Here is a 57671-nt window from a genome sequence, read left to right on the forward strand (position 1 = left end):
CCCCCCCCCCCCCGCCCCGCGGGGGGGGGGGGGCGCCGCGCGCCGCCCCCCCCGCGCCGGCCCCCCCCCCCCCCCCCCCCCCCCCCCGGGGGGGCGAGTCGGGGCGCCCCCCCCGGGGGCCCCCCCCGGGCGCAGGGAGATACGCCCTATTTCTTGATCACGGCGTTGGCCTTGCCAGCCGCTTCCTTCAAGCCTGCCTCGGGGTCGCCGCCGAGATAGATCTTCTGCATGGCATCCGAGGTGATCTGGGCGACTTCTTCCCAGCCGGGGATGACCGGTGCAAAGCGGGCGTCGGGCAGCAGCGCGGTGAACGCTGCCAGATCGGCATTGTTGACGTAATAGTCCATCTTGGCCTCTTCCTTGTTCACCGGCAGGAAGCCTTCCCCTTGCGTGAACTTGGCGCGCTGTTCGGTGGTGAACAGGAAGTCGAGCAGCTTCCAGGCCTCATCCTTGTTCTTGGAATTCTTGAACATGATGATGGAATCGGTGACGCCGTACGTGCCGCGCGCGCCGGTCGGTCCGGCGGGGATAGCGGCCACGCCATATTTCAGGTTCGGCGCCTCGTCCTTGATCTGGTTGGACAGGAAGGGCGCGGTGATCATCATGCCGACCTTGCCCTGCTTGAACAGGTTCTGGACGTCCTCGCGGTTGTTGGAGGTGACGCCGGGTTCCGTCAGGCCTTCGTCGATCATCGACTTGTAGAGCTTGGCGGCTTCGAGCGCGCCCGGCGTGCCGAGGCCCGACGTGCCATCCTTGTTGAGAATCTCGGTGCCTTGCGACCACATCGCATAGTAGTAATAGACGTCGGTCTCGATCTCCTTGCCCTGCAGGCCGAAGCCGAACGTGCCGGTGCCCAGCGCCTTGATCTTGCGCGCATCCTCCTGCAACTCGGTCCAGGTTGCCGGCGGGTTGGCGATTCCGGCCTTCTCGAACAATTCCTTGTTGTAGTACATGGCGCGCGCCGAAGCCGCGATCGGCAGGCCATAGGTCTTGCCCTCCATGATCGACGGCGACAGGAAGGTGTCGATGAAGCGGTCCTTGAAGTCTGGCTTGATGTAGGCGTCGAGCGGCTCGGCGACATCCTGCTGGACGAAATCGATCAGCCAGCGGGTGCCGATGATCGACAGGTCGGCATTGGTGCCGGCGGTGATGTCGGTGGTCAGCTTCTGCAGCAGCACGTCCCACGGCACAACTTCGAACTTGACGGTGATACCCGGGTTGGCTGCCTCGAATTCCTTTTTCACCGCTTCGAAATACGGGCCGGTCTTGGCGCTGTATTCGGCGACGGTTACGCGCACCTCGCCGGCATCTGCTTGGGCGGCCAGGGCGAGCAGGCTCATTCCGGCCATCAGGCCGACAGTCCATTTTGCAAGCTTCATTCGATCTCTCCCATTTGATTGGCGCCTGCGCTCTTGCGGCTTTCAGGCGGCCATGGCTTTATGTGACTTTCCTACATTATCCTTCATTTCACGCCGCGCAAGCGGATTATCCTGTTGCTTAATTACATTTCCTAAAATAGCGTTTTCCGACTATCGTGGATCCCAGGGAGGCGCGCAGGGTGGTTTCAACGGCCGAATTCGCGGGCAAGACCGTGCTGGTGACCGGCGCCGGCGGCGGGCTCGGCTCGGCTATTGTGGCGCTGCTGGCCCAACGAGGCGCGCGGGTCGTCGGCTGCGACCAGTCGCAAGATGCGTTGCGCAGCCCACACCTGGCGTCGCGTCACGCCTTCGACCTCCTCGACCGGGCTTCCATCGAGGCGGCGATACCAGCGATCCTTGAGAAAGATGGCGTTCCCGACATGCTGATCAACAATGCCGGCTGGACGCGCGCAGAGACGCTTGCCGCATTGACACCCGATAAGATTGAGCACGAGCTCGACCTCAATCTGACCGGGGTGATGCTGTTCGCCGATCCACTGATCAAGGCGATGGCCGCGCGCGGTTCGGGCAGCGTCGTCTTCATCTCTTCCGTCAACGCCATCGCCCACTTCGGCAACCCGGCCTATGCCGCAGCCAAGGCCGGCATCAATGCCTATGCCAAAGCGATCGCTGTGGAACTCGGCCGCAACGGGCTGCGCGCCAATGTCGTCTGCCCCGGCTCGATCCGCACCGCCGCATGGGACCATCGGCTGGCCAAGAACCCGGATGTTCTCGGCAAGCTCAAGCGGCTCTATCCGCTCGGCCGCATCGTCGACGCCACGGAAGTGGCCGAAGCGGTGGCCTTCCTTGTTTCGGATCGCGCATCGGGGATAACCGGCGCGGTGGTGCCGGTCGACGCCGGACTGACCGCCGGCTTCCTGCCCTTCATCGACGACATATTGGGAGCCTGACCATGACCGATGTCGAGTTCCGCGACCTGTCGAAATCTTTCGGACGCCATAAGATCCTCGAAAACATCAGCCTCGACATCAAGAGCGGCGAGTTCGTCGTGCTGGTCGGCCCTTCCGGCTGCGGCAAGTCGACCTTGCTGCGCATGCTGGCCGGGCTGGAGCCGATCACCTCAGGCGACCTCTTGATCGGCGGCGTGCGCGCCAACGATTTGCCGCCGCAACAGCGTAACATCGCGATGGTCTTCCAGTCCTATGCTCTGTTTCCGCACCTGAAAGCGGCCGACAATATCGGCTTTGGTCCCAAGATTCGCGGCGAAAGCCGCACGGCAATCGACGACAAGGTGAAAAAGGCGTCCGGCGTCCTCAACCTGTTCTCCTATCTCGACCGCTATCCCCGGGAACTGTCGGGCGGCCAGCGCCAGCGCGTCGCCATGGGCCGCGCCATCGTGCGCGAACCCTCGGTGTTCCTGTTCGACGAGCCGCTCAGCAATCTCGACGCGCAATTGCGCGTGCAGATGCGCACCGAGATCAAGGCGCTGCACCAGCGGCTGAAATCGACCATCGTCTACGTCACCCACGACCAGATCGAGGCCATGACCATGGCCGACCGCATCGTGGTGATGGACCGCGGCAAGATCCAGCAGGTCGGCGCACCGCTGGAACTCTACGACCGTCCCGCCAACAAATTCGTCGCCTCCTTCATCGGCTCGCCGTCGATGAGTTTTGTCTCCGGCGCCCTGAAGACGACGCCCGAGAAAAGCTGGTTCGAATCGGCCGGCGGAGGGCGACTGGCGCTCGGCAGCAAGACGGTGCCGGCTGGCAGCACGGTCGAGGCCGGCATACGGCCCGAACACTTCGTCATCGGCGAGGCTGTCGACGCGATGGCGATCAAGGTCGATGTCGTCGAGCCGACCGGCTCGGAAACCCATGTCTATGGCGCCATCGGCGCTGACACGGTGCGCGCCGTATTCCGCGACCGGGTTCAGGTCAAGCCGGGTGAACTGCTGCCGGTCTCGGTAGCGCCGGGCAACATCCATCTGTTCGACACGGCGACAGGCCTGCCGCTATGAGCGCCGGATGAAAACGAAAATACCACGATGAAGACGACAACCCAGAAATGAAAACGCCGGCCGACATCATCACGCGCCTGCAGCTGATGTCGCAGGACGGCACCAAATCGGACCGCCGCCTGGCCGGTCTCGTGCTCACCGATCTCGACTTTGCCTCCAAGGCGGCAATCTCGGAAATTGCCGCGCGCGTCGGCGTCAGCGAGCCGACAGTCACCCGTTTCTGCCGCAATCTCGGCTGCGAGGGTCTGCGCGATTTCAAATTCTACCTGGCGCAGGCGATCGCCATTGGCGGCCAGTATCTATCGCCCGAACCGCTGAACCGGGACGCGCGCGAGCAGCGCATTGCGTCGGCCATCACCGAAGCGGCAATCGCCGCCATCCAGCGCGCCAGCGAAAACCTCGACATGAAGACGCTGGTGGGCGTGGCCGCGCGCATCGTCAGTTCGGGCAATGTGCTGTGCATCGGCTCCGGCGGCATTTCCTCGATGATGGCGACCGAGATGCAGAACCGGCTGTTTAGGCTGGGCGTGCCGGTGCTGGCGCAGATCGACGGGCAGTTGCAGCGCATGTATGCCGCGGTCGCTACGTCGGAGACGACGTTGATCGCGTTCTCGGTGTCCGGCTATGCTCGCTCGGTGATCGACGCCGTGCAGGTTGCCCAGCAATATGGCGCCACCACAATCGCCATCACCCCGCCGGAGTCAGCGCTCGCCAAGGCCGCCGACACTGTCGTCCAGTTCCAGTCGCTGGAGGACGGCAACATCTACAAGCCGACCTCGTCGCGCTATGCTCTGCTGTCGATCATCGACATGATCGTCACCTCCGTGGCCGAAACGCGCGGACCCAGGGTTCTCGAAAACCTGCGCCGCATCAAGCAGAGCGTGAACACGCTGAAGGTCGACGATCCGAAGTTGCCGCTGGGGGATTGAGAGTGGGGCGGAAACTGCCAATCTCCCCCCTCGTGGGGGAGATGTCCGGCAGGACAGAGGGGGGCGCTGTTCCGCCGACAGATCAAGGGGCTGCATGCCGCAACGCTGGATCTTCGATCAGCCGCTGAGCGCCCCGATACGCTGCGCCAGCACCGCCGGATCACCCCCGACACGCACGGTCTTCAGCCGCGCCGTGCCGCCTGCAATGACCGACACGACCGATGCCGGAACGCCCAGCGCCTTGGCCACCAGCCGTTCCAGCGCCGCATTGGCCCGGCACGGCGCGCACGCGCGCCTTCAAATGGCTGCGCCCGCCGACGGAGGTTCGACGGCTTCGAGCCTGTCCACCGAAGACTTGGGTGTCAGCCGGATAAACAGGTCGATGCCGTCGGCGCGCAAGCGGAATGGCGCGCTCATGCCATCGTCAGGCTCACAGGACCAGCGGCGCTATCGTGGTGAGAATGAGCTGCCTGAGAAAGAACAGGAGCAGAAGCAGGATGATCGGCGAAATGTCGACGCCGCCGAGGTCGGGCATGAACCGACGGATCGGCCGCAGCGCCGGCTCGGTCAGCCGGTAGAGCATGTTGCCGATGCTGCCGACAAATTGATTGCGCGAGTTGACGACGTTGAACGCATAGAGCCAGGAAAAGATCGCCGAGGCGATGATGACCCACCAGTACAGGTCCAGCGCCATGACGATTGTTTGAATGAGGGCGAGCATGCCGGTCTCCGATTGTTGCCGACATGTAGCCATTGCGCGCCAAACCGGCAAGGGCCGGTCGCCTATAAGCACCGGGCACAAGGGATTTCGGCAAAACCCCGCCTTGACAGGAAACCGCCGCCTTCGATAAATGCGCCATCCGCTGGACGGGGCTGTAGCTCAGCTGGGAGAGCGCGTCGTTCGCAATGACGAGGTCAGGAGTTCGATCCTCCTCAGCTCCACCAGCGGAATTTTCCTGCCTGTCGACACATCTAAGTTCCGAGACGTCTCGTCAAAGCCCCGCCTTCGCTGCGAGATAGGGCGCCAGGGCAAGCGAGTAGCTGGCGGTCAGATGATGACTGTCCCGCCAGACGATGATGTTGCCGACAACTGCCGGGCATAGTTGCGGCCCGCAAATGGCATCGAGCATATCGATGGCGCGCACATTTTTCTGTCCTTCCGCGGCCAGCGCCAACACGTTGCTCCGCTCAATATCGCTCAGTTTGGTGACGCATTTCGTTGGGGTCGAACTCAGGCATTCGCCCGGGTCGAATTTCATATAGGGCGTGTTGCGGATGGCAACGATTTGCGAGCCGGCGTCCGTCAGCCCGCCCCAGAGACTTCGCAGCCCCTCGATCATCACGTCTTGCTGAACCGCTCCGTAATTGGACTGGCTGGTGAAGATCAGATCCGGTTTCAGCTTTAGGATCTCGGCCAGCACCTTTTCGTGCCACTGCGCGCATAAGACGTTGGGTTTGCCATCCGCCGTGATGGCCACGCGGGTGAATGGGCAGGCGGATTTTGTAAAGGTAACCAGTTTGAAGTTGCGGTCCTTTGCGATCTTGTCCAGTGCCGGCACCCACTGGGCTGCATGAGAATCTCCCACCAGAACCATTGTTTTCGCACCCGTGGGATCGCCTAGAGAGCATCGTTTGGGCTCCGAGCTTTCCTCCTGGTGGCACTTCCTTGCATACACGACCGGCACGTCCCGCCTCAGCCGGGCCAGCGGCGGCAGAAGGTTCACACCGTCCGGGACCACGGCGCCGGAGACGAGAGCGGCGGGCCCAGGGTAGGAAGGCGTGCCGATCAGCGCGGTGTCGATGCGTTCGGTCTTCAGAAAGAGCAGCAGGCTGCCGGATGCGGCCACGCATGTGAGAACCGCCGCGGTGCCGTATCCCAGCGGCTTCCACCAGGCGCCGCCCCGAGCTTGCCGGTAGCGCTGCTCAACATATCGATAGGACAGATCCGATAGAAGCAGGGTCGCCGCAATCAGGCCGAAACCGCCGGCAAGGGTCAGCGAATGACCCTGCGCCTGGGAGATGGTGATCAGCGGCCAATGCCATAGATAGACCGAGTAGGAGCGATCGCCGATGAAACGAAGTGGCAACGAATCGAGCCCACGAAACCGGCCGACTTCAACCTCGCCAGCCAGGATGACCAGCACTGTGGCCAAGGTCGGCAACAACGCACTGACGCCGGGAAATGGAGTTGCAGCGGAAAACAGCAAGGCGGACGCAACGATGCCCAGGATGCCGGCGATCGCCAGCCACTGTCTAGTGAGTGCCGCCAGTCGAAACTGGTGTTCGGTCAGCACCAGCAGACCACCCAGCGCCAATTCCCACAGGCGGGTATGGCTGACGAAATAGGCCTGGGCCGGATCCGTCGCCGTCAAAACGACAGAGGCAACAAGTGATGCCGCGAAAATGAGCGACAACGCCCCGATCAAGCAGGCCCTCAGCGGAAGGTCACGGCGGCGCGCCAGCCAGATCACGCCGATCATCACCAACGGCCAGGCGATGTAGAACTGCTCTTCGATGGAAAGCGACCAGTAGTGTTGCACCGGGCTCGGCAAGGTGTCGGCCTCGAGATAGCTGACCGCAATCGAGGCCAGCCGCCAGTTCTCGACATAAAGAGCGCTCGCCACGATCTGGTTGCCCATTTCCTCCCAGCGCGCCTTTGAGATGAAAAGCAGCGTGCCCAGCAATGCCACCAGCAGCACCAGGGTTGCTGCCGGCAACAATCGTCGCACCCGTCGCGAGTAGAATTCGATCAGTGAAATCCGGCCGCCGCGCAGCGCCATCTGCGCCAGCAGGCCCGTGATCAGATAGCCAGAGATGACGAAAAAGACGTCGACGCCGACATATCCGCCAGGCAGCACATCCGGCCATATGTGATAGACCACGACAAGCGCGACCGCCAAGCCGCGCAGCCCCTGTATTTCGGGTCGAAACCGACGGTTCTGATCGATTGTCACCGGATATCCCCAACAGTCTCAGCCGGCCTGGATCAACCGGCCAGTCCCCGCCACGATCTTCATAAGGGCAGAGTGCCGTGAGGCAAGAGCCGATCGCAGCAGTTCATTCCCTTTCCGTCTCCAGTCCGCTCACCAGCGTGCCGACGAAACCTAGCAGCTCACTTTCGAGATCGGTGGACGCCAGGCCAATGAAACGGTCTTCGAGCGAGATGGCGACGATCCCATGCACGGCGGAGAACAGCGTGCGCGCGCGGGCCAAAAGCTCCGGCGTTGCCGCCGCCGGGAGCAGCGCCGCCAGCGGCTCGACCAGATGCTGGATCAGCACGGCATGTTCGGCCAGATGCCATCCGGGCACCGCCACGCCTGGCGCCATGCGATGCTCGAACAGCGCCTTCCACGCCATGCGATTGCCGCGGGCGAAGCCGAGATAGGCCTTGGCCAGTGCCTTCAGCTTGGCCCTTGGCTCGGCCGCGCCGGTCGCCTCTTGTTCCAACGCCGCCCCAAGTCTTGCCAGCGTGATCGAATTGACATGCAGGATGAGCTCGTCCAGGTCGGCGAAGGCGGTGTAGAGCGCGCCCAGCGCGCAGCCGGCATCGGCCGTGATGTCGCGCGCACGCAGACCGGCGAGCCCCGAGGACTGGATGCGCGCTTGCGCGGCCTCGATCAGCCTGCCTTTGAGGTCCTCGCGTTTGGCGTCCCGTTTTGCGGTCATTAACCTTCTCTTATGCGCAATCATGAACACCGTTCATTTTCTCCTTGAACGCCGTTCACAATGTGCTACTTTGCCTCATGAACAACGTTCATAGAGGAGAAACGGAAATGTTGAAACAGTTTTTTGCTCTCGTTCGCGGCCGAAGCTACGAAGCCGCCGAGGCGGTCGTCGACCGCAACGCGCTGATAATCCTGCGCCAGCAGATCCGCGATTGCGCCGACGCTATCGCGGCCGCCCGCCGGGCGGTTGCAATTGCCATCGCCCAGAACGAACAGGAAGTCGCGCAGTTCAAGAAGCTTGTCCTCCGCATCGACGATTTGGAAAAGCGCACGATCGCCGCGATCGAGCAGGGACAGAATGAACTGGCCCGCGAAGCCGCCGAAACCATCGCCATGCTGGAAGCCGAACGCGACGCCTCCGCCGAGGCGCAGAAAAGCTTCGGCACCGAGATCGAGCGTCTCAAGCGGATCATCCGCGTCTCCGAAATGCGCCTGCGCGAATTGCAGCGCGGCCAGCGCATCGTTGCCGCGGTCGACTCGACCCAGCGCCTGCGAGAAAGCGCGCCCGGCTCCAGCCTGTCGGCGCTCAGGGACGCCGAGGAGACGCTGCTGCGCCTGCGCACCAGGCAAAAGCAGATCGACGCCACCGCGGCCGCCATGGCCGAGATGGAACAGTCGGGCGATCCTGCCGCGGTCTCAGAGAAGCTTGCGGCCGCCGGCTGCGGCGCGCCGCTGAGAAGCAGCGCCGACGCCGTGCTCGAACGGCTCACGAAGACCATGACCAAGCCGGCCTGATCGTACCCGGCCTGATTGTTATCCAGTCTGATTGTATCCGGCCTGATTGTATCCAGCCTGAAACAGACCCACGCCCAACCAACCTAACCTTGAAACGAAAGGACCATATCGATGACCCCGAACACCTATTCCCCCAAGGACTCAAGCGCCTGGAAGACCTTCACCATGGCCAGTTTCGCCGTTGCCGCCACAATGATGGCCGGCGGCATCTACTTCATGGAGGCGAGCTTCGCCGCCAAGGGGTTTTATGCCATGGCCGCCATCATGCTCGTGCACACCTCGATCACCATCACCAAGACACTGCGCGACTCGGAAGAGGCAAGCCGCTTCATCAACCGGCTGGAAGACGCCAAGACCGAGAAGTTGCTGATGGAAGTCAGCCGCAGTAACGAAGTGTAACCGGGTTCCCGCTAAACAAGGCTCAACGCGCAAGACCGCTGATCAATCCAGTCAGGATTTTCACCGGTCTTGCCCAATGGAAGTCGCCGCTATGGAAATCGCCCCGATCAACCGACCGACAGCTCATCTGATGACCTCCAGGCGCTTTGCGCCCTTGTTCTGGACGCAGTTCCTGTCCGCCTTCAACGATAATTTCCTCAAGAACACGCTGGTGTTCCTTATTCTGTTCACGCTGGCGGCGGACCAGGCGGCATCACTGGTCACCTTGGCGGGCGCCGTCTTCATGGCCCCCTTCCTGCTCCTGTCGGCGCTCGGCGGCGAGCTCGCCGACCGCTTCGACAAGGCTCTCATAGCCAAGCGTCTGAAATTCGCCGAGATCGCCGCGGCGGGTGTCTCCGTCGTCGGCATCGCCCTGTCGTCCATTCCCGTGCTGATGACGGCGCTGTTGATGTTCGGCGTTATCTCGGCGCTGTTCGGACCGATCAAATACGGAATCCTGCCCGATCACCTCGAACGCAAGGAACTGCCCAAGGCCAACGCCTGGATCGAGTCAGCCACGTTTGCCGCGATTCTCGGCGGCACCATAGCCGGCGGCGTCGTTTCCGCCGATGGCATCGGCGTCGCGGTGTTCGGACCGATCATGATGGCGCTCGCCGTCGGTTGCTGGCTCGTCAGCCGCTATATCCCGTCCACCGGTTCGGCGGCGCCCGACCTTGTCATCGACAAGAACATCTTCCGCTCGACCTGGCGCCAGGTCGCCGAATTGCGCACCGACACGCGCATCTGGCGCGCCGGCCTGATGACGTCGTGGTTCTGGCTGATCGGCGCCATCGTGCTCTCGCTCCTGCCGGTCCTGATCAAGGATTCGCTCGGCGGCAACGAAATGGCCGTCACCGTCTACCTCGCCGTGTTCGCCGTCTCGATCGCCATCGGTTCGGCCATCGCCGCCTGGATGTCGCAGGGCCGCATCGTGCTGTTGCCGGCACCGGTCGGCACGGCGCTGCTCGCCCTGTTCGGCCTGCATCTCGCCTGGACCATCTCCGGCATGACGCCGTCGCCCCAGGCGGAAACCCTTGGCGCATTCTTCGCCGGCCCAAACACGATCCGCGTCGCCATCGACCTCGCCGGCATGGCCATTGCAGCCGCTTTCCTGGTGGTGCCGACCTTCGCCGCCGTGCAGGCCTGGTCGCCCGAAGCGCGGCGCGCCCGGGTCGTCGCCGCCGTCAGTATCGTCAATGCCGGTTTCATGACTGGCGGCGGCATCATCATGGCCCTGATCCAGACGAAGGTCTCGACCGGCGGCATCCTGTTCGGCCTCGTCGCGGCCAATGCGATTGCCGCCTGGCTGATGCTGAAATATTTGCCGACGAACCCCTTCCGTGACTTCGTCTCCATCCTGTTCCGCGCTTTCCTGCGCCTCGAAGTCGAGGGTATGGAAAACCTCAAGGCGGCCGGCAAGGCGCCGATCCTGGCGCTCAACCATGTCAGCTTCCTCGACGGTCCGCTCGCCTTGACGCTGACCGATGAGGAGCCGGTCTTCGCCATCGACTACACCATTGCCCAGGCCTGGTGGATGAAGCCGTTCATGAAACTTGCCCGCGCTTTGCCGCTCAACCCGGCCAAGCCGATGTCGACCCGCACGCTGATCAAGATCGTGCAGGGCGGCGATCCGCTGGTGATCTTCCCGGAGGGACGCATCACGGTGACCGGCGGCCTGATGAAGGTCTATGACGGCGCCGCCATGGTTGCCGACAAGACCGGCTCGATGGTTGTGCCGGTGCGCATCGACGGGCTGGAGAAGACCTACTTCTCGCGGTTGAGCTCGCAGCATGTGCGCCGCCGCCTGTTCCCGAAGGTCAAAGTGACCATTCTGGAACCGGTCAAGCTCGAGGTGCCGCAAGAGCTGAAGGGCCGCAAGCGCCGCGCCGCGGCGGGTTCCGCGCTCTACCAGGTGATGTCGGATCTCGTTTTCCGCACCCAGGACATCGACAAGACCGTACTGGAAAAGATCATCGAGACGGCGAACGAACGCGGCATGAATCAGCTCGCAGTTCAGGATCCGATCACCGGTTCTCTCAGCTACAGCAAGCTGCTCACGGCTGCCGCCGTGCTTGGTGAGAAGTTCCAGAACCTTTATGCCGACCAGCAGACGCTGGGCATCATGCTGCCCAACGCCAACGGCTCTTGCGCGACGCTGCTCGGCGTCATGTCCGCCGGCAAGGTTCCGGCGATGATGAACTTCACCGCAGGTGCTGCCAATATTCTGTCCGCCTGCAAGGCCGCCGAAGTCCGCACCGTGCTGACGTCCCGCGCGTTCGTCGAACAGGCAAAGCTCGGCGCTGTAGTCGAGGAACTCGGTCGCTCGGTCGACATCGTGTGGCTCGACGATCTCAGAAAGACCATCAGTCTCAAGGATAAGCTGCTCGGCTTGCTGCGCAAGTCGACGCCGCGCGCGAAACGCAAGCCCGGCGATGCGGCGGTGATCTTGTTCACCTCGGGTTCGGAAGGCACGCCGAAGGGCGTCGTTCTGACCCACCGCAACATCCTGGCCAACGCCGCCCAGGCGGCGTCGCGTATCGACTTCCATTCGGGCGACAAGGTGTTCAACGTGCTGCCGATCTTCCACTCCTTCGGCATGACCGCGGGCACGGTGCTGCCGTTGATCTCCGGCGTGCCGGTCTATTTCTACCCCTCGCCGCTGCACTACCGCCTCGTGCCGGAACTGATCTACGGCTCGAACGCGACGATCATCTTCGGCACCGACACCTTCCTCTCCGGCTATGCCCGCACCGCGCACCCCTACGACTTCCGCTCGATACGCTATTGTTTTGCCGGCGCGGAGCCGGTCAAGACAGCGACGCGCATGACCTATATGGAGAAGTTCGGCGTCCGCATACTCGAGGGCTATGGCGTCACCGAGACGGCGCCGGTGATCTCCATCAACACGCCGATGTACAATCGCTCTGGAACCGTCGGCAAGATCATGCCCGGCATGGAATACCGCCTCGATCCGGTCCCCGGCGTCGACGAAGGCGGCCGGCTGTTCGTGCGCGGCCCCAATGTCATGGCCGGTTATCTCCGGGCCGAGAAGCCCGGCGTGCTCGAACCGCTGGAGGACGGCTGGCATGATACGGGCGACGTCGTCGCTATCGACGAAGGCGGCTTCATCACCATTCGCGGCCGCGCCAAGCGCTTCGCCAAGATCGGCGGCGAGATGATCTCGCTCGCCGCTGTCGAAGCGCTGGCCGGCGAATTGTGGAAGGGCTCGCTGTCGGCGGTCGCCACGGTGCCCGACGCGCGCAAGGGCGAAAAGCTGATCCTCATCACTGAGGCATCCGGCGCCACACGAGCGGAATTCCTCGCCTACGCCAAGGCCAACGGCGCCATGGACCTGATGGTCCCGGCCGAAGTGCGGGTGGTCTCAAAGGTACCGGTCCTTGGCTCCGGCAAGCTCGACTTCGCCGCCGTGACAAAAATGGTGCGCGACGAAGAGGCCTTGAAGACCAAGGCCGCCTGACCCGGCTACGGCAACGGGCCGACGCAAGAGCCGGCCCGTTCAGTATGATCAACCCTTCGCATGCCGCTGCGAGATCAGCATCGCCATGCGCTGGACTGCCCGCAGCTCCATTTCCACGCCCGGCGACGATGCCAGCGCCGGCATGTTGAGCGCCACCACGGTCAACGGCTCGAGCGTCGCCAGCAGCACATGGGTCGCCTCAAATTTCTCGAACAGCCAGGCAAGCTGCTCGCGTATATCCTGGTCGACTGGCGCCCCCGGCTGCGTATCGGCGAGCGAGCGCACGGGCTCCTGCTCCAGTGCACGGGCCAGCACCTTCAGGTCGAAATCACCGAGGTCGGCTGCCGGCAGGATCAGCGCACCGTCGACTAGGATATGGCTCTGCAGGCCGCGCAGGAAGCGCGCCGAATCGGTGAGATCACCCTCGGCCATGTGTTTCAGCAACGAGTCGCGGCGCTTCTCCGCATTGAGGCTGACGCTGTCATTGTAGATGACCGCCAGCAGCGTTGCGGAAAGCACGATCACCACGCCCTGCACACTGCCGCGCCAGCCGAGATCGTCGATGCCGCCCAGCGCCAGCCCGGCAAACATCGAACTCAGCGCAATGACGGCGAAGGCGCCGATCGTGTCGCGATGGCCGAGGCTTGCCCGCCCAAGGCCGATCGTCAACCAGCACAGGAACAGGATGGCGATGCCGCCGAGCCGCACCGGCACTTCGAACAGGCCGGGCCGATAGTCGGTGACCATGAACGGAAGGATCAGCAGCAGCGACAGCGCCATGCGCTCGACGGTGCGGTTTTCGGCCGCCGACAGGCTGTCGCGATCGCGCGTCATCACCAACCAGCCGATGGCGAGAAAACCTCCGAACTGGAAGGCAAGTAGTACCGCCATTCGCCATGGTTCAGCGAAACGTGCCGGGATCGGCGCCAGAAGGAAGAACAGCAGGGCACCGCCAGCGGCGAACAATTTGAGAGCGAACGGCGCGTGCCGGCGCAGCAGGCCTTCGGTCAGCAGCAGTGCGGCCAGCGGCAGCAGACCCGCCGCCGTGATGGTGACGAACCGGAAAAAGGCAAGACCCGTGGTCCAGTCGAGGATGCGGCAGGCAAGCAGCACTGCCAGCACCTTGAGGCCGAATAGAAAGCGCCGCGACAGCGGATCGCCCGTGTCGCGCCCGCCTATGATCGATATCACGACAAGCAGGCCAACCAGCGCCGCTAGCGAGGTGATGGTGTCGGCGACGAGCGTGCCGTCGAGGTTCATCATCGGCCGGCTGCCATCAGCTTGCGGATAAACCGAGACGCCACGAATGAAGCCATCAGCGTGTCCATGGTCTCAGCACATTCCATTGGCGGGTGCTATCGGCCCAGTGAACCACCGGCAGCACCAGCCGCTGCAGCGTGGCGGCCGCGCCGGCCACGGCAAGTGCTGCAAGCGAGCGGCGCGGAACCGTGTCGGCGAGAAAGGTGCGCGCCGACTGGAAGCTCATCTGGCCGATCTGCAGCACATCGTCGCCGCGCCCGTAGTCGAGTTCCTTGCGGCAGAACTCGTTAAAGGTCTCCTCGCGGTGCTTGGCCGTCTCGTCGAAGGTTTTCTTCAGATCGTCCGAGCCGCCCGTATAGGCATTGGTGATGACGAAACGCTCTTCGTCGAAACCCGCTTCGGGGCCGACGCCGAAGACATGGCGGTGCCGCGCCATGATCTGCCGCGCCAAAAGCACATGGGTCAGCGAGCGCCGCGCGCCGGCATGCGGTCCGGGAAACACATTGCTGAACGCCTCCGCGACCATGCCGACGACGGCCGGCACCTGGCTGACGTTGGAGATCCAGATCGGCCTGAACTGGTTGCGCAAAAACATCAGGAAGCAGGTCAGGCCGTAGAGGATCCAGCTGAGACCACGGCTGCGCTCGTCCGGATCGATCATGACCAGACCGAGGTGCAAGACTTCATAGGGCTTGCCGGCCAGCGAAATCTCCATCAGCGCCAGCGCGTTGAAGGCGATCGGCCGCCCGTCGCTGCGGCGATAGACGATGGTGATGATGGAATGTTCCAGCCGGCTGCGGTCACCGGAAAACACGCCATAGGTCAGGCTGCCGAACTTCAGTGTCTTGGACGCTACCAGCCGCAGATCGCTGCTCAGCTGCTCCAGTTCGGCAGCCTTCATCCAGCGCCCGGGCCGCTCCACGACACGCGTCTCGTAGTCGGCGGATACGCGCATGCGCACATCCATGAACCGACCCGGCAGCAGCTGCAGAACCGCCTTGAGCACTGTTTTCCCCCAGGGCAAGAACGCCGACCGTATAGTGGCCGTCATCTACCTAAGGCGTGGTAAACCCGAGATGACAAGTCCTGGTTGTGCTTAACAAGGTAAAGCTGCAATCGCCAGCCAGTGCGGGCTCAGCTTTCCGCAGCAACCAGATGGCCGCCTCCGACATCGTTCAGCGCCAGCTTCAGCGGCGCCTCCCCGATCCTGCGGGTGGCGCTCGGGATTTCCTGGTCGAGGCGCGCGAAGCGCGTTCTGCGCTGCGCCGGATCGGGCACCGGCACGGCGTCGATCAGCCGCCTGGTGTAGGGATGGCGCGGGTTGGAAAACACCTGGTCGCGCGTGCCCATCTCGACGATCTGGCCGAGATACATGACGGCAACGCGGTCGGAAATGTTCTCGACCACCGCCATGTCGTGCGAGATGAAGAGATAGGCGACGCCGAATTCGCGCTGCAATTCCTTCAGGAGATCGAGCACGCGCGCCTGCACCGAAACGTCGAGGGCCGAGACGCTTTCATCGGCGATGATCAGTTTTGGTCGGAGCGCCAGCGCCCGTGCAATGCAGACGCGCTGGCGCTGGCCACCGGAGAATTCGTGCGGGTAAAGCTCCATCTGGTCGGCCGACAGGCCGACGCGCTCGAACAGCGCCGCGACCCGTTCCCGGCGCTCGTCCTTCGAGGCGATGCCATGGATCACCAGCGGCTCGGCGACGAGCTCGCCGACGCGCATGCGCGGATCGAGCGAAGCGAAGGGATCCTGGAAAATCATCTGGACGTCACGGCGCACCGCCTTGCGCTCGTCGCGGCCAAGACCGGAGAGATTGCGCCCGCCAATGACGATGTCGCCGCTATACGGCGCCAGTCCGGCCAGCGCCTTGGCGGTCGTCGACTTGCCGCAGCCGGATTCGCCGACCAGAGCAAGCGTTTCGTTGGGCGCGATCGAGAAGCTGACGCCCTCGACGGCGTGGACGCGGCGGGTGACCTGGCCAAAGATGCCGCCACGCAGATCGAAGCGGACATGCAGGTCGTTGATCTCGGCGACATTGGCCGGTTTCAAGACGTCAATCGCATCCCTGGATTTCTGTCGACCGACGCCACTGCCGATGCGCGGCACGGCAGCCAGCAGTTCGCGCGTATAGTCGGCCTGCGGCTGGACAAAAATATCCGATGTCGTGCCTTCTTCGACCATGCGGCCGTCGCGCATGACGATGACCCGGTCGGCCATTTCGGCAACCACGCCCATATCGTGGGTGATCAGGATGACGCTGGTGCCATGCTGGCGCTGCAGGTCGCGCAACAGCTCCAGCACTTCGCCTTGCACGGTGACGTCGAGCGCCGTCGTCGGTTCGTCGGCGATCAGCACGTCGGGCTCGAGCGCCAGCGCCATGGCGATCATCACCCGCTGGCGCATGCCGCCGGAGAGTTCGTGCGGAAACTGCTTTAACCGGCTTTCCGCCTCCGAAATGCGCACCGCCTTCAACGCCTCGATGGCGCGCCGGCGGGCTTGCGCCGACGACAGGCTGGTATGCGCCTCGATTGATTCGGTGAGTTGCCGGCCGATCGACAGAACCGGGTTGAGCGAGGTCATCGGCTCCTGGAAGATCATGGCGATGCGGTCGCCGCGAATGCGCCGCATCTGGCGTTCGTCGAGGGTTGCTAGGTCGGTGTCGCCCCGATTCCCATCCCGAAGACGGATCATGCCTGACGATATGCGCGCCGCCGGCTGCGGCAAAAGCTGCATGATCGCCAGCGCGGTCATCGACTTGCCGGAGCCGGATTCGCCGGCAATGCAGAGCGTCTCGCCGCGCGCCAGCGTCAGCGACAGGTTGGAGACGACATCGCGCTCGCCGTCCTCGCCGCGCACGCTGACGGAGAGGTTGGCGATGGAGAGGACGGGGGTGTCGGCGAGGGTCATTGTGGGTGGAGCCCTGCGACGGATTGGTTCCGTCGCACCATTCGCACAAACCTTGGCGCTGCCCCCCACCCGGACGTCCGGTCCGACCTCCCCACAAGGGGGAGGTAGGGCGGCAGCGCTTTACCCTCCGCCTTGTGGGGAGGGTCGCTGCGAAGCAGCGGGGTGGGGGTGCAGCGCCGACCTGACATCATTCAAACACGCAACGCGGAAAATAGAACGACACCACCCAATTCGGCATGTCGACGATCTCGCTGATGCGCAGATCACCACACACCGAGGCCAGCATATAGGCCTCGACCGGATCGATCTGGTAACGCCCAGCGAGCAGATCGACCATCTGCGCCACCGCCTCCTTCGCGCCCGCCATCAGATCCGGCCCAATCCCCGTCGTCACCTCGTAACCCTTGGCGTCGAGATGGCGCGTCACCGGGCCCGGCGTGGTGAAGCGCGGCGTCTTCAGCCTGGCGTCCTTGACAAGGTCGAGCTTGAGCACGACGTCCATCGGGCTCTCGATCGCCGTGCCGCAGACCTCGCCATCGCCTTGTGCGGCGTGCGTATCGCCGACCGAGAACAGCGCGCCGGCCACCTCAACCGGCAGATAGAGCGTCGTGCCGGCAGCGAGATCGCGGATGTCGAGATTGCCGCCGACCCGCCGTGGCGGCACCACCGAGTGAAGCCCCATCTCAGCCGGCGCATTGCCGATGGTGCCGGCGAACGGCTTCAGTGGCACGCGCGCGTTTTTCCCGAACAGCGCCGGTTCGAGCGCGGCTGCATCGTATTTCCAGATGTTCAGCGCCGGTTCCGTGAAGTCATCGGCGAGCAGGCCGAAACCGGGAATGTTCGCCGTCCAGCCGAAGCCGGACGGTTTGAACATCTCGATCGTCACCTTGAGCGCGTCACCCGGCTCGGCGCCCTCGACGAAGATCGGCCCGGTCACCGGGTTGACCCCGGCGAAGTCGAGCTTGACGATTTCGGCGACCGTGCTGTCGGCGTTCAGCTGGCCGCCGGCGGCATCGAGGCACTGGAACTCGATGGTCGCGCCGGGCGCCACCCGCTCGGCCGGGATAAAGGAATTGTCCCAGCCGAAATGGTGATGGCGCCCATGGATGGTGTAGTCGCAGCTATTGCACATCTTTTACGTACACATTGTCATAGTTGATCGGGATATGGACCGGGTCGACATAGAGGTTGTCGGCGCCGCCCATTCGGGCGGATTTCATGGTGAAGCGCTGTTCGTTGAAGACCGGCGCCCAGGGCGCGTCTTCCATCACCTTGTCGTAGATGGCGCTCCACATCTTGTCGCGTTCGCCGGCCTTTGCCGGGTCGACCACAGAATCCGCCTCGGCCGCCTTAGCGTCGAGGTCCTTATTGCAGTACCACGACCAGTTCCAGCCGCCCGGCACCGCGCCGGCGCAGCCGAGGATCGGGCCGTAGAAATTCGACGGATCGGGGAAGTCGGCGATCCAGGCCATGCCGCCCGACCAGATCATCGGCGCGCCGGCCTTGTCACCGCCGGCGGCGATGACATTGGCCTGCGCCAGCGACTGGATGCTGGCCTTGATGCCGATGGCCGCCAGGTCCTGCTGGATCGCCTGGGCAATGCGCGGGTTGGGATCGGTGTTCATGGCGAACAGCTGCGTGTCGAAACCATCGGGATGACCGGCCTCGGCCAGCAGCGCCTTGGCCTTGGCTACGTCATAGGGATAACCTTTGTATTCCTTGTCGTAGCCCGGCATCGACGGCGGCAGCGGCTGGTTGGCCGGCACGGCGCGGCCGTTGATGATCTGGATGATGCGCGCCTTGTTGAGCGCCATGTTGACGGCCTGACGCACCTTCACATTGTCGAACGGCGCCATGGTAGTGTTCATGGTGACGTAGCCGGTGTGCAGCTGACCGCCTTCGACGACGCGCGCCTTCTGCTCGGGATCGGCCATCACCTCCTGGAATTTTGCCGGCGGAATGCCGTCGCCGGGCACATCGATCTCGCCCTTCTGCAAGCGCAGCAGCGCCACGATCGGTTCCTGGCCGATCTCGAAGGTGATCTTGTCGAGATGCGGCAGGCCCTTGTGCCAGTAATCCGCATTGCGCTCGAAGACGATGCGTTGGCCGAGTGTCCACTCGGCGAGCTTGAAGGCGCCGGTGCCCACCGGATGCTTGCCGAAATCGGCGCCATATTTCTCGACCTCTTCCTTCGGCACGACATGGGCGAAATTGATGGCCATGACATGCAGGAAGGTGGCGTCGGGCCGGGTCAGCTCGAACTTCACCGTGTAGGGATCGACGACGGTGACGCCGGAAAGGCCTTCGGCCTTGCCGGCAGCGACATCGTCATAGCCCTTGATCGAGCCGAAGAAGCCGGCGCCGGGGCTCTGCGTCTTCGGATTGGTGACGCGGTCGAGCGAATATTTCACGTCGTCGGCCGTCATCTCGCGGCCATTGTGGAATTTCACGCCATGGCGCAGCTTGAAGGTAAAGGTCTGGCCGTCGGGCGAAATCTCGTAGCTTTCTGCCAGATCGGGTTTCAGGTTGGTGGTGCCTGGCTCGTAATCCATCAGCCCATCGAACAGGCTCTTGATCATCGACCAGTTCTGCCAGTCATAGCCGATCGCCGGATCGAGGGTCGCAACATCGTCCTTGTAGGTGATGGTGATGGCGCCGCCTTGCTTGGCGTTGGGATCGACCGTGTCTTCGGCGCGGACGCTTGTCATGCCGAGCATGAGGGCCAAGGCGGATGCCGCGACTGTGGATGCGAGAAACTTTTTCATTGTTGTGTTCCCTTTCTCTGTTTCGTTTTCATCTGAGCTTGATGCGGGGATCGATGAACGGCGCGATGATGTCGGCGAGCAGATTGCCGAGCACGATGGCGAAGGCCGACACCAGCGTGACGCCCATGATGATCGGAATGTCGACGCGCTGGATCGCCTGCCACGCCAGCTGACCGATGCCGGGCCAGCCGAACACGCTTTCGACGACGACGATGCCGCCCATGAAGATGCCGATGTCGATGCCGATCATGGCGATGACCGGCAGGATGGCATTCGGCAGTGCGTGGCGGAATATGATGGCGCTGCGCGCCAGGCCCTTGGCCCGCGCCGTGCGGACATAATCCTGGCGCAGGACGTCTATCATCGACGAGCGCATCATGCGCGCATACCAGCCGGCGCCGAGTACGCCCATGGTCAACGACGGCAGCACCAGATGGCGCCATGTGCCGTAGCCGCCGATCGGAAACCAGCTTAGCCGCACGGCAAAGACGTAGAGCAGCAATAAGCCGACGACGAATTGCGGCGCCGAGACGCCGACGAAGGAGGCCACCATCAGGGTCTGGTCGGTGGCGGAGCCGCGCTTGACGGCGGCGATCAGCCCCATGCTTAGACCGATCAGCAACTCGCACAATATGGCGCCCACCATCAAAAGCAGGCTGGCCGGCAGCCGCGAGACGATGAGCTCGGTAACCTCCGAGCGCTGGATGTAGGAGCGGCCGAGATCGCCGCTGATTAGCTTCGTCAGGTAGTGCCAATACTGGACGACGAAAGGCTGGTCCAGGCCGAGCTGCTGGCGGATGTTTTCCACGGTCTGCGGCGTAGCACTGCGGCCGGCGATCTGCCGCACCGGGTCGGCCGGCAAGAGGTAGAGCAGCGCAAAAGTGATCAGCGAGACGCCAAGCAGGATGAGCAGCGACTGGATCAGCCGGCGGCCGAGATAGGCGATCATGACCGGCCCCCCATTATTCCCGGCCCCTTTGCGTCGGATCGAGGATGTCGCGCAGCGCGTCGCCGATCAGATTGAAGGCCAGCGCCAACGCCAGGATTGCGGCGCCGGGGAAGAACACCAGCCAGGGCGCGGCCTGGAAATAGGTCTGGTTCTCGAAAATGATGTTGCCCCACGACGCCGTCGGCGGCTGCACGCCGATGCCGAGGAAGGAAAGCGTCGCCTCCAGCAGTACCGTGGTGGAGATGCCGAGCGTGCCCCAGACGATGATGGTGGGCAGGAGATGCGGCAGGATGTGGCGAAACAGGATGCGCGGCGCACTCGCCCCGATGCTGCGCTCGGCATCGATGAACTCGCGTTCGGCCAGCGACGATGTCTCGGTGTAGATGACACGCGCCGTCTGCACCCAGTTGACCAGCGCGATGACCATGGCGACGATCCACAGGCTGGGCTGAAACACTGCCGCCAGGCAGATGGCGAGCAGCAGCGCCGGGAACGCCATCATCAGATCGGTGAAGCGCATCAGCGCGCTGCCGATCCAGCCGCGGAAATAGCCTGCGGTGACGCCCACCAAAGTGCCGATCAAAAGCGCCACGCCATTGGCGACGATGCCGATGATGAGCGAGGTGCGGGCGCCGTAGAGGATGCGGGTCAAGAGGTCACGTCCGAGCAGGTCGGTGCCGAGCCAGTACTGGGCGCTGGGCGGCAGCGGCGAGCCCTCGATGGTCAGGCCGTCGAACATCTGCTCGTTGGGGTCATAGCCGGTCAGCCGGGGCGCCAGCACAGCGCCGGCAAGGACAATGGCGACGATGACCAGGCCGAGCAGCGCGAGGCGGCGTTTCACCAGCCGGCGCCAGACACCGGCGCGCGGTTTTGCCGGCATGCGCACCGGTAGATCAGGCGCGATGGGACTGGTCATCGCCGCCTTCTTCCCCCGTCGCTTCCTCGCTTGTCATTGCCACGATCCTGCGCGCGGCATCCTCGACGCTGATCTGCCAGCTCATCGCCAGCGATCGCAGCTGCGCATAGGCACGCTCGTCATCGCTGCCTTTCGACAGCGCCGTCACCGCGCGCACAATGGTCTGGCGCTCGGCGACGCGCTGGCGCAGCGACGCTATCTCGCCGGCTAAATGCTTGCGTGCCTCGAAGCTCTGCCTTGCGATCAGCAATGCGCTGTACACACCGGCATTGCCGACCGGCTTCAGCAGCTGCGCATCGGCCTTGTGCGACAGCGCCCATTCGATACGCCCCGGCGCCTCGGAACCGATCAGCGCCACCAGCGGCATCGGCGCCTCACCGGCTTCCCACGGGAACTGCTCGTCGAAACCGAGATCGGCATCGAAGAAGACGAAATCGGCGGCGAGAGCTTCCGGCGGCAATTCCGGCCAGCAGTCGATCGTAGCCAGGCCGATGGCCGACAATTGCCTGGTGATGGCCTGCACCGTCGGATGCGGGCGATGCAGGATGAAAGCCCGCGCGCCGCCGAGATTGGGGATGCGCGTCCGCGTCATGACACCACCCTCAGACGCGGACGGCCGAATGTCTTGGCGGGCTCGTAGCGCGACAGATAGGGATCCGGCGCGACCTCATCCTCCTGGCTGACGACCTCGAAGAAGCCATCGGCGATCCGGCCGATGATCACTGGCAGCGTCGCGTGCTGGGAGTGGGCGTCGATGGCGATCGGCCCGAGCCGGGTGGAGAAGCGCCGCTCGGCGAAGGCCTTGGAAAATTCCGCCGGGCCGGCATCAGTGTTGCGCGACAGCACGTCGGCCATCACCTGCACCGAGGCATAGGCGGAGGCCTCGAAGGACGAAGCGAAGGCAGCCGGCCGGGGCGCGAAATAGGGCCCGACCGACAGATGCCCTTTCCCTGTCTCGCCGATCGCCGGCAACTCGCCTTCCGTGAGGTTGCAGGAGATGACGGGGCAGTTTTCCGGCCTGAATGCCGCATCCTCATCGCCCAACTCGCGGTAAGCCGCCAGGAAGGCATACGACGAGGTGCCGATCAGATTGTTGAGGATGAAGCTCGGCCTCGTCGCCCGGATTTCCGCGATCAACCGCGACACGTCGGTCTCGCCGATGCGCAGATAGCGCTCGCCCAGCACTTTGCCGCCGGCATCCGCGATCAGGTCGCGCGCCACGCGGTTCATCTCCCAGCCCCAAATGTAGTTCGAGCCGAGCAGGAAGCCGTTGGCGCCGAAACGCGGCACGACATGCGCCATCAGCGGAACCAGATGCTGGTTGGGGCAGGCGTGCATGTAGACGACATGCTCGTTGGCCTCGAACCCTTCATAGGGGCAGGCATACCAGAGCATGCCGCCGGCCTTCTCCAGCACCGGGATGGTTTCCTTGCGGCTCCACGAGGTGACGCAACCGACGACATGGCGCGCGCTGCTGGTCCTGAAAATGTCCTCGCACAAAGTCGCGTAGCGATCGGCATTACTTTGCGGATCGCGCTCGACCGGAACCAGTTCGATGCCATAGCTCCGATCGGCATTGATGTCGGCGATGGCGCGCGTGGCGCCCATCCGGCACGCATCGGAGACCAACTGGTAGCTGCCCGAGCGGGAATACAGGATGCCGATCTCGATACGCCGTTTCAAACCGATCCTCAGAAATGACAATGCCCCGCAGCCAGCGCCGGAGGGCGAGGCATACGAGGCATATTTGCCGCCCGGCGACCAAGGCCGGTATTTTGCGCTAGCGTATTCGGTCCGGCGGGTCAGTCAAGCGGGAAAGTACGTGGTCATGGGATCGGCCTTGTCCGGCTGCTTCTAGTTCCGCAGCGTGAACATCAAAGGCGCCACGACAGCCGTACCGGCCTTCTCAGGCGGTGGCGCGGGCACCGTCGCACCCTGCAGAATGCCGAGCGCGGCGCGATCGAGATCGGCGTCCCCCGAAGATCGGGTCAGCCGGACGGAGGTCACCTTGCCCGAAGCGCTGACGACGAAGGTCACATTTGCGGTACCCACGGCGCGCCGCGACCTTGCCGCGCTCGGGTAGCGCTTGTGCCGATTGATCCATCCGATCAGCTGGGAGTTCCATTTGCTTGCACTGACTGATGATCCACTCGATTGCGAAGCCTTCGGCGCCGACGCCTTCGCCGCTGCCTTTTGATCGACACTGGCGGTCACGACCGCTTTCGCCGGCGCGGCCTTTTCCTTCTTCTCTTTCTTTGCTTTCGGCTTGGGTTTTTCGGCAGCCTTCTTCGCCTTCTCGATCGGCTTGGTCTCCGCCGGCTTGGTCTGGGGCGGCGGAATGACCACATCCGGCGCTATGGTCGGGACGATGTCGGGCACCACCTCATCCAGCGGCGGCGATTGATCGGGCTGCTCGGCCGCTGCCGTCTCGATCGGAGCGGCGGGTTGAACCGCTTCCGTCTTCTCGGCGACCGGCCCCGGCTGACCGGGCTCGGGCTCCACGACGGGCTTCAGTTCGGCAACCGCCTCCTCGATCTGGTTCGGCGGCTCAGGCGTCACCACGTCGGCCATCGAGTCCTCCTGCACCGCCGGCGCCACCATCATCGGCGACAGCTCGATAGCCACAGCCGGCGGCGGGCCGCCATCGGCCATGTTGGCCAGGCTGAAGCTCTGGACGGCATAGGCGATCGCGACATGCGCGCCGACAATGACAATGGCCGCAGCCGCCCACAAGCCAATTTCGCGCAGGCCGGCGCGTGGCGGGTCGGCCGCGGGTGCGGCGGCGGCCAGTTGCGTCACGGGGCGGCGCCCCGGTGCGCCGCGGATGCGTCCGCCGGCACCGTCTCCAGCCCCACCAGCGCGATCTTCAGATAACCAGCGCCGCGCAGCAGGTTCATCACCTCCATCAGCTCGCCATAACCGACCGCCTTGTCGGCACGCAGGAAGATGCGGGTCTGCTTGTCGCCCTTGGTTCTGCCGTCGAGCACCGCGGCGAAAGCCTGGCGCGGCACGCTGTCATTGCCGATCGCGAGCGTCAGATCGTCCTTCAGGGTCAGGAACAGCGGCGTTTCCGGCCGGGGTGCTGGCGTCGCCGTCGAACCCGGCAGATCGACATTGACGTCGACTGTCGCCAAGGGTGCAGCGACCATGAAGATGATCAGCAGCACCAGGATGACATCGATGAACGGGGTGACATTGATCTCGTGGTTTTCCTCGAGATCGCCATCGATAGCCTCGCGAATTCTAGCCGCCATAGCCCATCACTCCGCCGCCAGCGCGGGCGCCTGCGGCACCGTGCGGAAATCGAGATCGCGGCTGACCAGCCGCTCGACCCCGGCCGAGGCATCGGCAAGGAGCTGCCGGTAGCCGGCTATCGACCGCGCAAAGACGTTGTAGATGACCACCGCGGGAATGGCCGCGACCAGGCCCATCGCCGTGGCGAGCAGCGCCTCGGCGATGCCGGGCGCGACGACCGCGAGGTTGGTGGTCTGCGCCTGCGAGATGCCGATGAAGGCGTTCATGATGCCCCAGACGGTGCCGAACAAGCCCACGAAGGGCGCCGTCGAGCCGATCGTCGCCAGCACGCCGGTGCCGCGCGACACGCGCCGCGCCGCCGCCGCCTCGATGCGCGACAGGCGCGACGCCACTCGTTCCTTCAGCCCGTCGCCGGTAACATGGCCGAGCGCACCGGCCGAAAGGGCAGTCTCTTCCTCGGCTGCCCGCACCAAAAGCGCACCGGGGCCGCCATTGTTGCCAAGCGAGCGCCCGGCCTGGCGCAGTGTCGCGGCATTGCCGATGGCGCGCGCAGCGCGCCGGGCGCCGAGCTTGCCGAAGAGAATCTCCAGCGATTTGGCCAGCCACACCGTCCAGGTGACGAGCGAGGCGAAGGCCAACCCGATCATCACCGCCTTGACGATGATGTCGGCGGCCATGAACATGCCCCAGGGCGACAGATCGTGCGGCAGCGTCAGCGATATTGCCGAAGGCTCGGCCTGCGCGGATGCACCGGGCTGGTTTGCCGGCTGGGGCGCGGTCGGCGCCGCCTGCCCGGCAGTTGGCGAAGCCGGCGCGACAGGCGCAGCCGGTGCGGGCTGTTCGACTACGGTTGGCGCCGACTGGGGATCTGCAGCGGGCACCGTCGTCACCCTGGGCTGCGTGTTTGGCTGCTCTTGCGCAGCAGCGCTGCCGGCCGACAGCATGACCGCGGCCAGCGCCGCCAACAAACCATTTCTGGACACGCTTCGTCCTCGCTTCGTCATTGCACGTAACCGATCGGCTGGCCGGTGACGGGATGCGGGAACACCCCCATCTCGACCCCGAAAACTCCAGCCACGGATTCTGGCTTCTCTCAAACGCGGCACCGCCGCTGGGAAACAATTCAGGCGGCCGAGTGCCCCTGCTTGACTATAAAACATGAGCTTTGTAGTCAACAAACAAGATGGCTTTTTGGCCGACGATTGTGGGCGCGATGTCTCAACGGCACATCGTCCTGGCATCGGTCTACCTGGTGTCGTCGCACCGAGGGATGGACGGCCCAGGGTTGCTGGGCCACGATGCCGAGCAGCAATTGAGGCAGGCTGCGATGATCAAGGCGATACCGTTCGATTTCCCCTATGACGGCCGGCTGGTGCCGGCAAACACCGCGCTGCTGGTCATCGACCTGCAGGAGGATTTCCTCTCGCCGACCGGCTATTTCGCCAGGAAGGGTTATGACCCCGCGCCGCTGCGCGCCATCCTGCCTACGGTCAACCGACTGATATCAGCGGCACGCGCGGCCGGCCTTACCATCATTCACACCAGGCAGGGATATCGCGGCGACATGGCCGACATGACGCCGTACGAGAGATGGCGCCGCAAGCGGGCGGGTCTAGAAGGCACCGACGTGCTGCTGCGCTCCGGCCCCGGCTTTCAGATCGTCGCCGAGATCGACGTCGCGCCGCACGACATCATCGTCGACAAGACCTGCAACAGCGCCTTCACCTATACGGATCTGGAGCTTGTGCTGCGCGCACGCGGCATCACCCATCTGATCTTTTCCGGCTGCACGACCGATGTCTGCGTGCACACGACGCTGCGCGAGGCCTGCGACCTCAATTTCCAGTGCCTGACCATCGCCGACGCCTGCGCCAGCGGCGACCAATACGCGCATGACGCGGCGCTGCATATGGTGACGGTGGAGGACGGGGTGTTTGGTGCGCTGACGGAATCTGGCGCGGTGCTGGAGGCGCTGGCAGTGCTGAGTGGTGATTAGACGCTGGCGGGACAGCACCCCTCTGCCCTGCCGGGCAGAGGGGGGTGTGACGGAACGCTACGAAATAGCTTTCATTCCACCCGCAAATTCACCCTGCGTGAATATCCGACCCGCCCCGCGAGGCAAACGCGCCGGGCTGCGGCACCTCCGCCTCCCGGCGTGCCAGCGAGTTGCGCAAGAGCGCGATCGTCTCGCGGCCGACGCTGGCGATCTCGCGCGGCCGGTCGACACCGACGATCATGAACTCGCTGATGCCCAGCGCCGCATAGGGCAGCAGCGACAGGGCGATCTGCGCCGGTGGTCCGGAAAGTTCGACCGCCTTGTGGCCGACGGTAGAGGCGCCACCCTCCGAGCGGACCCGGACCGGAAGCGCAAAACGCAGCTTGCCGGCGCGGCCATGCTCGGCGGCGGCGCTGCGCGCCCGTTCCATCAGCTGGCGGATCTCGTCGAGCGAACCAGCCGTGAGTTCAAACACGTCGGCATGGCGGCCGGCGACCTTGAGCGCGGTGCCGGACTGGCCACCCATGCGGATGATCACGTCGACGCCATGCGGCCCCTTGCGCGGCACATAGCCACCCTTGATGCTGTAGAATGCACCTTCATGGTCGAAGGGCCGGTCGTTCGACCACAGCCGCTTCAGCAGCACCAGATATTCGTCGATGCGCTGCCAGACCACGGTGTGGCCGACCGGACGCGTCTCGGCATCGTCGTCATCCAGCGGCTCGCTCAGCATTCTCAGCGCCAGCCGGCCGCCGCTCCTGGCGTCGAGCGCCGCCAGTTGCCGCGCCGCAACGGCTGGCGCGATCACGCCGGCCCAGTGCGTCAGCACCACTTCCAGCGACGAGGTGCGGTCCAGCGCCTGGGCGGCGATGTCCATATTGGTCAACAGCCCGGCCGGGTCGTCGACGACGATGTTCTGGAAGCCGGAATCCTCGATCAGCGACAGCTTGGTCGCCGTCTCGACGAAATCATAGAAGAACGGTACGGCCGAACCGGCATCGGCGGCGTGCGTTTTACCGGGAACATGCGTGAACTCGATCGGCATTGCCATCTCCTCCATCACGTTGGATGTATGTCGCCCCCGGTTTTGAGCGACGACATGCGTAAAAACAAGCATCAGCGCCAAAGCGCGTCCGCGTTCGGTTCATCAACTCCGGTCACTCACTGAAAGCGCTAGGTCGCCACCCTTTCGGCCTGATCGGTCAGGGAATCAAGCCGAGCACGACTGCCCCGGTGAACACGAACGCAAGGGCAAAGACGAGATAGGCGAAAGCGCCGGCATAGGCCGGGCGGAAAGCCTGGCTATTGGCCAGCCTCTGCCTGGTGCGGTCCGTCTCGGCGTTCTGGATATAGGACATATCGACCTCCGTCTTGCGGATTAATCTATAAAATCAGTAGACTTTGTCGAGTGCTATTTTTTGGAGATATGTAGAATGATTTTCTAAGTATTCCTTATTATTTGGTTTGGCATTGCTGGGAGACCCCCTGTTGGAGACAAGCGAGCGACAAGCTTGGCCGACGTCTGCATAGGCGATAGCATCGCCATTCCGGCGTAAATGCGGATTATTTCGATCGGGAACGGGGAACAGAACATGGGTACAAGACTAGCCGGCAAGATTGCAATCATCTCGGGCGGCGCGACCGGAATGGGCGGAGCGGCCTCGGAATTGTTCGCCGCCGAAGGCGCCAAGGTGGCGATCATCGACCGCAATGGCGAGGCGGCGGCAGCCACTGCGGCGGCGATACGCGCGCGGGGACATATCGCCGAACACTGGGTGGCCGACGTCTCGGACGAGGCGCAGGTCGAGGCCGCAGTGAAGGCGGCGACTGCCAGGCTCGGCCCGGCCACGGTGTTGTTCAACCATGCTGGCACCATCGTGATAAAGCCGTTCCTGGAGACGACGGTGCAGGAATGGGACTGGCTGCATGCGGTCAATGTCCGCTCGATGTTCCTGATGACGCGCGCCGTGCTCCCGGGCATGATCGCTGCCGGTGGCGGTTCGATCGTCTGCACCTCGTCGATCTCGGCTGTGGCGGCCACACCCATGGAGGTGCTCTACGACACCACCAAGGGCGCCTGCCACATGTTCGCGCGCGCCATCGCAGTCGAATTCCGCGACCGCAACATACGCTGCAACGCCGTCTGTCCCGGCTTCATCCGCACGCCGCACGGCCTGCGCGAGGTCGCCGATCTCGGCAAGCTCGGCGTCGACGTATCGGACGCCGCATTGGCCGCACAGCAGGGCCGCATCGGTGAGCCTGAGGAAGTGGCCAAGGCAGCGCTGTACCTCGCCAGCGATGAGTCCAGCTTCGTTAACGGGACGCATCTGTTTGTCGATAATGGTTTTACGGCGATGTGAGTATCCCAGGCTTGGCGCCCTTCCTCTCCCCCGTCGATCGGGGGAGAGGAAGGGCGCCAAGTCCTACTCGCTTACCGCTCTTCTCGTCGAAACGGCTTCAGCAGCGCCGACGGCGCAACCGCGTTGCGTGACATCACGGCCATCGCGACGATGGTGAAAATGAACGGCAGCATCAAGAACGTCTCATAGGGAATATGCCCGAGGCCGCTCGCCTGCATGCGCAATTGTAGCGCATCGACGAAGGCGAACAGCAGCGCCGCGCCCGCAGAGCGCCACGGGTCCCAGCGGCCGAACACGACCAGCGCGATCGCCACCCAGCCACGGCCCGACACGACACCAAAGGTGAAGGCGTTGAACTGTGCCATGGTGAGGAAGGCGCCCGCAAGCCCCATCAGCGCACCGCCGAGGATGACCGCCTGGAAGCGCGTGGCGATGACGCTGACCCCAGCGGAATCAGCGGCGCGCGGGTTCTCGCCGACCATCCGCACCGACAGCCCCCAAGGCGTGCGGTAGAGCACGAAAGCAGCGAGCGGGATGGCAATGATTGCCAAGTAGACCAGCGCAAACTGGTTGAAAACCGCTGACCCCAGAACCGGAATATCCGACAGCAGCGGGATCGGCACCGTCTGAAAACCCTTGATGCTGGGCGGCACCGATTGCTGGCCGAAGGTCAGACGGTAGAGGAAATAGGCAAGGCCGGACGAGAACAAAGTAACGCCGATGCCGCAGACATGCTGGCTGAGGCCGAGCGCCACGGTGAACAGCGCATGCAGCGCACTCATCGCCATGCCGGTCAACACCGCGGCCAGCACGCCGAGCCACAGGCTGCCGCTGAGGCTGGCGGCGGTGAAGCCGGTCATCGCGCAGAGCAGCATGATGCCTTCGATACCGAGATTGAGCACGCCGGCCCGCTCGGAGAACATCTCGCCCAGCGTGGCAAATGCCAGCGGCGTGGCGATGCGGATAATGGCGGCGAGGAAGCCGACCTGAAAGATCTGTTCGAACACCGCGCTCATAAGGCGGCACCGACGCGGCGGATGCGATAGGCCGTGAACAGCAGCGCCACCAGCATGGCGAGCAGCGCCGTGCCCTGGATGACATCGCTGAGGAACGCCGGCACGCCGGTGGCGCGCGACATCGCTTCGGCGCCGGTCATCACGGCGGCCAGGAAGATCGCCGCCGGTACGACGCCGAGCGGATTGAGCCTGGCCAGCATGGCAACGACGATGCCGGAATAGCCATAGCCCGGCGAAATGTCGCTCATCACCTGGAAATGCACGCCGCCGACCTCGCCGACGCCGGCAAGCCCGGCCAGCGCGCCCGACAGCAGCGCCGTCGAGATCAGCACCCGCTCGACGTGGATGCCGCCATAGCGGGCGGCTTCCGGGCTTTCGCCGGTGACCCTGATCCGGAAGCCGAGCGTGGTCCGCACGATCAGGAACCAGATCAACGGTGCTGCGATCAACGCGGCGATGACACCCAGATGCAGCCTTGTGCCTTCGAGCAGCACCGGGAAATTCGCCGAATCCTCGATCGGCGGCGAGATCGGATAGCCGCTGAACGAGTCCTTCCACGGCCCCTCGATCAGCGCCATCAGCGCATAGTAGATGACCGAGTTGAGCAGCAGCGAGCTGACGACGTCATCCACCTTGAATTTGACCCTGAGCGTCGCGGGCACCAGCGCTACCGCGGCACCGGCAGCAGCGCCCGCCAGCGCCATCGACAGGATCGCCAGCGCGCCCGGCATCGGGATGGCGCCGACGAAGCAGCTGGCCACGGCGCCGGCCAGCAATTGGCCCTCGGCGCCGATGTTCCAGAATTTGGCCCGGAAGGCGACGGCCACAGCCAGCCCGGTGAAGATCATCGGGGCGGCGCGAACCAGCGTTTCGGTGATGGCATAGCTGTCGCCGAACGAGGCCGACAGCATCACGCCATAGGCCTCAAGCACGCCGGCGCCGGCCAGCGCGATGAGGCCGCTGCACAGGACCAGCGCTGCGCCGATGGCCAGCAGCGGCAAAGCGAGATTGAACCAGGCGGGGGTGGAACTGCGGGCTTCGAGGCGGAACATCAGCTATGCCCCTCCGCCGCCCAGACGGTCGCGCCGCCCCTCATCCGCCTGCCGGCACCTTCTCCCCGTATAGACACGGATCTGGGCCCTATGGCAGCTCCCCTTTGCAGCTGTGGCGATTGGCGAAACCATGGGTGAGAGCCCCTCTCCCCGTCTCTATGCGGGGAGAGGATGCCGGCAGGCAGGTGAGGGGCAGCGCTGACGCTTAAAGTCAGCCAAAAGCGGGCAGTATTATTTGAGGTTTCTGCGAGGAACCGAGTGAGAAAGTCCATCTAGGCTCTGCCCTCCGCCCCGGTCATCAGCAGCCCAAGCCGCGCGATGGTCGCATCGGCGCTGTCCAGCGTGCCGGCGATGCGGCCCTCATACATCACCGCGATGCGGTCGCAGAGCACCAGCAGCTCTTCGAGATCCTCGCCGATGACGATGATCCCGCAGCCCTTGGCACGCATGTCGAGGAATTTTTCGTGGATGAAGCGGGCGGCACCGATGTCGAGGCCGCGCGTCGGCTGCGAGACGATCAGCACCTTCGGGTCGAAAGCCAGTTCGCGCGCCAACAGCGCCTTCTGCAGATTGCCGCCCGACAGCGCGCCGGCGCGGGTCATCGGCCCGGGGCACCTGATGTCATAGGCCTTGATCTGTTCTTCGGCGAAGGCGCGGATCGCATCTGGCTTGAGCAGGCCCCGGCTGCTGAAAGCCGCAGTACCAATGCGCGGCAACACCATGGAATCGGCGAGCGGCAGATTGGTGACCAGCCCGGTCGTCATACGGTCTTCCGGGATGCGGCCAAGGCCGAGCGCCTGCACCTCGCGCGGGGAGAACCGCGTCACAGGTTTGCCGGCTATCGTCATCGCGCCGGCGTCGGGCGCGCGCGTGCCGGAAATCACCTCGGCCAGTGCCCGCTGGCCATTGCCGGAGACCCCGGCAATGCCGAGGATTTCGCCCGCGCGAACGGCAAGCGATACATCGCGCAGCGGCGTCCCCGAATGCCGTGAGGTGGAAATACCGTCGAGCGTCAGCACCGCCGCGCCTGGGGTCGAAGGTCCTCTTGCCGGCGGCACGATCTCATGGCCGCACATCAGCTGCGCCATTTCTGCCGATGTCGTGTTCGCCGGATCGTCGACACGGCCGGCGACGCGGCCGTGCCGCAACACGGTGCAGCGATGGGTGAGCGCCCGCACCTCGTTCAATTTATGCGAGATGAAGATGATGCCGAGCCCCTGCGCCGCCATCGAGCGCAGCGCCGAAAACAGCCCGTCGACCTCGCTCGGCGCCAACACCGCCGTCGGCTCGTCGAGGATCAACAGCCTGGCGCCGCGAAACAGCGCCTTGACGATTTCGAGCCGCTGCTGCTCGCCGACCGACAGCGCGGAGACAGGCAGGTTGGGGTCCAGCGTCAGCCCATACTGACGGCTGATGTCGGACAACCGGGCAAGTCCGCCGGCGCGGTCGATGCGGCCGGATTTGCCGGGAATGCCAATCAGAAGGTTTTCCAGGACCGTCAGCCTTGGCGCCAAATGAAAATGCTGGTGCACCATGCCGATGCCGGCGGCCAGCGCATCGGCCGAACTGGTGATCCGCACGGTCTTGCCCTGGATAAGAATTTCGCCGGCATCGGGCGCATAGGCGCCGAACAGCACATTCATCAGCGTCGTCTTGCCGGCGCCGTTTTCGCCCAGCAGGCCGAGGATCTCACCTGGGGCGACGCTTAGATCGACAGCCTCATTCGCCTTGACGGCGCCGAAGCTCTTGGTGATGCCGCGCATTTCGATGAGAGGGGCGGACAAGGATGCTCCTGCGGAGATACCCCTCCCCCTCGAGGGGAGGGTGCCGAGCGAAGCGAGGCGGGTGGGGTCACCTCAACTGCCTCAACCCATGACTTAGCAGAATGGAGCACTTCGCGGAGGACCCCACCCGGCCCTGCGGGCCACCCTCCCCTCAAGGGGGAGGGTACGCCGAGCTAATCCGAAACCGGCGTGTTCTCATCCACATCCACCCGGAAATTGCCTTCCAGGATCTCGGCCTTCTTCTTCTCGACCAGATCCTTCACATCCGCCGGCAGCGTCTTGTCGAATTTATGGTAGGGCGCCAGGAACGACCCGCCCTTGGCCATGCGCGAGAAATCGCCATAATCCTGCGCGGTGAAGACACCGGCCTTGACCAGCTTGATCGCCTGCTCGACCGTCGGGTACATGTCCCAGACCGGCCCGGTTATGACCGTGTCGGGGCCGAGGCTCGACTGGTCGGACATGTTGGAGATGGCGAGGATCTTCTTGTCCACCGCCGCCTCGATGACGCCGAAGCGCTCGGCATAGATGACATCGACGCCGGCATCGATCTGGGCGACCGCCGCTTCCTTGGCCTTGGGCGGATCGAAGAACGAGCCAATGAAGGCGACCTTCTTCTTGATGTTGGGATTGACCTCCTTGGCGCCGGCAAAGAAGGCGTTGACCAGCCGGTTCACTTCCGGAATGCCCATGGCCGCCACCGCGCCGATCGTGCCCGACTTCGACATCTTGCCGGCGATCATGCCGGACAGATAGGCCGGCTCGTGGATCCAGTTGTCGAAGACGCCGAAATTGGGCTCGGCCGGGCCGGCGCCCGAGCCGAACAGCCATGCCGTCTTCGGGAACTGCTTTGCCGTGCGGCGCGATTCACGCTCGGCGGCGAAGGCGTCGCCCAGCACCAGCTGGTACCCGCCTTGCGCATATTCGCGCATGACGCGGCTGAAATCGGCGGTCTGCACCTTTTCCGACCATTTGTATTCGATGCCGAGTTCCTTCTCGGCCTTCTGCAGGGCGACGTGGATCTGGTTGTCCCACGGCTCCTCGATCGGCGTGGCGAAGATCGCCGCCACCTTCAGCTTCTTGTCCTTGGCGAGGGCTGCACCCGGCAGCATGGCTGCGGCCAGGCCAAGTGCGCCGAGTTCCAGCACGTCGCGCCGCGACAGGCCGGTCAATTGCGATTTGTTTTTCCGGTTTTCCATCTAGTGCCCCTCTGTTTGACAGCCGTGTCGAGCCGACTGTTCCGAAATCAGACGCGGAACTATGGAACGGGTGCGGACTTTTGTCCACATGGTCAAATTTGGCGGGACTGCTGCCGGGCTCACGCCTTTTAGCGCAGCGCTTTCTCGCCGCCGGCTACGGTGATGACGCCGACGATGATCAGCCCGGTCAGCAACAGCCGAACGCCGGCGCTGACGCCGAACGTGTTGAGCATGGTCAGAAGCAGCACCAGGAACAGCGCCGCGCCCCAGACACCGGGAACATTGGCCTTGCCACCGGCGACCGAGGTGCCGCCGATGACGACGACGGCGATCGAGGCCAGCAGGTACTCGTTGCCGATATCGACATTGGCGCCGCGGAAATAGCCGGCGAGCAGCGCCCCGTCCATGCCGCCGAGCGCGCCCGACAGCGTGTAAGTCAGGAAGCGGGTGCGGCCGACATTGACGCCGGCAAGCCACGCGGCGCGGATGTTCTGGCCGATCGCCAGCACCGAGCGGCCATAGATCATGCGCTGCAAGGCGATGGCCGCACCGATGCTGAACAATACGGTAAGGATCGCCAGCACTGGAATGCCCAGGATTTGCCAGTTCGCAAAATCGGCAAAGCCGGGCGGCGGCTTGATCTGCAGGCCACGCCCATAGCTGATGTCGATCGACTGGATGATGAAGCTGGCCGACAGAGTGGCGATGATCGGCGGGATCCTCAGCGCCCAGATCAGGAGATAGTTGACGGCACCGATGGCGGCGCCGCAGGCGAGCGCGGCGAGCAGCCCGACCACGATCATGGAATCGCTGCCGCCCATGACCTTCATGGCGACGGCACTGGCGAGCCCGATATTGGCCGGCAGCGACAGGTCGACATTGCCTGGCCCGAGCGTGATGACGAACATTTGGCCGACTCCGACGATGACGGTGAACACCGCCAGCGACAGTGCCGCCGTGACCATGCCACCGCCGCCATAGCCGCCGGTGAAAGCGATGGTCGCCAGCCAGACGAACATCGCGCCGATGAACGACCATATCCAGGGTTTGGCGGCCAGCGATTTAACCAGCGTCATCGCTACCTCTCCCTGCGGCTGATCAGGACGCGGGCTGCCAGCACGATGATCAGGATGGCGCCGTTGGCGGCGACCTGCCAATCCGGCGGAATGTGCATGAAGGTGAGCAGAGGCGATGCCGCCAGCGCCAGTGTCAGCGCGCCGAGCACGGCGCCGATCGGCGACACCCGGCCGCCGACGAACTCGCCGCCGCCGAGAATGACGCCGGCGATCGCCAGCAGCGTGTAGCCATTGCCGATATTGGCGTCGGCCGAGGTGGTGATGCCGATCAGCGCCATGCCGGACAGAACGCCGAATAGGCCGGTCAGCGCAAACAGCACGATCTTGGTTCGAAGCAGCGACCAGCCAGCGCGCCTGAGCGCCGCCGGATTGCCGCCGGATCCCCGCAGGATGACGCCATAGGAGGTGCGCATCAGCCCAAAATGCACCACCGCTGCGATCGCCAGCGCGGCGATGATAGGGAACGGAATGAAGGGCGGCTTGAAGGCCATCAGCGACAAGAGCCAGTCCGGCGCCTTGCCACCGGGCTTGGGCAGCACCAGAATGGCAAGCCCCTGCCAGACGAAGCTCATGCCCAGCGTCACCACGATCGACGGCAGATTGCGCAGATGGATCAGTGCGCCGAGCAGCGCATAAACGCCTATGGAGCCGAGCAGGATGATCACGCCGAGCAGCGGCGCGTCCTTCAGCCAGGTCGCGGTGACGCAGCCGACAAAGCCGACAAAGGTGCCGATCGACAGATCGAGCTCATTGCCGGCGATGACGAACATCTGGGCGATCGTCGCCAGCGCGATCGGAATAGCGAGGTTCAACATCAGGCTGAAGCCGAAATAGCTGATGGCGCGTGGGTTGAGCCAGGCGATGGCGATAACCACCAGCGCCAGCGACAGCGCCGGCAACAGGCTGCGCAGCAGGCGCGCGCGGGCCGCGCTGCTGCGCGGCGAGGACGTAGGGCCGGGAGCGACTGCCGTCATCTCAGGCCGCGTCGCCGAATGAGGACTGGATGATCTTTTCCTCAGTCAGCTCGTCGCGCGTGAGATTGGCGACGATGCGGCCGTTCTTGAAGACATGGATGTGGTCGCAATTGTCGAGCTCTTCGGTCTCGGTGGTGTACCAGAGGAAGGTCCGGCCCTTGGCCGCCTCCTCGCGCACGAGATCGTAGACCTCAAGCTTGGTGCCGATGTCCACGCCGCGCATCGGATCGTCCATCAGCACGATCTGCGCATCGGAACCCAGTGCGCGGGCAAACAGCGCCTTCTGCTGGTTGCCGCCGGACAGCGAGAAGATGTTGTTGGTCATGTCAGGCGTGCGGATGCCGATCTTCTGCTTCCAAAACTCAGCAAGCTCGGCCTCGCGCTGCGGCGAGATCAGCAACCCTTTGCGCAGCCGCGCCAGCGAGCGGATGCCGATGTTTTCGGCAATAGACCATTGCGGGAAAATGCCGTCCGATTGGCGGTCTCCGGCCACCAGCGCCACCGGGGCGGTCACCTCGATATCAAGCCTTCTACGCGTCGCGGCGGCAAAGATCGCCAGCAACAGGTCGGTCTGGCCATGGCCGGCAAGCCCGGCAAGCCCGATGATCTCGCCGGCGCGAGCGACAAGCTCCTTGCCGTCCTGCTGCCGCTCGGGCCGCGCCCGCACCCTGAGCGGGCCCGCCGCCGGCCTGGCGGCGATCTCCGCCGCGATCTTCTCGCGCGCTTCCGCGCCGCCCATGGTGGCCACCAGCCGGTCGCGGTCGAACGCTTTTGCAACGTCCGTGGCGACCACCTTGCCGTCGCGCATGACCACGATGCGGTCGGCATTCTGCAGCACCTCGCCCAGCACATGCGAGATCAGGATGCAGCTGCCCCCGGTGGCTACGAAACGGCGCACGAAGGCAAGCAGCTGGCCCGCAGTATGCGCGTCCAGCGAAGAGGTCGGCTCGTCGAGAATGACCAAGTCGAGCGGATCGCGCGTCACCGTGAAGGCGCGCGCCACCTCGACCATCTGCCGCCGGCCGATGGAGAGATCGCCGGCAATGTCGTCTGCCGAGATGCCGTGATCCGGAAAGATTTCGTCCAGCTTGGCGGCAATGAGAGCAGCCGCCTTGCGTCGCCAGCCGAAGCCGGTGAGCGCCGGATGGTTGATGCGCGTATTCTCCGCGATACTGAGGTTAGGGCAGAGCGACAGTTCCTGGAACACGCAGCGTATGCCGAGTTTCAGCGCGCGCGCCACCGAGTAGTCGGTTTCGGCATTGCCACGCACCGCGATCTCACCGCCATCGGGCTGCAGCGTACCGGCCACCATATGCATCAGCGTCGATTTGCCGGCTCCGTTGTGGCCGACCAGCCCGACGCATTCGCCTGATACAACATGGAAGTCGACGCCGTTAAGCGCCCGAACGGCGCCGAAATGTTTTTCGGCGCCGTTCAGCCTGATGATGTCCAAATGGGCGGCGCCGAAATGTTTTTCGGCGCCGCCCAGTCTGATGATGTCCGTATTGGCCTCAGGCATGCTCAACGATATCCGGTCGGTCATGCCGCTGGCAATGAATGCAATGCATCACTTGATATTGGCTTTGATCGCCGCGATTGCGTCTTCCTGGCTGTATTCGTGGGTGGCGACGCCGCCCTCCTTGATTTTCGGCAGCTCGGTCTCGAAATTGTCCTGGGTAAAGGCGAGATACGGCACCAAAAGGTCATGCGGAATGTCGGTGCGGCCGTCGAGCACCTGCTGCGCCACCCAGAAGGCCAGCGACGACACGCCGGGCGCGATCGAGGCCGACCAGGTCTGGTAGCCATCCTTGTCCTTCTGCTCCTTCCACCATTTCAGCTCGTCCTGGCGGTTGCCCATGATGATGGTCGGACGCGGCTTGCCTGCGGCGGCAAAGGCTTGTGCCGCGCCATAACCGTCACCGCCCTGGTCGACGATGCCGACGATGTCGGGCAACGAAGGCAGGATCGTCGCGACCGCCTTCTGCGCCGTCGTCTGGTCCCAGTCGCCGGTCACCGAACCGACGATCTTGAACTCGGGATGGGCGGCGACGCCTTCCAAGATACCGGCATGGATGGCATCGTCGATCGAGGTGCCGGCAAGGCCGCGGATTTCCAGCAAATTGCCGCCCTTGGGCTGGAACTTGGCCATCTGCTCGACTTCCTGCTTGCCCATGTCCTTGAAGTCGACGACGACGCGGTAGGCGCAAGGTTCGGTGACGGTCCCGTCGAAGGAGACGACGACGATGCCGGCATCGCAGGCCTGCTTGATGGCGCCGTTCAGCGCATCCGGCGATGCGGCATTGATGACGATGGCGTCATAACCCTGCAGGATCAGGTTCTGCACCTGGGCAGCCTGGGTCGGCACTTCCTTGTCGGCGGTGGTGAAGATGTCGGCGGCGCCGACGATCTTATCCTCCACCGCCTTCTTGGTGACGATGCCGTAGCTGTCGAGCATCGCCTGGCGCCACGAATTGCCGGCGTAATTGTTGGAGAAGGCGATCTTCTTGCCGCTGGTGTCGGCAAGCGCCGTGCCCGAGGCGAGCATCGCCGTCAGAGCGCTCAGGACGAGCAGTGTCTTCATGTCATAATCCTCCCATAGATTGTCGGCCCCGCCGACTGTTGCAGATGGTTTTGGCGTTGTCTGCCTGTTTTTTATCTATTGTCAGACAAATTCAGATACGCCCGCTTGTCAACTGCGATCGGTTACGCTTTGGCGATCAACTTCAGGTGCGATGATTGAAAAGCCTTCGCCTGCTGGTCTAGGGAAGGGCCCAGGAGACCATGCATGGCAGCGACGCCGCCGACCCTTCCCCCCAGTGCACCCAAAAGAATGGGCGCGCCCGGAATTCCGGCGCGCTGGACGTCAAGCGCCAAGAGCGGCGTAGGTGCCGCGCTTTCAACGGCGAGTCGCGTCTGGTTCACGCTCGGCCATGGCATCGTCAATGAAATCTACTATCCCGGCCTCGACAGCGCCTGCACGCGCGACATGGGACTGCTGGTCACCGGCCTCGGCGGCTGGTTTTCCGAGGAGAAGCGTGACGCCACGCATGCCATCGAGCCGTTCGAGGAAGGCGTGCCCGCCTACCGGCTGGTCAACGCGACGGCGCGTTACCGGATCGAAAAGCGCATCCTGGCGGATCCGGCGCGCCCGGCCCTGCTGCAGGAAATCAGCTTCACGGCACTCGAGGGCGTGGCCACGGACTACCGCGTCTACGCCCTGCTGGCGCCGCATCTGGTCAATGCCGGCATGGGCAACACCGCCTGGATCGGCGAGCACAAGGGCAAGCCGATGCTGTTTGCGTCCGGGCACGGCGCCTGCTTGGCGCTTGCCTCCTCGCTGCCCTGGGGCGACTGCTCGGCCGGCTATGCAGGCTTTTCCGACGGCTGGCAGCAACTCAGCCGCGCCGGCCGGCTCGATCCGACCTGCCAAAGGGCGGAGGACGGCAATGTCGCGCTGACCGGCGAGATCGGCTTTTCTTTAGCCAACAGCGAAGCCTTGCTTGCGCTTGGGTTTGGGGCAACGCCGGATGAAGCGGCCGAAAACGCCGCCGCCAGCCTGAAACGCGGTTTTGAGCCGGCGGCAAAGGTCTATGTCGCGAAATGGCGGAAATGGCAGGCAGGCCTGACGGCGCTCGACCACCATGATGCATCCGGCCTCAACACCTACCGCGTCAGCACAGCGGTGCTGGCGACACACCTGTCGCTGGCGAGGCCCGATGCGGCCGTCGCCAGCCTGTCGATCCCCTGGGGGTTCAGCAAGGGCGACGACGACCTTGGCGGATATCATCTGGTCTGGCCGCGCGACCTCGTCGAAACTGCGGGCGGCTTCCTCGCCGCCGGCGATCCGGCGCAGGCGCTTGAGATCCTCGCCTATCTCCGTTCCATCCAGCAGCCGGACGGCCACTGGCCACAAAATGTGTGGCTCGACGGCTCGCTCTATTGGCCGGGCATCCAGATGGACGAATGCGCCTTCCCGCTGCTGCTTGCCGATGCGCTGCACCGCGCCGGCCACCTGCCGCGCGCAAAGCTCGCCGCCTTCATGCCGATGGTCGAGAAAGCAGCGTCCTATATCGTGCGCAATGGCCCCGTCACCGGGCAGGACCGCTGGGAAGAGGACGCGGGCTACAGCCCATTCACGCTCGCCGTCGAAATATCGGCACTGCTTGGCGCCGCCGATCTGTTCGACGTCAACGGCAAACCCGAGCCGGCTAACTATTTGCGCGAGGTCGCAGATTGCTGGAACGACCAGATCGAGCGCTGGACCTATGTCAGCGGCACACCGGAGTGCCACGAGGCTGGCGTCGACGGGTACTACATCCGCATCGCACCGGCCGACGCTTCAGGCGCCGCATCGCCGAAGGACGGCTTCGTACCGATCAAGAACCGTCCGCCGGGCGATACCGACAAGCCGGCCGAAGCGATTGTCAGCCCGGACGCGCTGGCGCTGGTCCGCTTCGGCCTCAGGGCCGCGGACGATCCGCGCATCGTCGGCACGGTCAAGATCATCGACGCGCAACTGCGCTGCGACCTGCCGCAAGGGCCTCTATGGTACCGCTACACCAGCGACGGGTATGGCGAACACGCCGACGGCGCCCCCTTCGACGGCAACGGCCAGGGCCGACCCTGGCCGTTGCTGGCCGGCGAACGCGCCCACTACGAGCTGGCCGCCGGTAACAAGGACAGGGCGGCAAGCCTGCTCAGGACATTCGAGGCTTCGGCTGGTGTGGGCGGTCTGCTGCCGGAACAGGTCTGGGACGGCGCCGACATACCGGAGCGCGAATTGTGGCTGGGCAAGCCGTCGGGCAGCGCCATGCCGCTGGTCTGGGCGCATTCGGAACACATCAAGCTGTTGCGCTCGCTCCGCGACGGCGCCATCTTCGACATGCCGCCGCAAGGCGTCAAGCGCTATGTCAGGGACAAGACCGGCTCGCCGCTGAGGATATGGCGCTTCAACAACAGGCTGCGCACCATGGAAGCCGGCAAGACGCTGCGGGTTGAACTGCTGCAGCCGGCACTGATCCGCTGGAGCGGCGACCAGTGGCAGACCAGCCATGAAATCAACACGTCCGTGAATGTCTTTGGCGTCCATATGGCGGATCTGCCGGTGACCGATATTCCGCGAGGTAATACGATCGTCTTCACTTTTTTCTGGCCCGACGGCGACCGTTGGGAGAATGTCGACTTCACCGTCGGCATTGAGAACTAACTCGCCAGCAATTTCTTTCCTCAAGCGACTAGGACAACACCATGCAGATCGGAATGATGGGACTGGGCAGGATGGGCGCCAACATGGTGCGCCGCCTGATGCGCGACGGCCATCAATGCGTCGTCTACGACATCAACCCGGCAAGCGTTGCCGCCCTGGTTGCCGATGGCGCCATCGGCGCCGCATCGATGGAGGAGTTCGTCGGCAAGCTTTCCAAGCCGCGCAGCGCCTGGCTGATGCTGCCGGCGGCGATCACCGGCAAGATCGCCGACCAGGTGGCAGCATTGATGGAGCCCGGCGACATCATTATCGACGGCGGCAATTCCTATTATCACGACGCTGTCGACCAGGCGGCCGAGCTTGCGGCCAAGGGCCTGCACTATGTCGATGTCGGCACCAGCGGCGGCGTTTGGGGCTTCGAGCGCGGCTACTGCCTGATGATCGGCGGCCCCGATACGGCGGTCAAACACCTCGATCCGATCTTCGCCACGCTGGCGCCCGGCGCCGATGCCGGCGCCACGCCCGACAAGGCGGGCGGGACCGCACCCTTTGGCTACCTGCATTGCGGACCGAGCGGCGCCGGCCATTTCGTCAAGATGATCCACAACGGCATCGAATATGGCGTCATGGCCGCCTACGCCGAAGGCATGAACATCCTGAAATCGGCCAATGCCGGCAAAAGACAGCGCACTGCCGACGCCGAGACCAGCCCTTTGGAAAACCCGCAATACTATCAGTTCGACATCGACCTGCCGCAGGTGGCCGAGGTCTGGCGCCATGGCAGTGTGATCGGCTCCTGGCTGCTCGACCTCACCGCCGGCGCTCTGAAGAGCGACCCGGCATTGGCCCAGTTCGGCGGCCGCGTCTCCGATTCCGGTGAAGGCCGCTGGACGCTGAAGGCGGCGATCGACACCGGCGTGCCGGCGCCGGTTCTGTCCTCGGCTTTGTTCGACCGCTTCTCCTCGCAGGGCGAATCCGAATTCGCCGACAAGCTGCTGTCGGCCATGCGCTATGCCTTTGGCGGCCATGTCGAAAAGCCGAAGGCCGGCAAGTGAAGGCCGCAGGGGAGACTCGCAAGATGAGCCCGGAACGGTCCGACACGCTGGTGCTCTTCGGAGCAACCGGCGACCTTGCCCACAAGAAGATATTTCCGGCCCTCTACCAGATGGTAGCCAAGGGGACGCTGACCGAGCCGGTGATCGGCGTCGCCTTCGATGCCTGGGACATCAACCAATTGCAGGCGAGGGCCCGCGACGGCATCGTCAACGCTCTCGGCAAGATCGACGAAAAGATCTTCGCCAAATTCGCCAGTCTGCTGCGCTATGTCAGCGGCGACTACCGCGACGGCGCGACCTTCGAGAAGCTGAAGACGGCGCTCGGCTCGGCGCAGCGGCCGCTTCACTATATGGCGGTGCCGCCGACCATGTTCGAGACCGTCGTCCAGGGGCTGGAGCAATCCGGTACCGCGCATGGCGCGCGGCTGATGGTGGAAAAGCCGTTCGGCCACGATCTCCAATCGGCGCGCTGGCTGAACCGCGTGCTGCATCTGGTGTTCGAAGAGCAGTCGATCTTCCGCATCGACCACTATCTCGGCAAGGAGGCGATCCAGAACCTGCTCTATTTCCGCTTTGCCAATTCCTTTCTCGAGCCGATCTGGAACCGCAACTTCGTCGAAAGCGTACAGATCACCATGGCCGAGGACTTCGGCGTTGAAGGCCGTGGCAAATTCTATGACGATGTCGGCGCTATCCGCGACGTGATCGAGAACCATCTGCTCAACATCCTTTTGCTGCTCGCCATGGAACCGCCGGTCGGCCGCTCGGCCGACGATCTGATCGACGAGAAGGTGCAGGTGCTGCGCGCCATCCGCACGCTGACCAAGGACGACGTCGTGCGCGGCCAGTTCACCGGCTACCTCGCTGAACCCGGCGTGAAGCCGAACTCGCCGGTCGAAACCTTTGCCGCGGTGCGCTTCATGGTCGACACCTGGCGCTGGCAGGACGTGCCCTTCTTCATCCGCACCGGCAAGAACATGCCGGTGCATGTGACCGAAGTGATCGTGCGGCTGAAGCGGCCGCCGCTCGACGTCTTCGATCCGATCAAGCCCAGCGACGCCAATTACGTGCGCTTCCGCATCGACCCGCAGGTGGCGATCTCGATCGGCGCGCAGCGCAAGGCGCCCGGCGACGACATGGTCGGCGAGCAGGTCGAGCTCACCGCGCTCGACGATTCGAAGGGCGACATGCCGCCCTATGAGCGGCTGATCGGCGATGCCATGAACGGCAATGGCCAATTGTTCACCCGCCAGGATGCCAGCGAGCTTGCCTGGCGCATCGTCGGCCCGGTGCTCGGCGACACCACGCCGCCGCATATGTATGAGCCGAAGACCTGGGGGCCTGCCGACGCCATGGCCAGCTTCGGGCCGCCCAACGGCTGGATCAATCCGAGTTGAGCAATTCCAGGAAAGTGCGAGCGGTCTTTCCGTCCGAAATTGGGTAAAAACAAAGAGTTGGAGCATTCCCCCGTTTCCCTGAAACGGGGAACGCGCCAAGTGAGCGGAGGAAACGACATGGCCAAGGCAGCCAGGCCCGCGAAGGCCAAGGCGGAACCGATCGTGCTGACGATCGATGTCGGCGGCTCGCATGTGAAAATCCTCACCAGCGCAGGCGGCGAGATGCGCCGGGCCGATTCCGGACCGGACCTGACGCCGCAGCAGATGGTCGCCACGGTGAAGACGCTGGCCGAAGGGCTGCCCTATGACGTGATCTCGATGGGCTATCCCGGCCCGGTCAGGCACAACAGGCCTTCGCTCGATCCCGCCAATCTCGGCAAGGGCTGGGACGGCTACGATTTTGCCGCCGCCTTCGGCAAGCCGGTCAAGGTCGTCAACGACGCGCTGCTGCAGGCGATCGGCAGCTACGATGGCGGGCGCATGCTGTTCCTCGGCCTCGGCACCGGCCTGGGCGCGGCGATGATCCTCAACAATGTCGGCCAGCCGATGGAACTGGCGCATCTGCCGTACCGCAAGGGCGGCAGTTTCGAAGATTATGTCGGCGAGCGCGGCCTGGAGAAATACGGCAAGAAAAAATGGCGCAAATACGTTTTCGACGTCGTCGGGCGGCTGCGTGCGGCGCTGCAGCCCGATTATGTCGTCATCGGCGGCGGCAATGTCGCACAGACTGGATGAATTGCCCGCCACATCCAGGCGCGGCGACAATACGCGTGCTTTCGAGGGCGGTTTTCGACTATGGCGCGACAAGGCGCTGATCGTCTGATAGTATTAAAATTCAGTATAGTTGTTCAAAATGACGTGTGGCGCGATACGAAGTCATTGCGTTACGCAGATTTGGCGATTAGATCGGTGGCACCGGATGGAATCATCTGGCGCAACCGCACATATGCGGCAAGACAAATGACTAGAGCGGATTTCCGGCTCCGCTGGGACCACTCTGGGAGTTTCCGCCACCCCCCTAGCGACGGAGAGATAAATTGGCCGACGACAGCAACGACTCTGACAAGGACATCGACCTGCTCGAGCTTACCGCCCATATCGTGTCCGCTTACGTCGAGAAGAACCGCTTGCCCGTTGCCGGCCTGAGCGATCTCATCGCCAGCGTTGCGGCGTCGATCGGAGGGCTCAGCCAGCCGCCGGCCCCAGTGGCGGCGCCGCAGATCCCGGCCGTCAATCCCAAGCGGTCGGTGACGCCGGATTACATCATCTGCCTCGAGGACGGCAAAAAATTCAAATCGCTGAAGCGCCATCTCGGCGTCCATTTCAACCTGACGCCGGAAGCCTATCGTACCAAATGGGGCCTGCCGGCCGACTATCCGATGGTTGCCCCCAACTACGCGGCGTCGCGCTCCGAGCTGGCCAAGTCGATCGGCCTCGGCCGCAAGGCTGCAGTGGCCGCGCCGGCGAAAGCCAAGGGTCGGAAGGCCAAAGTTCCGGCCTGAGTGGGATCAGCGCCTCGGCCCTGAGCCAATCGTTTGGACGACTGGAACAGAAGCCTGCCGGCGAATGAGCCTTGGCAGGCTTCGTGCTTTTATGGCTTGTACCTCTGAGTGTCAGGACTTTGGGGGAGCAGCCATGAACTACGCCAGAATGGTGATCGAGAAAGAGGCGCCGGAGGAATACGGCTACGATCGCATTCGGTTCAATCTCTCCGAAAGCTCGATCGCCGATCAGAAACTCTCCGACGTCGGCCTGTCGCTGCCGGATCTCACGCTGTTCTACGGCGAGCATCGCGGCGACAAGGAGTTGCGGGCGCTGATCGCGGCGCAGGATTCCGGCATTTCGCCTGACGATGTTCTTGTGACCGCCGGTGCGGCGGGCGCGCTCTTCATCATTTCGACCTCGCTTCTGTCGGAGCGCGACCACCTTGTCGTCGTCCGGCCGAACTACGCCACCAACATCGAGACCCCCAAGGCGATCGGCTGCGCCATCTCCTATGTCGATCTCGATTTCGACGCAGGCTTTGCCATCGATTTCGGCCGCGTCGCCGCCAGCATGCAACCGAACACCAAGCTGATCAGCGTCACCTGCCCGCACAACCCGACCGGCACGATGATGGGCCGGGCCGATCTCGACGCGCTGATTGCGCTGGCCGAAGCGAGCGGCTGCCATCTGCTGGTCGACGAGACCTATCGCGACCTCTCCTATGGACAGCGCCTGCCGGCGGCGGCTTCTCTCAGCCCCAAAGCGATCAGCGTCTCGTCGCTGTCGAAAGCCTTCGGCATTCCCGGCATCCGCATTGGCTGGCTGATCACCAGCGATGCCGAACTGCAGGAGCGCTTCCTCGCCGCCAAGGAGCAGATCGGCATTTGCGGCAGCGTCATCGACGAAGGCATTGCGCGCGGCATGCTGGGGCGCCGCGACACTTTCTTGGGCGCGCTGCTGCCCGAGATGGCGAAACGCCGCGACATCGTGCAAGCCTGGATCGACCGCGAGCCGCTGGTCGACTGGGTGCGGCCACAAGGCGGCGTCGTCGGATTTCCAAGGCTCGTTGTCAGTCCAGACTTCGACCTCGACCGTTTCTACGTCAATCTCTTGGAAAACCACGGCACCTATGTCGGTCCCGGCCACTGGTTTGATATGCCCAAGCGCTTCTTCCGCGTCGGTTTCGGCTGGCCGAAAGAGGCGGAATTACAGGGCGGCCTCGACGCCATTTCCGCCGCGCTGAGGCAGTAACGTCCGCGTGCAATCGGGCGAGCGGCTTGAAAACCGCTTGATCCGGGCCCGATTTTCACGCATACGCGCCCCGAACTTTGATAAGTTTCATTGGCCGGAACAGCGCCCATTTCCGGGAAGTGCCCCGCCGGCCAATGCAAGCAACGGGGCCTGTATCCATGACATCCCATTCCCATACACCGCCTGACCGGCGTTACGCCGCCTTCCGCCATCGCTCCTTCCTGAGCTATTGGGCGGCGCGTTTCCTGACCACCTTCGCCACCATGATCGTGTCCGTCGCCGTCGGCTGGCAGATCTATGATCTGACGCGCGATCCCTTCGATCTCGGCATTGTCGGCATCGTCCAGTTCCTGCCGTCGCTGCTGCTGGTGCTGGTCACCGGCGTTGTCGCCGACCGTTTCGGCCGCCGCCTGATCATGGCGCTGGCGACGGTAGTCGAGGCAGGTTGTGCGCTTGTCCTGTTGTACTTCACGCTGCGCAGTCTCGTCAGCCCGCTGCCGATCTTCATCGTGCTGGCTATGTTCGGCCTGGCGCGCGCTTTTTATGGGCCGGCCTCGTCGTCGCTGTTCGCCAACCTTGTTCCGCCGGAAGATTTCGGCAATGCGATCGCCTGGAACTCGTCCGCCTGGCAAACGGCGACCATTGTCGGCCCGGTCGCCGGCGGCCTGCTCTATGGCGTCTCGGCCGAAGCCGCGTACGCCGTTGCCTCCGTGCTGATGCTGGTGGCCGGTCTGCTGATCTTCACCATTCCGAAACCGGCCCAGCAGAGCGCCACCGACAAGCCGACGATGGAGACGCTGTTTGCCGGCTTCCGATACATCTGGAGCGAGAAGATCGTCCTGGGCGCCATCTCGCTCGACCTCTTCGCCGTGCTTCTGTCCGGTGCCTCGGCGCTGCTGCCGGTCTATGCCCGCGATATTCTGGAACTCGGCCCGTGGGGCCTCGGCCTGCTGCGCTCGGCGCCCGGCATCGGCGCCATCTGTGTCGCGGTCTGGCTTGCCGGGCATCCGCTGCGCGACAGTGCCGGCAAGATCATGCTCGGCTTCGTCGCCGGGTTCGGCGCCTTCACCGTGCTGTTCGGCGTCTCGACCATCACCTGGCTGTCTATCCTGGCCCTTGCCGGCCTCGGCGCCACCGACATGTTCAGCGTCTATATCAGGGAGACGCTGATCCAGCTGTGGACACCCGACGAGGTGCGCGGCCGCGTCAACGCCGTCAACCAGGTCTTCGTCGGCGCCTCCAACGAAGTCGGCGAGTTCCGCGCCGGCACCATGGCGGCGCTGATCGGCACCGTGCCGGCGGTGGTGATCGGCGGCGTCGGTGCGATTGCCGTCGCCGGACTGTGGGCGGTGCTGTTTCCGCAACTGCGAAGGGTGCGGCATCTCAACAGCCGCAACTGATCGAGTAAGCCGCAGGATCCGGCGCTCGGTCCAAATCAGCTTGCGCCGATGACGGCTGAGATGGGCCGGAAGCGGATGGGCCGGTTCTGGGCGAACTAGCCAGATGGCGGGGCAGCCACAGGGTGGACATTTCAGTCCATATGGAAAATGATTATGTTGCCATGCACAATACTGCAGTGCTCTGGTTTCGACGAGAAACCTTAAATATACAAGAGAACCACCCGACCTCCGGGTCCAGCTAGCGGGGACGCAAATGGACACTTCAGGGAATCGGCAATCGCATCGCGACGCAAGCGGGCGACCCAGCCGATCGGTCGGCTGGCTGGCCCGCTCCGCCGTCCCAGTGGCATTCCTGCTCGGCATGGCTTTCAGCAGCAACGCGTTTGCGCAGGACCAGCAACTGCCGGTGGTGACGGCGGCCAAGCCGGTGGTGCGTGAAATCGTCGAAGACGACGAGTTCGTCGGGCGCTTCGAAGCCGTCGACGAGGTCGCCATCCGTTCGCGCGTCAGCGGCTATCTGGACAAGATCAGCTTCCAGGACGGCGCACTGGTCAACAAGGGCGACCTGCTCTTCACCATCGACCAGCGTCCGTACCAGGCGGCCTACGATGCCGCCAAGTCGCAAGTAGACGTCGCCAAGTCCCTGCTCGAATTCTCCAAGATGCAGCTGGATCGCGCCGATGAACTCGCCAAGACCGGCAATATCTCGGCCGCGACGGTCGACGACCGCCGGCGGGAATACCTTTCGGCACAGGCGCAGATGCAAGGCGCGACGGCTGCGCTGACGACGGCCAACCTGAACCTGGAGTTCACCGAGATCAAGGCGCCCTTGTCCGGCCGCATCGACCGCCGGCTGGTGTCGGTCGGCAACCTCGTGCAGCCGGATTCCACCTTGCTGACGACTATCGTCACGCGCGATCCGATCGACTTCTATTTCGACGTCGATGAGCGCCTGTATTTCAGCTACGCCCGCGACGCGAAGGAGCGCGGCGGCAGCATGCAGGAAGGCGCCGGCGGGCTCGAGGTGGTGGTTCGCGTCGCCGACCGCGCGGAGGCGGTATTCAAGGGCAAGCTCGATTTTGCCGAGAACCGGATCGACAACGCGACCGGCACCATGCGGGTGCGTGCAAGGTTTGCCAACGCCGACGGCGTTCTCCAGCCAGGCATGTTCGGGCGCATCAACGTGCCGGGGTCGCTGCCGCATAGCGGCGTCCTGGTGCCCGACGAGGCGGTCGGCGCCGATCAGGATCGCCGCATCGTGTACCTGGTGGATGAGGCCGGGATGGTGTCGGCGAAGCCCGTGCGCACCGGCCCGCTTCTCGACGGCTACCGGGTGATCCGCGCGGGCCTGACCGGCGACGAGACGATCATCGTCAACGGGCTGATGCACGCCAGGCCCGGCACCAAGGTGAAAGTCGAGATGGTGACGTTGCCGCCCAAGGTCGAGACCGCCGGGTTGCAGCAATGAGGTTCGCCCATTTCTTCGTCGACCGTCCGATCTTCGCATCGGTGGTTTCGATCGTCCTCCTGATCCTCGGCGGGATTGCTTATACCCAGCTGCCGATCGCGCAATATCCCGAGATCGCGCCGCCGACCATCGTCGTTCGCGCCCAGTACCCGGGCGCCGACGCCGAGACAGTGGCAGCGACGGTGGCAACGCCGATCGAGCAGGAGATCAACGGCGTCGAGGGCATGCTTTACATGTCGTCCTATTCGTCCGGCGACGGGGCGATGGCGCTGACCATCACCTTCAAGCTAGGCACCGATCTCGACCAGGCGCAGGTGCTGGTACAGAACCGCGTGTCGGTCGCCGAGCCGCGCCTGCCCGAAGAAGTCCGCCGCCTCGGCATCACCACCATCAAGAGCTCGCCCGACCTGATGATGGTCGTGCACATGCTGTCGCCCGACAATACCTACGACCAGCTCTACGTCTCGAACTACGCCCGCTCGCGGGTGCGCGACATACTGCTCAGGTTGGACGGCGTCGGCGACCTCATCATCTTTGGCGAACGCGAATATTCGCTGCGCATCTGGCTCGATCCGGAAAAACTGTCCGCCCTGGGGATGACCTCGGGCGATGTGGTGCAGGCGCTGCGCGACCAGAACGTCCAGGTGTCGGGCGGCTCCATCGGCGCGCCGCCGACCAATACCGGCACGGCGTTCCAGTACACGGTCACCACGCAAGGCCGCTTCAACGACGCACGCGACTTCCGATACGTGATCGTCAAATCGGCCGAAGACGGCCGCCTGATCCAGCTGCAGGACGTGGCGCGCATCGAGCTCGGCGCCAAGGATTACGTCACCAACTCCTATCTCAACGGCAAACCGGCGGTGGCGCTCGCCATCTTCCAGCGGCCAGGCACCAATGCGCTCGCCGCAGCCGCGGAGATCCAGGACAAGATGAAGGAGCTTTCCCAGGACTTCCCGAAGGGATTGAGCTACGACATCGTCTACAATCCGACCGAGTTCGTCGCCGAGTCGATCCAGGAGGTCTACAAGACGATCCTCGAGGCGATGGTTCTGGTCATCATCGTCATCATCGTCTTCCTGCAATCGTGGCGCATGGCGATCGTGCCGATCGTGGCGATCCCCGTGTCGCTGATCGGCACGCTGGCGGTGCTTTACGCCGCCGGCTTCTCCCTCAACATGCTGACGCTGTTCGGCCTCGTGCTGGCCATCGGCATCGTCGTCGACGATGCGATCGTCGTTGTCGAGAACGTCGAGCGCAATATCGCCAGCGGGCTGGCGCCCAATCCGGCGTCGCATCTGACCATGGACGAAGTCGGAACGGCGGTCATCGCGATCTCGCTGGTGCTGATAGCCGTGTTCGTGCCGACAGCCTTCATTCCCGGCATTTCCGGGCAGTTCTACCTGCAGTTTGCGATCACCATCGCGGTGTCGACGGCGATCTCGGCATTCAATTCGCTGACGCTCTCGCCGGCGCTGGCCGCGCTGCTGTTCAAGCCGCACCACACTGCTGCGGCGCCGCCGCGCTTTTTCCTGGCGCGGTTCGGACGGGCGCTTGCCGACGGCTTCAATGGCGGCTTCGACAAGGTCGCCCATTGGTATTCGAGCATCGTGCGCGTGCTGGTCGGCTCGCGGATAGCGATCGCCGCCACGCTGGCCGTTTTCGCGGCCCTCATCTACGCCACGGTCTATATGGTGCAGACGGTGCCGCGCGGTTTCATTCCGTCGCTCGACCAGGGCTATGCGATCGTCGTCGTCCAGTTGCCGGACGGCGCCTCGCTATCGCGGACCGATGCCGTCATCCAGCAGGCGTCGCAGATCATCCAGAAAACGCCGGGCGTCGACTACGCGGTCGCCTTCGCCGGCTTCTCCGGTGCCACCTTTACCAATGCCAGCAACGCGGGCGTGATCTTCGCCAGGTTCAAGCCGTTTGACGAGCGACTGGAAGCCGGCCAGTCCGCGACCCAGGTCATCGGCAATTTGTTCGGCAGCCTGCAAAGCATCAAGGAAGCCTTCATTATCGCACTGCCGCCGCCGCCGATCCGCGGCGTCGGCAATGCCGGCGGCTTCAAGCTGCAGATCCAGGAGCGCAACAGCGCCGACATGCGGCAGATCCTGGCGCTTGCCTATGAAATTGCCGGCAAGGCCAACAAGACGGCGGGGCTGACCGGCGTGTTCACCACCTTCTCCGCGTCCAGCCCGCAATTCTTCCTGGCGATCGATCGCGACAAGGCGCGCATCCTGAACGTGCCGATCCCCAACATCTTCGAGACGCTGTCTATCAATCTGGGTACCGCCTACGTCAACGACTTCAACGCTTTCGGGCGCGTCTACCAGGTGCGCGCGCAGGCCGACCAGGCGTTCCGCCTCGATCGCGCCGACATCTTGAAACTGAAGGTGCGCTCGGCGACCGGCGCGCTGGTTCCGCTGGGCACGTTGATCGAGATCCGCGACGTCACCGGCCCGGCGCTGGTCCAGCGCTACAACATGTACGTCTCGGTGCCGCTGCAGGGCAACGCCGCGCCCGGCGTTTCCACCGGCGATGCGCTTGCCAAGATGGAAGCGATCACGGCACAGACGTTGCCGGCCGGTACCTCCTACGAATGGACCGAGCTCGCCTATCAGGAGCGTAACACCGGCAATGCCGCTGTCTATATCTTCGGACTGTCGGTGCTGTTCGTGTTCCTGGCGCTGGCGGCGCAATATGAAAGCTGGGTGCTGCCGTTCGCCATCGTGCTGGTGGTGCCGCTCGGCGTGCTCGCGGCGTTGCTCGGCGTGTCGTTCCGAGGGCTGGACAACAACATCCTCGTGCAGATCGGCCTCATCGTGCTGATCGGGCTTGCCGCCAAGAACGCGATCCTGATCGTCGAGTTCGCGCGGCAGGCCCAGGAACGCGGCTTGTCGGCGGCCGAGGCTGCCGTCGAAGCCTGCCGGCTCAGGCTGCGGCCGATCCTGATGACCGCCTTCTCGTTCATCCTCGGCGTCGTGCCACTGATGATCGCGACGGGCCCGGGCGCGGAAATGCGGCAGTCGCTCGGCACCGCGGTGTTCTCCGGCATGCTGGGCGTCACTTTCGTCGGCCTGTTCCTGACGCCGGTGTTCTACGTCACGCTCAGGTCGCTGTTCTCACGGCGCAAGCCGCATGCCGAGGCCGAGTCTTCGGCACCGGCAGAGGTGCCGTCCGAGACGGCCGCCGAGTAGTGTTACACGGGCAGTTCGTGGCGCTGCCGACTATTTCGTTTTGGTGTTGAATTCACGGTTTGCAGCATAGTCGATAGTGAAGGTGCCCGCAGGAGCGCGAACGCCCTGCTTCACGTTGGATATGGTGACTGTCGAGGTAAGGCCCCTCTCGTCAGTCAGGGTCCATCTGCGTAGATCGAGCGATTCCCTGTCAAACACCATAGTGATATTCGAATTGCCGAAGGCCGACTTGTCGGCCAGCCTGATGATCACCTGGGCGCCATCGTCCCTAATACTTTTGAGGCGATTGCCGGAAAAGTTGACCTGATTGTCGAGGAGCAGCTTGAGCGGCGTCTTCGAGAGAGCATAGAGCCGCGATGTCTTGAGCTTCTTGTTATAGACCACCAAGGATTTTCCATCTGCAATTACGCTGACCCCTGATTGGCCTGCATAGTTGAAGCGGATCTTGCCCGGCCGCTGGAGGAAAAATTTCCCTTTGGTCCTTTCCGCTCTTGGGCCCGACTGGACAAAGTCCCCGGACATGGACTTTACCGATGAGAAGTGATCGGCAATCGTCTTCGCTTCTACAGGTGCGGCCAAGGCCGCGGTCGAAAGTTCGGCGTTTATCGCGACAGCGCTGACAACGGCGAACCAGAAAGCCCGCAGTCTTTTGCTGTTATATGCCATTCAGTTATCCTACCCCGAGCAGGCGCGTGATCGAAAGAGATCACGCGCCTTTGAGATCAGTAGCCGTCCGGGCACTGAGCAACGTAAACTCGACCGTTCCGACCGCGATATCTGCACTGGCCGGCTTCGCTGGCGTGCCCGATGACCGCCCCGGCCAGCGCTCCGACCGCCCCGCCAACAACCGCCCCTTTTACCGGGTCGCCGGCCACTGCTGCGCCTACAGCTGCGCCACCCAAACCACCGACGGCAGCGCCTTGTTCGGTGCGGGAGCATGCCGCGAGCGGAATGAGTAGGCTCAAAATGAGCAGCGTCTTCTTCATTAGTTCTCTCCTGGGGCCGTTATTAGCCGAAGCTTAAATGCGCCACGGAGTTTTTCGATCCATCGGAGTGTTTGGGGCGCAATCCAAATCTGCGGGAACGGGCTATGGTCCCGGATCCATCGTACACGCCTCCCATAGGTAAGTCGTCTTTGGGCAAGCTCGGCCGTTCAGAGTAGTTGGATTTGCTCTATCCCTCAGTAGGCTTGCCGAAGATCAGGCTCAAAAACTCGCTCAGCCAGCGCTTGAGGTGCATATCCCAGATCAGCCGGCCGCCGAGATGGTCGCGGCCGGGCTGCGCGCCGGGCAATTCGAAACGGTGTGCGCCGCGCACCACCCAGCGCTGCATCATCAACCGGGTCAGTTCGCCATGGAACTGGATGCCCCAGGCATTATCGCCATAGCGAAAAGCCTGGTTGGGGTAGGTTTCCGCCGTCGCCAGCAGCGTCGCATCCCTGGGCAGCGAAAAGCCTTCGCGGTGAAACTGGTAAACCATGTCGGGCCAGGGCAGCAGCTTCTTGCCGGCTTCGGTCGGCTTCAGCGGATACCAGCCGATCTCGACCAGCCCCTCGCCATGCCCCTCGACCTTGCCGCCGAGATGATTGGCCAGCATCTGCGCGCCAAGGCAGATGCCGAGCAAGGGCCGGTTCTCCTTTAGCGGAACATTGAGCCAGTTGGTCTCGCGGCGGACGAACTCATCTTCGTCATTGGCGCTCATCGGCCCGCCAAACACCACGGCGCCCGCGTGTCCCTCCAGCGTCTCCGGCAGGCTGTCGCCGAGAGGCGGCCGGCGGATGTCGAGGTCAAAACCTTCCTCAAGCAGCATGTGGCCAACCCGGCCGGGGCTCGAAGTCTCCTGATGCAGCACGATCAGGATTTTTGGTTTCGAGCTCGGTCTGGGCGGCATGGAAAGGCGGAATCCTATTCGTCGCTCGACGTTCCGCTGGCGCCGGGCGCGGCGGCCGCCGCCTTGCGGCGCGCCTCGACGCGGTCGTGGCGCTCGACGCCGATCAGTTCGGCGACGCGCCAGACGGTGTTGTCCTCCAACTCGTGCAGTTCGCCATCGGCATAGACGATTTCCCACATCAGGCCGATGAAAGCCTTGCGCGCCTCGGCGTCGAGATGGCGCTTCAAGACGCTGGTGAAGGCATAGAGGTCGATCGCCTCATTGTCGGCGCGCTCGCCGGCGGCAGCCAACGCATCGAGTTCGTCGCCGCTGATCGAATAGCTCTGCGCCAGCACCTGCTTGAACCGCTCCCACTCGACATCCTGGCGCACGCCGTCGGCATTCATCACATGATAGAGCAAAGCCGACTCCGCAACGCGCGGATCGTCCGCATTGGCGCGAGCCCCAGCCCCGGAGGGCAGGTCTTTCAGAAAGGCCAGGATGCGTTCGAACATGGTGCTCACTTCACATTATTGGAGCATGATCTTTTCCAAAAACCGGTATCCACTTTGTGGGATCATGCTTCAGGGATCAAAACAGGCGGAAGCGGCGCGGTGACTTCTCCGCTTCGTCATCGGGGTCGACGCCGGGGTCGTCGGGCAGCCGCGCCAGTTCCTCGGCAGGTTCGACGGGTTCGGCGTCGTTTGGTATTGCGGCGAAAGCGGCGGCGGTGACCGGCGTGACCCGGTCATCGCCCACAGCGGGCTTCGGCTCGGTCGGCGCCTCGCTGATCGTCCTGGCGATGGCCGGATGATCGATCACTTCGGCTTCCTTTGCCGGCTTGGCGGGTGCCGCAAGCACCGGCACATCGGCTTCGTCTTCATGGCTGTCGATGAGCTGGCCCAGCCGCTCCATCGGTGCGCGCCAGGCGAAAGCGTCGAGCTTGCCGCTGACCGGCGATACCGGCGCCCAGCGTTCGGAGACGACGCCGTCGGCGACCCAGGCCGGATCGCGCGGCGCCCTGACCGCCTTGGACAGCAATTGCCTGATCTTGCCCTGGTCGCCGGTCTCTGCCTCCTCGATATCGGCCAGCAGCAGGTAAGCGCCTTCCCGGCGATCCATGCGGATCGCGGCTTCCGCCTCGCGGCGGGCGGTGGAAAAATCCTGCGCATCGAGCGCGGCGCGCGCCACCGTCATCGACGATTCGGCATTGTTGCGCTTCAGCTCCTGCAGCTTCTTCGCCCGGTTGAGACGATCGACCACGGCATCTCCCGGCCTTGCATGGGTGTAGAGCTCGGCGATCTCGGGATGCGGCTCCGCCTTCCAGGCTGCCTCAAGGATCTTCGAGCCTTTGCGCACATCGTTCTGTTTGAACAGAAGATTGGCGGCTGCAACCGCGGCCGGCGCGAAATCGGGCGCGAGCTTGTTGGCCTCGAGAGCGGCTGCCTTGGCTGCATTGGGGTCGCTGTCGGTCAGCGCCTGCGCCTTGGCGGTCAACAGCACAGCGCGGCGGCGATTGGCGGCGTCGCGTTCGATCTGCCTGGTCGACTTCTGCGCCTCCACCAGCTTCAGCGCGCCGTCCCAGTCGCCGCGCCCGGTCAGATCCTCCAGCGTCGACTCGGCGGCCCAAGCCAGTTGCGGCGCGACGGAAGCGGCGCGGCCGGCATAGTGACGCGCCGCGTTGCGGTCGCCGAGCCGTTCGGCTTCGAGATAGAGCCCGCGCAGGCCAAGCAGCCGCATTTCGGGGTCGTCGAGCATGGCCTCGAATTTTTCGCGCGCGCCCTCATGGTCGCCTTCGAGCAGCGAGGCTTGCGCTTCGAGCAACTGGATCAGCGGCTCCTGGTCGGAGCGGATCAGCTTGGCGGCTTCCTTGGTCTTCTTGCGGGCCAGCGCGCCGTCGCCGGCGCCGGCTGCGATCATGCCGGTCGACAGCGCCTGATAGCCACGGTCGCGGCGGCGGACGCGGAAATAGCGCGAGATCGTGTACGGGCTGTTCCACAGCGACTTGATCAGCCACCAGACGATCATCACCGCTGCGACGACGGCAACGATCGCCACCGCCGCCACCATCAGGCTGACCTGGTATTGGTAACCATTGAAGGTGACGACCATCTCGCCGGGACGATCGGCCAGCCAGGCAAAGCCGAGGCCGAGCGCGAAGACGGTGGCGAGAAAGATGAGAATGCGGATCATCGTGTCGTCCTCATGCCTTCATCGCACCTGCAATCAGCGCGTCGACCTGCGTCTCGACGTCGATGCGCGCCTTCAGTTTGCCGGCAAAGTCGGCGCCGGCAGCCTTGACCGCATCCGGCAGCGTTGCGTATTCGCTGAGCGCCTTGGCGTAGTCGCCCTGGTTGACCGCCACTTCGATGCGCGCCACGGTTTCCGGCGCGCCGGCGCCTTCGACGGCGCCGATCGGCCGGACCTTGACCAGCGATTCGGCGCTCGACAAAAGGTTCTGGAAGAAGCCGGCATTTTCATCGACCGGCGTCGCCGCCGCGACCATCGCATTGGCCGCGGCGTCGGCCTCGCCGGCGATCTCGGTGCGGGTCGGGACGCCCTTTTCAGCGTAGGGGCGCAGCGCTGCAATCTGCGGTGCATCGGGCGAGATCGCCGCGAAGGTCTCCAACTCGGCGGCGAACGGCGCGCCGCGGTCAAGCGCCGCCTTCAAGGCCGAAGCGGCGATGGCCATCGCGATCTTTGGCTGCGAGGCCTGCGCATCGACCTTGCCGGCGAGCTGCGTCACCGACTGCTCCAGCGCGGCGATCTTGCCTTCCTGCGCCTTGGCTGCCTCGCCGGCCGATTTCACCAGTGCGTCGAGGCCCGCCAGTCTTTCATTGAGCGGCGCGAGATCGACGGGCGCTGCACCACCGGCCTGGCCAAGGGCGGCGACCGCCGTCTCTATCTGCTTGACCTTGTCGCCAAGCGCTGCAAGCCCGGCATTGTCGCCGGCGCCGCCCTTTTCGACCGCCGATTTCAGCGATGCGACATCGGCCTTGACCTGATCCAGCGCCGAAGACAGCCCGTCGACCTTGGCCGTTGCGGCGCCATTGCCGCTGGCTTCCCTGAGGTCGGCGATTTCGCGCTTCAGCGAAGCGATCTCGCCATTGACGCCGTC

Annotated in this window: 48 protein-coding genes, 1 tRNA gene and 2 pseudogenes (1 of these 51 running past the window's edge); 18 read left to right on the plus strand and 33 right to left on the minus strand. The window is 64.1% G+C overall.

The genetic code is table 11. From position 1 onward, the window contains the following. Positions 1–146: 146 nt before the first annotated feature. Positions 147–1379, minus strand: coding sequence for an ABC transporter substrate-binding protein (locus tag NKI46_RS28395; protein ID WP_023737939.1), 1233 nt, complete (start codon positions 1377–1379; stop codon positions 147–149). A 179-nt stretch (positions 1380–1558) separates the two neighbouring features. Here NKI46_RS28395 and NKI46_RS28400 point away from each other — a divergent pair, with 179 nt between their 5' ends. Genes NKI46_RS28400 through NKI46_RS28410 form a run of 3 tightly spaced genes read left to right on the plus strand, consistent with a single transcriptional unit; the run spans position 1559 to position 4328 of the window. Continuing rightward, the gene (locus tag NKI46_RS28400) at positions 1559–2329 is read left to right on the plus strand and encodes an SDR family NAD(P)-dependent oxidoreductase (protein WP_023737940.1); all 771 of its coding nucleotides are present in this window, start codon (positions 1559–1561) and stop codon (positions 2327–2329) included. A 2-nt stretch (positions 2330–2331) separates the two neighbouring features. After that, positions 2332–3399 (plus strand): ABC transporter ATP-binding protein, encoded by a 1068-nt coding sequence (locus NKI46_RS28405; protein WP_023742179.1) that lies wholly within the window; start codon positions 2332–2334, stop codon positions 3397–3399. A 47-nt stretch (positions 3400–3446) separates the two neighbouring features. Next, positions 3447–4328, plus strand: coding sequence for a MurR/RpiR family transcriptional regulator (locus NKI46_RS28410; RefSeq protein WP_023737942.1), 882 nt, complete (start codon positions 3447–3449; stop codon positions 4326–4328). A 117-nt stretch (positions 4329–4445) separates the two neighbouring features. Here NKI46_RS28410 and NKI46_RS28415 read toward each other — a convergent pair. Both NKI46_RS28415 and NKI46_RS28420 read right to left on the minus strand, forming a co-directional pair. Further along, positions 4446–4745, minus strand: a pseudogene (locus tag NKI46_RS28415) (DUF167 family protein). A gap of 13 nt (positions 4746–4758) precedes the next feature. After that, a complete protein-coding gene (locus tag NKI46_RS28420; protein WP_023668602.1) occupies positions 4759–5049 on the minus strand; it encodes a YggT family protein in 291 nt (96 codons plus the stop codon). A gap of 148 nt (positions 5050–5197) precedes the next feature. Here NKI46_RS28420 and NKI46_RS28425 point away from each other — a divergent pair. Beyond that, a tRNA-Ala gene (locus NKI46_RS28425) sits at positions 5198–5273 on the plus strand. A gap of 47 nt (positions 5274–5320) precedes the next feature. Here NKI46_RS28425 and NKI46_RS28430 read toward each other — a convergent pair. Further along, a complete protein-coding gene (locus NKI46_RS28430; protein ID WP_081726890.1) occupies positions 5321–7282 on the minus strand; it encodes an acyltransferase family protein in 1962 nt (653 codons plus the stop codon). Positions 7283–7385: 103 nt separating this feature from the next. Next, positions 7386–7994, minus strand: a complete 609-nt coding sequence (locus NKI46_RS28435; RefSeq protein WP_352749124.1) for a TetR/AcrR family transcriptional regulator — start codon at positions 7992–7994, stop codon at positions 7386–7388. A gap of 107 nt (positions 7995–8101) precedes the next feature. Between NKI46_RS28435 and NKI46_RS28440 the strand changes: the two genes are divergently transcribed. The 3 genes from NKI46_RS28440 (at position 8102) to NKI46_RS28450 (ending at position 12704) form a co-directional block, all read left to right on the plus strand. After that, complete coding sequence (locus tag NKI46_RS28440) at positions 8102–8788, plus strand: PspA/IM30 family protein (protein ID WP_023681449.1); 687 nt, start codon at positions 8102–8104, stop codon at positions 8786–8788. A gap of 111 nt (positions 8789–8899) precedes the next feature. Continuing rightward, entirely contained in the window at positions 8900–9187 is a 288-nt protein-coding gene (locus NKI46_RS28445) for a YiaA/YiaB family inner membrane protein (protein ID WP_023668598.1), read from the plus strand. A 91-nt stretch (positions 9188–9278) separates the two neighbouring features. Continuing rightward, entirely contained in the window at positions 9279–12704 is a 3426-nt protein-coding gene (locus NKI46_RS28450) for an acyl-[ACP]--phospholipid O-acyltransferase (protein ID WP_352749128.1), read from the plus strand. A gap of 48 nt (positions 12705–12752) precedes the next feature. Here the strand turns inward: NKI46_RS28450 and NKI46_RS28455 are convergent, their stop codons facing one another. The 12 genes from NKI46_RS28455 to exbB all read right to left on the minus strand — a co-directional run bounded on the left by NKI46_RS28455 (position 12753) and on the right by exbB (position 25748). Continuing rightward, positions 12753–13967, minus strand: a complete 1215-nt coding sequence (locus NKI46_RS28455) for a hypothetical protein (RefSeq protein WP_352749131.1) — start codon at positions 13965–13967, stop codon at positions 12753–12755. A gap of 52 nt (positions 13968–14019) precedes the next feature. Then, a complete protein-coding gene (locus NKI46_RS28460; RefSeq protein ID WP_352749134.1) occupies positions 14020–14970 on the minus strand; it encodes a hypothetical protein in 951 nt (316 codons plus the stop codon). A gap of 128 nt (positions 14971–15098) precedes the next feature. After that, positions 15099–16880, minus strand: a complete 1782-nt coding sequence (locus NKI46_RS28465) for an ABC transporter ATP-binding protein (RefSeq protein ID WP_352749137.1) — start codon at positions 16878–16880, stop codon at positions 15099–15101. 187 nt (positions 16881–17067) lie between these two features. After that, positions 17068–18012, minus strand: a complete 945-nt coding sequence (locus NKI46_RS28470; RefSeq protein WP_023747348.1) for an acetamidase/formamidase family protein — start codon at positions 18010–18012, stop codon at positions 17068–17070. Continuing rightward, positions 18002–19597, minus strand: a complete 1596-nt coding sequence (locus tag NKI46_RS28475; RefSeq protein WP_444849001.1) for an ABC transporter substrate-binding protein — start codon at positions 19595–19597, stop codon at positions 18002–18004. The genes NKI46_RS28470 and NKI46_RS28475 overlap by 11 nt, the downstream gene beginning before the upstream one ends. A gap of 76 nt (positions 19598–19673) precedes the next feature. Continuing rightward, a complete protein-coding gene (locus tag NKI46_RS28480; RefSeq protein ID WP_023668591.1) occupies positions 19674–20594 on the minus strand; it encodes an ABC transporter permease in 921 nt (306 codons plus the stop codon). A 13-nt stretch (positions 20595–20607) separates the two neighbouring features. After that, the gene (locus NKI46_RS28485; RefSeq protein WP_023668590.1) at positions 20608–21510 is read right to left on the minus strand and encodes an ABC transporter permease; all 903 of its coding nucleotides are present in this window, start codon (positions 21508–21510) and stop codon (positions 20608–20610) included. Next, a complete protein-coding gene (locus NKI46_RS28490) occupies positions 21488–22102 on the minus strand; it encodes an ANTAR domain-containing response regulator (protein ID WP_352497700.1) in 615 nt (204 codons plus the stop codon). Before NKI46_RS28490 ends, NKI46_RS28485 begins: the two co-directional genes overlap by 23 nt. Continuing rightward, positions 22099–23193, minus strand: coding sequence for a transporter substrate-binding protein (locus tag NKI46_RS28495; RefSeq protein WP_352749141.1), 1095 nt, complete (start codon positions 23191–23193; stop codon positions 22099–22101). The genes NKI46_RS28490 and NKI46_RS28495 overlap by 4 nt, the downstream gene beginning before the upstream one ends. A gap of 171 nt (positions 23194–23364) precedes the next feature. Continuing rightward, on the minus strand, positions 23365–24309 hold the full coding sequence (locus NKI46_RS28500) for an energy transducer TonB family protein (protein ID WP_286487911.1): 945 nt from the start codon (positions 24307–24309) through the stop codon (positions 23365–23367). Beyond that, the gene (exbD, locus tag NKI46_RS28505) at positions 24306–24764 is read right to left on the minus strand and encodes a TonB system transport protein ExbD (RefSeq protein ID WP_023710186.1); all 459 of its coding nucleotides are present in this window, start codon (positions 24762–24764) and stop codon (positions 24306–24308) included. The genes NKI46_RS28500 and exbD overlap by 4 nt, the downstream gene beginning before the upstream one ends. Before the next feature lie 6 nt (positions 24765–24770). Continuing rightward, positions 24771–25748 carry a tonB-system energizer ExbB gene (exbB, locus tag NKI46_RS28510; protein WP_352749145.1) on the minus strand — a complete coding sequence of 326 codons (978 nt, stop codon included), beginning with the start codon at positions 25746–25748 and terminating at the stop codon, positions 24771–24773. A 344-nt stretch (positions 25749–26092) separates the two neighbouring features. Between exbB and NKI46_RS28515 the strand changes: the two genes are divergently transcribed. After that, positions 26093–26761, plus strand: coding sequence for a cysteine hydrolase family protein (locus NKI46_RS28515; RefSeq protein ID WP_023831834.1), 669 nt, complete (start codon positions 26093–26095; stop codon positions 26759–26761). 88 nt (positions 26762–26849) lie between these two features. Here the strand turns inward: NKI46_RS28515 and NKI46_RS28520 are convergent, their stop codons facing one another. Then, positions 26850–27806 (minus strand): LLM class flavin-dependent oxidoreductase, encoded by a 957-nt coding sequence (locus tag NKI46_RS28520; protein WP_023726079.1) that lies wholly within the window; start codon positions 27804–27806, stop codon positions 26850–26852. A 157-nt stretch (positions 27807–27963) separates the two neighbouring features. Then, positions 27964–28119, minus strand: coding sequence for a hypothetical protein (locus NKI46_RS28525; protein WP_352749148.1), 156 nt, complete (start codon positions 28117–28119; stop codon positions 27964–27966). Positions 28120–28353: 234 nt separating this feature from the next. On the opposite strand from NKI46_RS28525, the gene NKI46_RS28530 reads away from it, so the two are divergent. Then, positions 28354–29121, plus strand: a complete 768-nt coding sequence (locus NKI46_RS28530) for an SDR family NAD(P)-dependent oxidoreductase (RefSeq protein WP_023686096.1) — start codon at positions 28354–28356, stop codon at positions 29119–29121. A 71-nt stretch (positions 29122–29192) separates the two neighbouring features. Here NKI46_RS28530 and NKI46_RS28535 read toward each other — a convergent pair whose 3' ends face one another. From NKI46_RS28535 to NKI46_RS28570, 8 genes are all read right to left on the minus strand, one after another. After that, the gene (locus tag NKI46_RS28535; protein WP_023694455.1) at positions 29193–30137 is read right to left on the minus strand and encodes an ABC transporter permease; all 945 of its coding nucleotides are present in this window, start codon (positions 30135–30137) and stop codon (positions 29193–29195) included. Further along, positions 30134–31189 carry an ABC transporter permease gene (locus tag NKI46_RS28540; RefSeq protein WP_023683937.1) on the minus strand — a complete coding sequence of 352 codons (1056 nt, stop codon included), beginning with the start codon at positions 31187–31189 and terminating at the stop codon, positions 30134–30136. The genes NKI46_RS28535 and NKI46_RS28540 overlap by 4 nt, the downstream gene beginning before the upstream one ends. 272 nt (positions 31190–31461) lie before the next feature. After that, positions 31462–32973, minus strand: a complete 1512-nt coding sequence (locus NKI46_RS28545) for an ABC transporter ATP-binding protein (protein WP_023807701.1) — start codon at positions 32971–32973, stop codon at positions 31462–31464. A 173-nt stretch (positions 32974–33146) separates the two neighbouring features. Continuing rightward, positions 33147–34172, minus strand: a complete 1026-nt coding sequence (locus NKI46_RS28550) for a BMP family protein (protein ID WP_023834666.1) — start codon at positions 34170–34172, stop codon at positions 33147–33149. Between the two features lie 128 nt (positions 34173–34300). After that, positions 34301–35248 carry an ABC transporter permease gene (locus NKI46_RS28555; RefSeq protein ID WP_023694459.1) on the minus strand — a complete coding sequence of 316 codons (948 nt, stop codon included), beginning with the start codon at positions 35246–35248 and terminating at the stop codon, positions 34301–34303. Between the two features lie 2 nt (positions 35249–35250). Further along, positions 35251–36222 carry an ABC transporter permease gene (locus NKI46_RS28560; RefSeq protein ID WP_023694460.1) on the minus strand — a complete coding sequence of 324 codons (972 nt, stop codon included), beginning with the start codon at positions 36220–36222 and terminating at the stop codon, positions 35251–35253. Between the two features lies 1 nt (position 36223). After that, positions 36224–37741, minus strand: coding sequence for a sugar ABC transporter ATP-binding protein (locus NKI46_RS28565; protein WP_023732918.1), 1518 nt, complete (start codon positions 37739–37741; stop codon positions 36224–36226). Between the two features lie 48 nt (positions 37742–37789). Then, positions 37790–38803, minus strand: a complete 1014-nt coding sequence (locus NKI46_RS28570) for an ABC transporter substrate-binding protein (protein ID WP_352497707.1) — start codon at positions 38801–38803, stop codon at positions 37790–37792. Positions 38804–39007: 204 nt separating this feature from the next. Between NKI46_RS28570 and NKI46_RS28575 the strand changes: the two genes are divergently transcribed. The 9 genes and pseudogenes from NKI46_RS28575 (at position 39008) to NKI46_RS28615 (ending at position 52684) form a co-directional block, all read left to right on the plus strand. After that, complete coding sequence (locus NKI46_RS28575) at positions 39008–41428, plus strand: glucan 1,4-alpha-glucosidase (RefSeq protein WP_352497708.1); 2421 nt, start codon at positions 39008–39010, stop codon at positions 41426–41428. Between the two features lie 41 nt (positions 41429–41469). Continuing rightward, positions 41470–42483, plus strand: a complete 1014-nt coding sequence (gene gnd / locus NKI46_RS28580; protein ID WP_023737959.1) for a phosphogluconate dehydrogenase (NAD(+)-dependent, decarboxylating) — start codon at positions 41470–41472, stop codon at positions 42481–42483. A gap of 23 nt (positions 42484–42506) precedes the next feature. Beyond that, a complete protein-coding gene (zwf, locus tag NKI46_RS28585) occupies positions 42507–43880 on the plus strand; it encodes a glucose-6-phosphate dehydrogenase (RefSeq protein ID WP_023687745.1) in 1374 nt (457 codons plus the stop codon). Positions 43881–43997: 117 nt separating this feature from the next. Then, positions 43998–44703: pseudogene (locus NKI46_RS28590) on the plus strand (ROK family protein). A gap of 214 nt (positions 44704–44917) precedes the next feature. Continuing rightward, the gene (locus NKI46_RS28595; protein WP_023687743.1) at positions 44918–45382 is read left to right on the plus strand and encodes a Ros/MucR family transcriptional regulator; all 465 of its coding nucleotides are present in this window, start codon (positions 44918–44920) and stop codon (positions 45380–45382) included. Between the two features lie 133 nt (positions 45383–45515). Beyond that, positions 45516–46616 carry a pyridoxal phosphate-dependent aminotransferase gene (locus NKI46_RS28600; RefSeq protein WP_352749155.1) on the plus strand — a complete coding sequence of 367 codons (1101 nt, stop codon included), beginning with the start codon at positions 45516–45518 and terminating at the stop codon, positions 46614–46616. A gap of 158 nt (positions 46617–46774) precedes the next feature. After that, positions 46775–48016 carry an MFS transporter gene (locus NKI46_RS28605; protein WP_352749158.1) on the plus strand — a complete coding sequence of 414 codons (1242 nt, stop codon included), beginning with the start codon at positions 46775–46777 and terminating at the stop codon, positions 48014–48016. Positions 48017–48377: 361 nt separating this feature from the next. Then, a complete protein-coding gene (locus NKI46_RS28610) occupies positions 48378–49484 on the plus strand; it encodes an efflux RND transporter periplasmic adaptor subunit (RefSeq protein WP_023687741.1) in 1107 nt (368 codons plus the stop codon). After that, positions 49481–52684 carry an efflux RND transporter permease subunit gene (locus NKI46_RS28615; protein WP_352538931.1) on the plus strand — a complete coding sequence of 1068 codons (3204 nt, stop codon included), beginning with the start codon at positions 49481–49483 and terminating at the stop codon, positions 52682–52684. Before NKI46_RS28610 ends, NKI46_RS28615 begins: the two co-directional genes overlap by 4 nt. Positions 52685–52714: 30 nt before the next feature. Here the strand turns inward: NKI46_RS28615 and NKI46_RS28620 are convergent, their stop codons facing one another. The 6 genes from NKI46_RS28620 to NKI46_RS28645 all read right to left on the minus strand — a co-directional run. Beyond that, positions 52715–53350 carry a LolA family protein gene (locus tag NKI46_RS28620; protein WP_023737963.1) on the minus strand — a complete coding sequence of 212 codons (636 nt, stop codon included), beginning with the start codon at positions 53348–53350 and terminating at the stop codon, positions 52715–52717. A 56-nt stretch (positions 53351–53406) separates the two neighbouring features. Further along, positions 53407–53670: a YMGG-like glycine zipper-containing protein gene (locus NKI46_RS28625; protein ID WP_023670477.1), complete on the minus strand. Its 264-nt coding sequence runs from the start codon at positions 53668–53670 to the stop codon at positions 53407–53409. Positions 53671–53857: 187 nt separating this feature from the next. After that, positions 53858–54574 carry a glutamine amidotransferase gene (locus NKI46_RS28630; protein ID WP_352608952.1) on the minus strand — a complete coding sequence of 239 codons (717 nt, stop codon included), beginning with the start codon at positions 54572–54574 and terminating at the stop codon, positions 53858–53860. A 14-nt stretch (positions 54575–54588) separates the two neighbouring features. After that, positions 54589–55068 carry a tellurite resistance TerB family protein gene (locus NKI46_RS28635; protein ID WP_023737965.1) on the minus strand — a complete coding sequence of 160 codons (480 nt, stop codon included), beginning with the start codon at positions 55066–55068 and terminating at the stop codon, positions 54589–54591. 76 nt (positions 55069–55144) lie between these two features. Further along, positions 55145–56746: a heme biosynthesis protein HemY gene (locus NKI46_RS28640; protein WP_352749162.1), complete on the minus strand. Its 1602-nt coding sequence runs from the start codon at positions 56744–56746 to the stop codon at positions 55145–55147. Positions 56747–56756: 10 nt separating this feature from the next. Further along, positions 56757–57671: the 3' portion of a COG4223 family protein gene (locus tag NKI46_RS28645; protein WP_352749165.1), read on the minus strand. It continues 576 nt past the right edge of the window; only the last 915 of its 1491 coding nucleotides appear in the window; its start codon lies off the right edge, out of view; its stop codon occupies positions 56757–56759.

It is taken from the genome of Mesorhizobium sp. M0615 (assembly GCF_040320805.1).
Classification (GTDB): Bacteria; Pseudomonadota; Alphaproteobacteria; order Rhizobiales; family Rhizobiaceae; genus Mesorhizobium.

Excerpts from the sequence above, each read along its gene's own strand:
- NKI46_RS28395 (WP_023737939.1), bottom strand. The coding sequence starts at position 1,379 with ATGAAGCTTGCAAAATGGACTGTCGGCCTGATGGCCGGAATGAGCCTG.
- NKI46_RS28405 (WP_023742179.1), top strand. The coding sequence starts at position 2,332 with ATGACCGATGTCGAGTTCCGCGACCTGTCGAAATCTTTCGGACGCCAT.
- NKI46_RS28410 (WP_023737942.1), top strand. The coding sequence starts at position 3,447 with ATGAAAACGCCGGCCGACATCATCACGCGCCTGCAGCTGATGTCGCAG.
- NKI46_RS28420 (WP_023668602.1), bottom strand. The coding sequence starts at position 5,049 with ATGCTCGCCCTCATTCAAACAATCGTCATGGCGCTGGACCTGTACTGG.
- NKI46_RS28435 (WP_352749124.1), bottom strand. The coding sequence starts at position 7,994 with ATGACCGCAAAACGGGACGCCAAACGCGAGGACCTCAAAGGCAGGCTG.
- NKI46_RS28440 (WP_023681449.1), top strand. The coding sequence starts at position 8,102 with ATGTTGAAACAGTTTTTTGCTCTCGTTCGCGGCCGAAGCTACGAAGCC.
- NKI46_RS28445 (WP_023668598.1), top strand. The coding sequence starts at position 8,900 with ATGACCCCGAACACCTATTCCCCCAAGGACTCAAGCGCCTGGAAGACC.
- NKI46_RS28450 (WP_352749128.1), top strand. The coding sequence starts at position 9,279 with ATGGAAATCGCCCCGATCAACCGACCGACAGCTCATCTGATGACCTCC.
- NKI46_RS28455 (WP_352749131.1), bottom strand. The coding sequence starts at position 13,967 with ATGATGAACCTCGACGGCACGCTCGTCGCCGACACCATCACCTCGCTA.
- NKI46_RS28465 (WP_352749137.1), bottom strand. The coding sequence starts at position 16,880 with ATGACCCTCGCCGACACCCCCGTCCTCTCCATCGCCAACCTCTCCGTC.
- NKI46_RS28470 (WP_023747348.1), bottom strand. The coding sequence starts at position 18,012 with ATGTGCAATAGCTGCGACTACACCATCCATGGGCGCCATCACCATTTC.
- NKI46_RS28475 (WP_444849001.1), bottom strand. The coding sequence starts at position 19,597 with ATGCTCGGCATGACAAGCGTCCGCGCCGAAGACACGGTCGATCCCAAC.
- NKI46_RS28480 (WP_023668591.1), bottom strand. The coding sequence starts at position 20,594 with ATGATCGCCTATCTCGGCCGCCGGCTGATCCAGTCGCTGCTCATCCTG.
- NKI46_RS28485 (WP_023668590.1), bottom strand. The coding sequence starts at position 21,510 with ATGACCAGTCCCATCGCGCCTGATCTACCGGTGCGCATGCCGGCAAAA.
- NKI46_RS28490 (WP_352497700.1), bottom strand. The coding sequence starts at position 22,102 with ATGACGCGGACGCGCATCCCCAATCTCGGCGGCGCGCGGGCTTTCATC.
- exbD (WP_023710186.1), bottom strand. The coding sequence starts at position 24,764 with ATGGCGGCTAGAATTCGCGAGGCTATCGATGGCGATCTCGAGGAAAAC.
- NKI46_RS28515 (WP_023831834.1), top strand. The coding sequence starts at position 26,093 with ATGATCAAGGCGATACCGTTCGATTTCCCCTATGACGGCCGGCTGGTG.
- NKI46_RS28520 (WP_023726079.1), bottom strand. The coding sequence starts at position 27,806 with ATGCCGATCGAGTTCACGCATGTTCCCGGTAAAACGCACGCCGCCGAT.
- NKI46_RS28525 (WP_352749148.1), bottom strand. The coding sequence starts at position 28,119 with ATGTCCTATATCCAGAACGCCGAGACGGACCGCACCAGGCAGAGGCTG.
- NKI46_RS28530 (WP_023686096.1), top strand. The coding sequence starts at position 28,354 with ATGGGTACAAGACTAGCCGGCAAGATTGCAATCATCTCGGGCGGCGCG.
- NKI46_RS28535 (WP_023694455.1), bottom strand. The coding sequence starts at position 30,137 with ATGAGCGCGGTGTTCGAACAGATCTTTCAGGTCGGCTTCCTCGCCGCC.
- NKI46_RS28540 (WP_023683937.1), bottom strand. The coding sequence starts at position 31,189 with ATGTTCCGCCTCGAAGCCCGCAGTTCCACCCCCGCCTGGTTCAATCTC.
- NKI46_RS28550 (WP_023834666.1), bottom strand. The coding sequence starts at position 34,172 with ATGGAAAACCGGAAAAACAAATCGCAATTGACCGGCCTGTCGCGGCGC.
- NKI46_RS28555 (WP_023694459.1), bottom strand. The coding sequence starts at position 35,248 with ATGACGCTGGTTAAATCGCTGGCCGCCAAACCCTGGATATGGTCGTTC.
- NKI46_RS28560 (WP_023694460.1), bottom strand. The coding sequence starts at position 36,222 with ATGACGGCAGTCGCTCCCGGCCCTACGTCCTCGCCGCGCAGCAGCGCG.
- NKI46_RS28565 (WP_023732918.1), bottom strand. The coding sequence starts at position 37,741 with ATGCCTGAGGCCAATACGGACATCATCAGACTGGGCGGCGCCGAAAAA.
- NKI46_RS28570 (WP_352497707.1), bottom strand. The coding sequence starts at position 38,803 with ATGAAGACACTGCTCGTCCTGAGCGCTCTGACGGCGATGCTCGCCTCG.
- NKI46_RS28575 (WP_352497708.1), top strand. The coding sequence starts at position 39,008 with ATGGCAGCGACGCCGCCGACCCTTCCCCCCAGTGCACCCAAAAGAATG.
- gnd (WP_023737959.1), top strand. The coding sequence starts at position 41,470 with ATGCAGATCGGAATGATGGGACTGGGCAGGATGGGCGCCAACATGGTG.
- zwf (WP_023687745.1), top strand. The coding sequence starts at position 42,507 with ATGAGCCCGGAACGGTCCGACACGCTGGTGCTCTTCGGAGCAACCGGC.
- NKI46_RS28600 (WP_352749155.1), top strand. The coding sequence starts at position 45,516 with ATGAACTACGCCAGAATGGTGATCGAGAAAGAGGCGCCGGAGGAATAC.
- NKI46_RS28605 (WP_352749158.1), top strand. The coding sequence starts at position 46,775 with ATGACATCCCATTCCCATACACCGCCTGACCGGCGTTACGCCGCCTTC.
- NKI46_RS28610 (WP_023687741.1), top strand. The coding sequence starts at position 48,378 with ATGGCTTTCAGCAGCAACGCGTTTGCGCAGGACCAGCAACTGCCGGTG.
- NKI46_RS28615 (WP_352538931.1), top strand. The coding sequence starts at position 49,481 with ATGAGGTTCGCCCATTTCTTCGTCGACCGTCCGATCTTCGCATCGGTG.
- NKI46_RS28620 (WP_023737963.1), bottom strand. The coding sequence starts at position 53,350 with ATGGCATATAACAGCAAAAGACTGCGGGCTTTCTGGTTCGCCGTTGTC.
- NKI46_RS28625 (WP_023670477.1), bottom strand. The coding sequence starts at position 53,670 with ATGAAGAAGACGCTGCTCATTTTGAGCCTACTCATTCCGCTCGCGGCA.
- NKI46_RS28630 (WP_352608952.1), bottom strand. The coding sequence starts at position 54,574 with ATGCCGCCCAGACCGAGCTCGAAACCAAAAATCCTGATCGTGCTGCAT.
- NKI46_RS28635 (WP_023737965.1), bottom strand. The coding sequence starts at position 55,068 with ATGTTCGAACGCATCCTGGCCTTTCTGAAAGACCTGCCCTCCGGGGCT.
- NKI46_RS28640 (WP_352749162.1), bottom strand. The coding sequence starts at position 56,746 with ATGATCCGCATTCTCATCTTTCTCGCCACCGTCTTCGCGCTCGGCCTC.